The sequence below is a fragment of the Mycoplasma sp. 5912 genome, assembly GCF_054353835.1.
The window spans coordinates 1-57671 of record NZ_JBTHHI010000005.1; the positions used below are offsets into that span (position 1 = coordinate 1).

50 protein-coding genes and 6 tRNA genes are annotated in these 57671 nt (G+C 28.2%); 18 read left to right on the plus strand and 38 right to left on the minus strand.

All coding sequences use genetic code 4. The features are described 5' to 3' along the window. Positions 1 to 175 precede the first annotated feature (175 nt). Positions 176 to 1591, minus strand: coding sequence for an MFS transporter (locus ACXYRP_RS02240; protein ID WP_458615124.1), 1416 nt, complete (start codon positions 1589 to 1591; stop codon positions 176 to 178). Between the two features lie 277 nt (positions 1592 to 1868). Here ACXYRP_RS02240 and ACXYRP_RS02245 point away from each other — a divergent pair, with 277 nt between their 5' ends. The 3 genes from ACXYRP_RS02245 (at position 1869) to ACXYRP_RS02255 (ending at position 4216) form a co-directional block, all read left to right on the plus strand. Further along, complete coding sequence (locus ACXYRP_RS02245) at positions 1869 to 2372, plus strand: hypothetical protein (protein ID WP_458615125.1); 504 nt, start codon at positions 1869 to 1871, stop codon at positions 2370 to 2372. Positions 2373 to 2413: 41 nt separating this feature from the next. After that, the gene (locus ACXYRP_RS02250) at positions 2414 to 2890 is read left to right on the plus strand and encodes a hypothetical protein (RefSeq protein WP_458615126.1); all 477 of its coding nucleotides are present in this window, start codon (positions 2414 to 2416) and stop codon (positions 2888 to 2890) included. Positions 2891 to 3118: 228 nt separating this feature from the next. After that, positions 3119 to 4216: a hypothetical protein gene (locus tag ACXYRP_RS02255; protein WP_458615127.1), complete on the plus strand. Its 1098-nt coding sequence runs from the start codon at positions 3119 to 3121 to the stop codon at positions 4214 to 4216. Positions 4217 to 4485: 269 nt separating this feature from the next. On the opposite strand, the gene ACXYRP_RS02260 is transcribed toward ACXYRP_RS02255, so the two are convergent. Continuing rightward, positions 4486 to 4559: transfer RNA gene (locus tag ACXYRP_RS02260), tRNA-Gly, on the minus strand. Between the two features lie 127 nt (positions 4560 to 4686). Here ACXYRP_RS02260 and ftsY point away from each other — a divergent pair. Both ftsY and ACXYRP_RS02270 read left to right on the plus strand, forming a co-directional pair. Next, a complete protein-coding gene (ftsY, locus tag ACXYRP_RS02265) occupies positions 4687 to 5730 on the plus strand; it encodes a signal recognition particle-docking protein FtsY (RefSeq protein ID WP_435130018.1) in 1044 nt (347 codons plus the stop codon). Then, a complete protein-coding gene (locus ACXYRP_RS02270) occupies positions 5723 to 5947 on the plus strand; it encodes a sigma factor-like helix-turn-helix DNA-binding protein (RefSeq protein ID WP_435130016.1) in 225 nt (74 codons plus the stop codon). The genes ftsY and ACXYRP_RS02270 overlap by 8 nt, the downstream gene beginning before the upstream one ends. 31 nt (positions 5948 to 5978) lie before the next feature. Here ACXYRP_RS02270 and ACXYRP_RS02275 read toward each other — a convergent pair whose 3' ends face one another. Next, positions 5979 to 6194 (minus strand): MAG6790 family protein, encoded by a 216-nt coding sequence (locus ACXYRP_RS02275; RefSeq protein ID WP_435130013.1) that lies wholly within the window; start codon positions 6192 to 6194, stop codon positions 5979 to 5981. 146 nt (positions 6195 to 6340) lie between these two features. On the opposite strand from ACXYRP_RS02275, the gene ACXYRP_RS02280 reads away from it, so the two are divergent. Beyond that, positions 6341 to 8074, plus strand: a complete 1734-nt coding sequence (locus ACXYRP_RS02280; protein WP_458615128.1) for an LppA-related lipoprotein — start codon at positions 6341 to 6343, stop codon at positions 8072 to 8074. Beyond that, positions 8061 to 8789 (plus strand): class I SAM-dependent methyltransferase, encoded by a 729-nt coding sequence (locus ACXYRP_RS02285; protein ID WP_458614243.1) that lies wholly within the window; start codon positions 8061 to 8063, stop codon positions 8787 to 8789. Before ACXYRP_RS02280 ends, ACXYRP_RS02285 begins: the two co-directional genes overlap by 14 nt. 4 nt (positions 8790 to 8793) lie before the next feature. Here the strand turns inward: ACXYRP_RS02285 and ACXYRP_RS02290 are convergent, their stop codons facing one another. The 4 genes from ACXYRP_RS02290 to ACXYRP_RS02305 all read right to left on the minus strand — a co-directional run bounded on the left by ACXYRP_RS02290 (position 8794) and on the right by ACXYRP_RS02305 (position 14623). Continuing rightward, positions 8794 to 9393, minus strand: a complete 600-nt coding sequence (locus ACXYRP_RS02290) for a hypothetical protein (RefSeq protein WP_458597630.1) — start codon at positions 9391 to 9393, stop codon at positions 8794 to 8796. Next, positions 9386 to 10465, minus strand: coding sequence for a hypothetical protein (locus tag ACXYRP_RS02295; RefSeq protein ID WP_458614244.1), 1080 nt, complete (start codon positions 10463 to 10465; stop codon positions 9386 to 9388). The genes ACXYRP_RS02290 and ACXYRP_RS02295 overlap by 8 nt, the downstream gene beginning before the upstream one ends. 1 nt (position 10466) lies before the next feature. Further along, a complete protein-coding gene (locus ACXYRP_RS02300; protein ID WP_458615129.1) occupies positions 10467 to 13031 on the minus strand; it encodes a DNA topoisomerase (ATP-hydrolyzing) in 2565 nt (854 codons plus the stop codon). Positions 13032 to 13126: 95 nt separating this feature from the next. Beyond that, positions 13127 to 14623 carry a hexose phosphate transporter gene (locus ACXYRP_RS02305; protein WP_458614723.1) on the minus strand — a complete coding sequence of 499 codons (1497 nt, stop codon included), beginning with the start codon at positions 14621 to 14623 and terminating at the stop codon, positions 13127 to 13129. Positions 14624 to 14896: 273 nt separating this feature from the next. On the opposite strand from ACXYRP_RS02305, the gene ACXYRP_RS02310 reads away from it, so the two are divergent. The 5 genes from ACXYRP_RS02310 (at position 14897) to ACXYRP_RS02330 (ending at position 21722) form a co-directional block, all read left to right on the plus strand. Then, complete coding sequence (locus tag ACXYRP_RS02310) at positions 14897 to 16867, plus strand: GGDEF domain-containing protein (protein WP_458597634.1); 1971 nt, start codon at positions 14897 to 14899, stop codon at positions 16865 to 16867. A gap of 1 nt (position 16868) precedes the next feature. Further along, the gene (rplI, locus tag ACXYRP_RS02315; protein ID WP_458597635.1) at positions 16869 to 17327 is read left to right on the plus strand and encodes a 50S ribosomal protein L9; all 459 of its coding nucleotides are present in this window, start codon (positions 16869 to 16871) and stop codon (positions 17325 to 17327) included. Then, positions 17314 to 18765 (plus strand): DnaB-like helicase C-terminal domain-containing protein, encoded by a 1452-nt coding sequence (locus ACXYRP_RS02320; RefSeq protein WP_458597636.1) that lies wholly within the window; start codon positions 17314 to 17316, stop codon positions 18763 to 18765. Before rplI ends, ACXYRP_RS02320 begins: the two co-directional genes overlap by 14 nt. Before the next feature lie 43 nt (positions 18766 to 18808). Beyond that, positions 18809 to 20029, plus strand: coding sequence for a CNNM domain-containing protein (locus ACXYRP_RS02325; protein WP_458597637.1), 1221 nt, complete (start codon positions 18809 to 18811; stop codon positions 20027 to 20029). 82 nt (positions 20030 to 20111) lie between these two features. After that, positions 20112 to 21722 (plus strand): CTP synthase, encoded by a 1611-nt coding sequence (locus ACXYRP_RS02330; RefSeq protein ID WP_458597638.1) that lies wholly within the window; start codon positions 20112 to 20114, stop codon positions 21720 to 21722. 240 nt (positions 21723 to 21962) lie between these two features. Here the strand turns inward: ACXYRP_RS02330 and ACXYRP_RS02335 are convergent. From ACXYRP_RS02335 to ACXYRP_RS02370, 8 genes are all read right to left on the minus strand, one after another. Continuing rightward, positions 21963 to 22047 (minus strand) — tRNA-Leu (locus tag ACXYRP_RS02335). A 31-nt stretch (positions 22048 to 22078) separates the two neighbouring features. Beyond that, positions 22079 to 22154, minus strand: a tRNA-Thr gene (locus tag ACXYRP_RS02340). A 3-nt stretch (positions 22155 to 22157) separates the two neighbouring features. Next, positions 22158 to 22233 (minus strand) — tRNA-Val (locus tag ACXYRP_RS02345). Between the two features lie 4 nt (positions 22234 to 22237). Next, a tRNA-Glu gene (locus ACXYRP_RS02350) sits at positions 22238 to 22313 on the minus strand. Between the two features lie 5 nt (positions 22314 to 22318). Then, positions 22319 to 22393: transfer RNA gene (locus tag ACXYRP_RS02355), tRNA-Asn, on the minus strand. A 168-nt stretch (positions 22394 to 22561) separates the two neighbouring features. After that, on the minus strand, positions 22562 to 22699 hold the full coding sequence (locus ACXYRP_RS02360) for a hypothetical protein (protein WP_435129979.1): 138 nt from the start codon (positions 22697 to 22699) through the stop codon (positions 22562 to 22564). A 27-nt stretch (positions 22700 to 22726) separates the two neighbouring features. After that, on the minus strand, positions 22727 to 23635 hold the full coding sequence (locus ACXYRP_RS02365) for a 1-phosphofructokinase (RefSeq protein WP_458614249.1): 909 nt from the start codon (positions 23633 to 23635) through the stop codon (positions 22727 to 22729). Then, positions 23635 to 25695: a PTS fructose transporter subunit IIABC gene (locus ACXYRP_RS02370; protein ID WP_458597640.1), complete on the minus strand. Its 2061-nt coding sequence runs from the start codon at positions 25693 to 25695 to the stop codon at positions 23635 to 23637. The genes ACXYRP_RS02365 and ACXYRP_RS02370 overlap by 1 nt, the downstream gene beginning before the upstream one ends. 269 nt (positions 25696 to 25964) lie before the next feature. Here ACXYRP_RS02370 and ACXYRP_RS02375 point away from each other — a divergent pair, with 269 nt between their 5' ends. After that, positions 25965 to 26684: a transposase gene (locus tag ACXYRP_RS02375; RefSeq protein WP_458597641.1), complete on the plus strand. Its 720-nt coding sequence runs from the start codon at positions 25965 to 25967 to the stop codon at positions 26682 to 26684. 28 nt (positions 26685 to 26712) lie between these two features. Here the strand turns inward: ACXYRP_RS02375 and ACXYRP_RS02380 are convergent, their stop codons facing one another. The 11 genes from ACXYRP_RS02380 to ACXYRP_RS02430 all read right to left on the minus strand — a co-directional run bounded on the left by ACXYRP_RS02380 (position 26713) and on the right by ACXYRP_RS02430 (position 42749). After that, positions 26713 to 27465, minus strand: a complete 753-nt coding sequence (locus tag ACXYRP_RS02380) for a DpnII family type II restriction endonuclease (RefSeq protein WP_458615130.1) — start codon at positions 27463 to 27465, stop codon at positions 26713 to 26715. A gap of 117 nt (positions 27466 to 27582) precedes the next feature. After that, entirely contained in the window at positions 27583 to 28410 is an 828-nt protein-coding gene (locus ACXYRP_RS02385; protein ID WP_458597643.1) for a DNA adenine methylase, read from the minus strand. 94 nt (positions 28411 to 28504) lie between these two features. Beyond that, entirely contained in the window at positions 28505 to 29881 is a 1377-nt protein-coding gene (locus tag ACXYRP_RS02390; RefSeq protein WP_458597644.1) for an MSC_0618 family F1-like ATPase beta subunit, read from the minus strand. Further along, a complete protein-coding gene (locus ACXYRP_RS02395) occupies positions 29881 to 31398 on the minus strand; it encodes an MSC_0619 family F1-like ATPase alpha subunit (RefSeq protein WP_458614252.1) in 1518 nt (505 codons plus the stop codon). Before ACXYRP_RS02395 ends, ACXYRP_RS02390 begins: the two co-directional genes overlap by 1 nt. A gap of 1 nt (position 31399) precedes the next feature. Next, positions 31400 to 34042, minus strand: coding sequence for an MSC_0620 family F1-like ATPase-associated subunit (locus ACXYRP_RS02400; protein WP_458615131.1), 2643 nt, complete (start codon positions 34040 to 34042; stop codon positions 31400 to 31402). Continuing rightward, complete coding sequence (locus ACXYRP_RS02405) at positions 34035 to 34487, minus strand: MSC_0621 family F1-like ATPase epsilon subunit (RefSeq protein WP_458597647.1); 453 nt, start codon at positions 34485 to 34487, stop codon at positions 34035 to 34037. The genes ACXYRP_RS02400 and ACXYRP_RS02405 overlap by 8 nt, the downstream gene beginning before the upstream one ends. Then, positions 34480 to 35403 (minus strand): MSC_0622 family F1-like ATPase gamma subunit, encoded by a 924-nt coding sequence (locus ACXYRP_RS02410; RefSeq protein WP_458597648.1) that lies wholly within the window; start codon positions 35401 to 35403, stop codon positions 34480 to 34482. The genes ACXYRP_RS02405 and ACXYRP_RS02410 overlap by 8 nt, the downstream gene beginning before the upstream one ends. 1 nt (position 35404) lies before the next feature. Beyond that, positions 35405 to 36010 (minus strand): MSC_0623 family F1-like ATPase-associated protein, encoded by a 606-nt coding sequence (locus ACXYRP_RS02415; protein WP_458614255.1) that lies wholly within the window; start codon positions 36008 to 36010, stop codon positions 35405 to 35407. After that, the gene (locus ACXYRP_RS02420; RefSeq protein WP_458614256.1) at positions 36000 to 37568 is read right to left on the minus strand and encodes an MSC_0624 family F1-like ATPase-associated membrane protein; all 1569 of its coding nucleotides are present in this window, start codon (positions 37566 to 37568) and stop codon (positions 36000 to 36002) included. The genes ACXYRP_RS02415 and ACXYRP_RS02420 overlap by 11 nt, the downstream gene beginning before the upstream one ends. Continuing rightward, on the minus strand, positions 37555 to 40302 hold the full coding sequence (gene mip, locus ACXYRP_RS02425) for an Ig-specific serine endopeptidase MIP (protein WP_458615132.1): 2748 nt from the start codon (positions 40300 to 40302) through the stop codon (positions 37555 to 37557). Before mip ends, ACXYRP_RS02420 begins: the two co-directional genes overlap by 14 nt. Before the next feature lie 8 nt (positions 40303 to 40310). Beyond that, positions 40311 to 42749 carry a putative immunoglobulin-blocking virulence protein gene (locus ACXYRP_RS02430; RefSeq protein ID WP_458615133.1) on the minus strand — a complete coding sequence of 813 codons (2439 nt, stop codon included), beginning with the start codon at positions 42747 to 42749 and terminating at the stop codon, positions 40311 to 40313. Positions 42750 to 43008: 259 nt separating this feature from the next. Between ACXYRP_RS02430 and ACXYRP_RS02435 the strand changes: the two genes are divergently transcribed. Next, entirely contained in the window at positions 43009 to 43818 is an 810-nt protein-coding gene (locus ACXYRP_RS02435) for an HAD hydrolase family protein (protein WP_458614356.1), read from the plus strand. A gap of 15 nt (positions 43819 to 43833) precedes the next feature. Here the strand turns inward: ACXYRP_RS02435 and dnaJ are convergent, their stop codons facing one another. The 4 genes from dnaJ to ACXYRP_RS02455 are packed head-to-tail and all read right to left on the minus strand — an operon-like array spanning position 43834 to position 46895. Further along, positions 43834 to 44949, minus strand: a complete 1116-nt coding sequence (gene dnaJ, locus ACXYRP_RS02440; RefSeq protein WP_458615134.1) for a molecular chaperone DnaJ — start codon at positions 44947 to 44949, stop codon at positions 43834 to 43836. 51 nt (positions 44950 to 45000) lie between these two features. Continuing rightward, entirely contained in the window at positions 45001 to 45411 is a 411-nt protein-coding gene (locus ACXYRP_RS02445; protein ID WP_458597655.1) for an MHO_1590 family protein, read from the minus strand. Then, positions 45395 to 46468 carry a hypothetical protein gene (locus ACXYRP_RS02450; protein WP_458614358.1) on the minus strand — a complete coding sequence of 358 codons (1074 nt, stop codon included), beginning with the start codon at positions 46466 to 46468 and terminating at the stop codon, positions 45395 to 45397. The genes ACXYRP_RS02445 and ACXYRP_RS02450 overlap by 17 nt, the downstream gene beginning before the upstream one ends. Continuing rightward, a complete protein-coding gene (locus tag ACXYRP_RS02455; protein WP_435128739.1) occupies positions 46449 to 46895 on the minus strand; it encodes an MG284/MPN403 family protein in 447 nt (148 codons plus the stop codon). The genes ACXYRP_RS02450 and ACXYRP_RS02455 overlap by 20 nt, the downstream gene beginning before the upstream one ends. Before the next feature lie 161 nt (positions 46896 to 47056). Here ACXYRP_RS02455 and mnmE point away from each other — a divergent pair, with 161 nt between their 5' ends. The 3 genes from mnmE to rsmA are packed head-to-tail and all read left to right on the plus strand — an operon-like array spanning position 47057 to position 49988. Further along, entirely contained in the window at positions 47057 to 48409 is a 1353-nt protein-coding gene (mnmE, locus tag ACXYRP_RS02460) for a tRNA uridine-5-carboxymethylaminomethyl(34) synthesis GTPase MnmE (RefSeq protein WP_458597657.1), read from the plus strand. Then, positions 48409 to 49212, plus strand: coding sequence for a TatD family hydrolase (locus ACXYRP_RS02465; protein WP_458615135.1), 804 nt, complete (start codon positions 48409 to 48411; stop codon positions 49210 to 49212). Before mnmE ends, ACXYRP_RS02465 begins: the two co-directional genes overlap by 1 nt. After that, positions 49212 to 49988, plus strand: a complete 777-nt coding sequence (gene rsmA, locus ACXYRP_RS02470) for a 16S rRNA (adenine(1518)-N(6)/adenine(1519)-N(6))-dimethyltransferase RsmA (RefSeq protein WP_458615136.1) — start codon at positions 49212 to 49214, stop codon at positions 49986 to 49988. The genes ACXYRP_RS02465 and rsmA overlap by 1 nt, the downstream gene beginning before the upstream one ends. 23 nt (positions 49989 to 50011) lie before the next feature. Here rsmA and ACXYRP_RS02475 read toward each other — a convergent pair whose 3' ends face one another. The 8 genes from ACXYRP_RS02475 to ACXYRP_RS02510 are packed head-to-tail and all read right to left on the minus strand — an operon-like array spanning position 50012 to position 56436. Then, a complete protein-coding gene (locus ACXYRP_RS02475) occupies positions 50012 to 51952 on the minus strand; it encodes a transketolase-like TK C-terminal-containing protein (protein ID WP_458615137.1) in 1941 nt (646 codons plus the stop codon). After that, positions 51945 to 53477: a PTS ascorbate transporter subunit IIC gene (locus ACXYRP_RS02480; protein WP_458615138.1), complete on the minus strand. Its 1533-nt coding sequence runs from the start codon at positions 53475 to 53477 to the stop codon at positions 51945 to 51947. Before ACXYRP_RS02480 ends, ACXYRP_RS02475 begins: the two co-directional genes overlap by 8 nt. 9 nt (positions 53478 to 53486) lie before the next feature. Continuing rightward, entirely contained in the window at positions 53487 to 53762 is a 276-nt protein-coding gene (locus tag ACXYRP_RS02485) for a PTS sugar transporter subunit IIB (protein WP_435128722.1), read from the minus strand. Then, on the minus strand, positions 53752 to 54201 hold the full coding sequence (locus ACXYRP_RS02490; protein WP_458615139.1) for a PTS sugar transporter subunit IIA: 450 nt from the start codon (positions 54199 to 54201) through the stop codon (positions 53752 to 53754). The genes ACXYRP_RS02485 and ACXYRP_RS02490 overlap by 11 nt, the downstream gene beginning before the upstream one ends. Positions 54202 to 54209: 8 nt before the next feature. After that, positions 54210 to 54506 carry a hypothetical protein gene (locus ACXYRP_RS02495; protein WP_458614364.1) on the minus strand — a complete coding sequence of 99 codons (297 nt, stop codon included), beginning with the start codon at positions 54504 to 54506 and terminating at the stop codon, positions 54210 to 54212. Continuing rightward, the gene (locus ACXYRP_RS02500) at positions 54499 to 55170 is read right to left on the minus strand and encodes a hypothetical protein (RefSeq protein WP_458615140.1); all 672 of its coding nucleotides are present in this window, start codon (positions 55168 to 55170) and stop codon (positions 54499 to 54501) included. Before ACXYRP_RS02500 ends, ACXYRP_RS02495 begins: the two co-directional genes overlap by 8 nt. Continuing rightward, entirely contained in the window at positions 55160 to 55798 is a 639-nt protein-coding gene (locus tag ACXYRP_RS02505) for a hypothetical protein (protein ID WP_458615141.1), read from the minus strand. The genes ACXYRP_RS02500 and ACXYRP_RS02505 overlap by 11 nt, the downstream gene beginning before the upstream one ends. Beyond that, positions 55798 to 56436, minus strand: coding sequence for a beta/alpha barrel domain-containing protein (locus ACXYRP_RS02510; RefSeq protein ID WP_458615142.1), 639 nt, complete (start codon positions 56434 to 56436; stop codon positions 55798 to 55800). The genes ACXYRP_RS02505 and ACXYRP_RS02510 overlap by 1 nt, the downstream gene beginning before the upstream one ends. 329 nt (positions 56437 to 56765) lie before the next feature. On the opposite strand from ACXYRP_RS02510, the gene ACXYRP_RS02515 reads away from it, so the two are divergent. Beyond that, a complete protein-coding gene (locus ACXYRP_RS02515; RefSeq protein ID WP_458614368.1) occupies positions 56766 to 57512 on the plus strand; it encodes a hypothetical protein in 747 nt (248 codons plus the stop codon). Positions 57513 to 57671 lie beyond the last annotated feature (159 nt).

Here is a 57671-nt window from a genome sequence, read left to right on the forward strand (position 1 = left end):
ATAATACAAAACGAATTCAATCTGTTTTAGATTGAAAATCACCTCAGCAATATGCAGAGATGATACAATGTTAATTTTCTGTTAATTTTTATGTCCTTGTTTAAATTATATTTTATTTTTTCCACACCTTATTGCAACTAAAAGAAAACTAGGTTAATAACCTAGCTATTAAATACTAATTTTCAAGTTTTCTTCATTTGTAATCTGTTTTACCAAGTCTTTTAAGTTCCAAGGTATTGCTTAAAAATACTATTACACCTGATAAAAATCCTAAGAATGCTACTGATAAAGCAACTAAGATAATGATACGATATCCTTGTAAACTTGGATTTGGTGTTCCATCGGTTGTAAAATGTTTTCCAATACCTGCTAAAATAGGTGAAAATCAAGCATCTGATGATGAACCAATAAATGACATAATACCAACCGATGAAGCATAGGTTCCTTTTTCAATATGAACTTCATTAACTTGTGCATAACGTAATGTAGCCATCGCTCACACACAGGTCCCAATTACAACAAATAATAAACTACTAATTCCAATTACCACAAAAGAACTTTTTATATATCCTATTAAAATGGTTCCTGCAAGCGAAATAAGTGCCAATGTAGTAGCGATAATTAAAAATAATGTATATGAACGGCTTTTATCTGCTCAGATTCCGACTATTCAAGAAATGAAGATTCTTAACACATATGCTATCAAACCAGTTAGTATCAATACCAATGTTTGGGGTGCATGATACTCATTTGTCATCATTTGCAGAGCATAAAATGGAACCACCGATTGGAAGATGTACATTCCCATTATAAAGAAAGCTAATGCTCATAATTTTCAATTACGGATTGATTTTCAAAATGAAAATAATGCTGCCTTCAATTTTGCATATGTAAATGGTGTTTTGGGTTTATTGGATTTTTCTCTTGGTTTTTCAGGAACAAAAAATAAGGTAAGCACAGCAATTGCTAATAAAAATACTGCTAAAATAAACACAAAAACTGAAAACGGTACACCTTGATTGCTTGCTGGATTTTCTTTAACTACTGGGTATCATAATTTAATAAATAAAAACAATAACACTCATACAAAAATAAATCCAATAATACCATTAAATGAATTAACTACTCCATATGCAATTCCTTGATTTTCCTTAGTTGCTTGTTGTGAAACAAGTTTTCAAAGTGGTGCTCAAAAGATTAGTGTGGAACTTATACCCCATAATCCTCAAATAATTGCATATTGTATATATAATCCTTCATTATTATCATAAGTATAATTTTTAGTAGTTAATAATGCAGCCCCGAATCAAAATGAAATCAAAGCAGTAGTGACACAGGCTCCAAATAACAGTCATCTCGAACTATATTTGTTAGCTAAAAAACCTCCTGGTAGTTGAGTCAATAACTTAACTATACCTATAATTGTTATCAAATTAGCAAGTTGATCCTCTCGGATACCTAAGGTTTGGTTAAAGTTTGGGATAATATTTCTAAGATAATACGGAATTGCAATAACAAATACATCAGCAGCAGCCAAAATCGTTAATGCTATTCATTGCTTAGGGGTGAATGATTTAAATCTCGCAAACATATTTTCCTTTCTTGTAAGAAAATAACATAATTTTATGTAAATGTTTCTATATATGCAAATAATATTATATAGTATTTTCGAATATGTAAGATTTTTTGAGTTGATTATAATTAAAATTATGCAAAAACATTGCTTTGTAGTATTTTTTTTGCATAATTTTAAGGTGTTTCATTTCTTTTTATACCTTGTTTTTAAAACGAATTTTAAAACCAAAACAAACACATAATTTTGAATATAAATCTACGTATATGATATAATAAAGAAATTAAGGAGAAATATGATAATTAAGAACAAATTACTCTTTATATCTGCAAGTGTTTCCGCATTAGCACCAATTGCTTTAGTTGTATCTTGCAATTCAGGAAGTCATAAAACTGGCGAAGAAGCAAAAAGAGAAGTAGCAGATCAAATATTAAATAACTATGAAAATATTTATAAGAACAATAATACATTATCTTCATTAGGTGTAAGTGGAGTTTCATTTAGTATCGATGCTGAAACTAAAGAAGAAGTAAGAGCAGAAGTGATAAAAGATTTAGCTGGTAAAGATGATGCTTTTGTGCAAAAACTTATTGAATATCTAAAAGATACAAAAGAAGCTACATCAGCTTATATATCAGGAAATACACCAAATGCAGCAAGTGGAGTAAGTAAACTTCAACAAAAATACGGGAGCGATGCTGTTCAACTTATGACAACAATATCTAATATATATCTAAAAATTACTCCAATTATCACTAAATCACTAACCAAAAATATTTCTGGTAGTTTGAATTTATAGGGTAAGTAAATTATAAATATTACTATTTAAATAAGGAAAATATGACATTAAAACGAAAATTTATTTCTTCTTTTACTGCTGCTTCTGTTATAATACCTGTTGCTTTAACAGTTGCCTGTGCTCCGATATACAATAGTCAAGAAGCAAGTAAAAAGTCACATCAAGGAACTACAAACGAAGAAGATATTAGACAGATCGCTAAAAATAATGAAAATATTAATGTTATAAAGCAGAACCTTGCTCAAAAATTTACTACATTAATAACATCACAAAGTTCTAGTATTAATAATTCATTAGGTATTCATATTTCTTTTCCTGCTGACTTAACTAATGAAATGAAACAGGCTGCTCTTGAGGGGTTACAGCAAGTTAACGATATTAATGAATTAAAAAGATTGGAATCTTTTATTGAAGATACCAAAAGTTTATCTCATAAAATTACTTCTTCTGCTTTAACAGGTAATATTGACCTTAATAAAATTCAAAATGAAGCAAATGCTTTAGAGAAAAAAACATAACACACCCGAAGATAAAAAAATATTAGAACTATATTTAAACATTATCTCTAAAATGAATTCAAGGGTGTCTCAATGAGCAAGAAGTAAATCAAACTCAATCCCTAATACTTACTCTAATATAAATAATTATGGTTCATATGGTTCAAATATTTATGGTTTAGATTACAGGTAAAAAACTGTTTTTTATTTATAAAAAGTAGTATTATATATAAGTATTCAGAGGTTGTAATGTCAACTAAAAAGAAGTTATTTTGAATTACTACATCAGTTATTTCTGCTGCAACAACATCAGCAGCAGTTATTTTTAGTATAAATTCAAATAACGAAAATAATTTTATTCAAACAAAGACAAATATTTTTAATGATAAAGGAACTGGTGTTAAAAAAGACGATGAATCAAAAATGAAAGATTCAAAGGCTGATATTATCAAAAATCCTAAAAATACCGAAAACCATAAACTTCCTGATTTAGAACCTATTAATAAAAGACTAGAAGTTAAATTTACAACCAGAAAGGAAAATCTACTTGCTCAAATAAGTAGGACTTTACAACAACAGCTTGTCTCATACCAAGCAAATATTAATAATGAATCATCAAAAGATTTTTTAAGTGAAATTCACAGCAACTTAGTAAACTTAGAACCAAAAAATGTGGATAACTTAGTTAAAATTTGAAACAAATTAATTACTTTTATCAACAGCACAGAAGTTAAGACACCACAAAATCTAAATGATGAAATCGTCAAATTAAAGCAAGAATACAATAATCTATATAAACAAGAATTTGAAGTATTTGAGAATATTATAAACAAATATAATGTCATTATTTCTGTAAAATATAAAGAGCAACAAAAATTACACAGTTTTCCTGTCGTTCCAGTTAATCCTATTAGTGATACTAAACAAAAAAACCCAAAAGACAATAAACAGATAAATAAAATAACAAAAAAATTACACGAAGAGAACATCAAAGAATTTATAAATGAGTATTTAATCTTTAGAACTTATAACCATCTAGAATTACTTAAAAATTATAAAGAGCAAATTTTTATTACATTTAGCAAAATCATTAAACAACTTGATACAAATGATGTTGTTTTAAAACAAGCAATATTGCTTATGAAAGAAATTTCAAATAATATTTCAAAAGTTGCTGATTCAAAAGATGCGGATTATAAAAAGAAAGAAAATGCTATTTTAGTTAATCTAGTTCAAAAACACCAAGAGGCATTTTTATTCTTACAAAAAATAAATCCTATTTATTCCAAAATAGTTAAAATTATTAATGAAAATCAGAATCCAAAAGAAATAGACAAAATAAGTTAGATGAATTTAATCCATAGTTATAACTATGGATTTTTGTAAAAAATGAGATTTTATAAAATTTATCAACTTATTATGTTGTTTATTATATAACTAAGAAGAAAAGATTAATATAAAGTAAGAAGCTGGGTTGGTACCACAACGGTGTCCTACTTTAGTGAATTTGGACAATAAATTGATATCAAATTATTGGTAAAGTTATATAGGCTGCACATATGTGAAGTTTTTAAAAAAAATAACAAGCAAACTTGTTATTGGTCAATTATTTGAAATGGAGCGAGTAAAGGGAATCGAACCCTCATAGTCAGCTTGGAAGGCTGAAGTTCTGCCATTAAACTATACTCGCATCTTTATTTACTATTTAATTATAGCACTAAGAGTTTTTTTTCAAAGAAAAAAATTATTTATTTTTTTAACTTGCTTTTTGTTAAAATATTTATATATTATCTATTATACATAATTTTAGGAGAATAATGGGCTTTTTTAAGAATTTAATCAATAAGGTTTTTAAACGAGATAAAAAAACAATTGAAGAAAAACAGCAAGAAATAGAGATCCAAAAACAAAAAGAAATTATTAATAGTGAAAAATTTAGAAAATACGAAAGTGGCCTTTCAAGTAGTTCAAATTTTGGTAAGCAACTTCTCGAGATTCAAAATCGACATTTAAAAATTGATGAAGATTTTTTTGACGAATTAATGGAGCTTTTAATAATGTCTGATATCAATTCTTCATTAGTTGATGTTATGCTTGAAAGAATTAAAAAGGAGGTTAAAACCAATAATATCGATGATCCAAAGCTTATTGGTGAAATAGTTGCTGATCAAATGTTTTTAATTTATACAAATGATTCAGTAACTAATACACAATTAGATTATCAAGACAACAGGCTAAATGTGTTTATTTTTGTCGGAGTAAATGGTTCTGGAAAGACTACTTCAATTGCTAAGATTGCTTATAAATATATAAATGATGGTAAAAAAGTATTAATCGCTGCTGCTGATACATTTAGAGCAGGTGCAGTAAATCAATTAGGAATTTGAGCTGAACGCATTGGTGCTGATATTATCAAACCAACTAAGAATGGTGAGGACCCTGCTTCTGTTGTTTATAAAGCATTAGAGAAATCAAAAAATGAATCATACGATTTATTAATCATTGATACTGCTGGACGCTTACAAAGCAAGGTAAATTTAATGAAAGAATTAGAGAAAATGGTTGGCATCATCAAGAGATTTGAACCATCAGCTCCACATGAATCATTGCTTGTTTTAGATGCAACTACAGGACAAAACGGATTATCACAAGCAAAAAGTTTTAAAGAAATTGCTGATTTAACTGGTATTATTTTAACTAAAATGGACGGAACTTCTAAGGGTGGAATTGTTTTATCTATAAAAGATGAATTTGGTTTATCAGTTAAATATGTTGGTTTAGGTGAAAAACTAACTGACTTACAAGAATTCGATTTAGAGTTATTTATCTATCAGATGACTAAGGATTTAATTGATGTCTAAGAAGAGTTTAGAAAATTTAACAAAATACAGTAAATTATTTGAAAAATATCGTAATTTTTTAACACAAAATCAACAACAACTGTTTCAGTTATATTTTTATCAAGATCTCTCGTATGCAGAAGTTGCTGAAATTGTTGCTACAACCAGAACATCAGTTTATGATACAATTAAACATACCATACAAAAACTTGATAAACTGGAAGAAAAAATGCATTAAAAGCAAGGAAGTTCCCTTGCTTTTATGATATTTAAACTGTTTTAATAACTACTTCTTTTGAATAATGTTCGCCTTTAAGGTTATCTCTTTCAACATGAATAATTTCAATTTTTTCATTTCCTTGTGTATGCAAGCCATGTTTTTGTCCACGACGGAAACCTTTAATTAAACCTTCTAATTCTTCTAATGAATTAGCTTTTGCAATGACTTCATTGCTAGATAATAATTTTGCTTTGTATTTATACATTTTATCTCCGTTTCTATGTATATTATATTATATCTTAGCAAAGATTGGATTTATAACAACAAATAATTAAGATAATTTAACTAAGATTACGAAAATAATATGAAAATAAAATTTTTGTTTGTGTAAATATAATATAGAATTTATCTATGAAAAAGAATAAACGAATATTTTGATTACTATCATCATTAGCAACTGCACCTATTTTAGCAGTTGCTTGTGCTAATAAAACGCAAGAAAAACCAAGAAAAGAAATTAAAGAAACTCCGATTGAAATAAAAAAACCTGTCGATACACCACCTAATCAACAACCCAACAATCCATCAAAAAAACAAGGTAATCCAGAAAATCATGAACCTAAAAATGATGAATCATCAACTCCTAAACCAAAAACCCCAGTTTCAGATAGTCAACAGCAGCAACAACAACCAATTGATAAACCAAAGAACGATGAGACTTCAAAAGATGTTAAAACACCAGATAACTCAGAAAACAAAACTAATACCGATTCAAGTAAGCAAAGCGAACAAGAAATAAGAGAAATCCAAAAGCACCCTGATACATCTAAAACTAACCCACAGCAATCAATAATGAAAAATGATTTTTCTGATGTTATAAACTTACAAAAAAATATCACTATAACTAATGCAAACAAATTCTACAAAGAACATGATTCTGCTGCAGCATGATTAAAATTAAAAACTGAAAAAAGCAATTTACTTAGCATACTAAATATTAATAATGAACTACAGAATAAATATAATGTAGCATTTACTGATACAAATAATGATTTTTATACAAACCAAAATAATGGAACAATAAATAATATTGCATTAACATTTACTACTAAAAATCCAAATATTGAAGAAAAAACTTTAAGATTCAATATAAATGGTTTTAAAGTAAATAATTCTACATCAAAAACAAACCAAAAAGAAAGTTTTTTAAGCAAAAAAACACTTACCGATAAGGTAACTAGACTCTTTCCATCGTTGCTTGCTTATATGTTAATGTATTCAGAAGATCCAAATAAATATAATGAATTACAAATGCAGGCAAAAGAAGATGAAACAATTATTAATTTTGAACAACTATTTAATAAAAATACTAGCTTATTTACAAATGGGGTGGCTTCCTTAAATGATTCATTAAAAACACAGTTTTTAGAAAAAAATAAATCATTAGAAAACTTATATGAATATAAAATTACAGGTGTTAAATTCAACGATGAAGCAGGAACCTTAGGAATTCAAGTATTAATCGAAAATCAACATGATAATCATTCAAATGAAGCAAGTATTAATCAAGAATTTGAATTTAATGGTTTAAGAAAACTACAAAAAGATGTTAATATGCAAAACGATATAGTTTCTTACTTTATTACAGCAGCAGACTTAACATCAATTATTACACAAAACAATAATTTAAAACAAACAATTGACAAGCATAAAAATCCTAGTGCAGATATAGATATCACAAGTGAAATAGGTGACGTGCAACTTGCTCTTATCACTAAAAAGATATTTGATAAATTATTAGTTGATGTAACTGATCCATTAGGTGCATATAAAGTGACGTATGCTTCATTAAACACTAAAAATTACATCGGTTTACAACAAGGATTTGTGTTATATCCATACTTTAGTAGACTTAATCAAAATATAAATAGTTCCGCATCTGATAAAACAATTCAAAATATGAAAGTTATAATTAAAAAATCAACTACAAATGGATACAATGTAACTTTTAATTTTGATGTTATCACACCTATAGGAGTAAGAAATTCATATAGTGATCTTTCTGATAACGGCTATGATGAAGAAAAAAATATTGTTCATCACGTAATTGGTTCAGTAAGATTGGATGCACTTGAAAAACGCTAAATCTGTCTTTTCAAAAAATACTAGTATTTTAAAATATTCGTTAGCTATTACTAATGTAGGTTTATGAACATCTGAATTAGATTTAGTTAATAAGTGATTTAGAAATAAGCAAGAAAATTTACTGGATTTAGGTTGTGGAGCAGGTAGAACATCATTTAATCTACAAGAATTAGGATATCAAAATATCTATGCTATTGATATTTCAAAAGAAATGGTTGATACAGCATTGCAAATAGCAAAATTGCTCCCTAATAATACAATTCGATTTAAATATATGGATGCTTGTGATTTAATTTTCCCAAACAACTTTTTTGAATATACTTTCTTTTCTTTTAACGGTTTTATCGGAATACCATCTGAAAAATCTCGTATTCTGGCATTAAAAGAAATTTATCGTACATTAAAACCAAACGGAATCTTCATCTTTACAGCACACCTAAGAGATGAAGAAAAATATAGACAAAGATTAAAACTAGAAAACATTCAACAAACTCAGGAATTTAAAATTGAAAGCAAAGGAGACTTAATTTTTAAAAACGAAGATGGTTTTTATGATTTCTTTCACCTTTATAATAAAGATGAACTGGTTAATTTGCTAACTGAAAATGGTTTTGAAGTCATTTCTATAATAAATAGAGATGAAAGTTATAACGAAACAAAAGAAGTTATAGAATTTGCTGATAATACTTACTTTTGAATATGTAAAAAAGTTTAAACCACTAGTGTGGTTTTTCTTTTATCGCTTGCTCATAGATATTTTCGATATCCTTAAGAGTTCTTGTAATTTTTAAATCCTCTAATTTAAAATCTACTTTATAACCTGATCCTGTTGCCCTTTTACTTGTTTGTTCTTTGCCTCTAAAATGAATATTTTGAATCTTACCATTAATTTTTACTGTCCCGTATTTTATAACTAAATCATTTTTAACTTTTTGCAAACCAAACTTAAAATCATCTTTATGGATAAAACTTATATATAAGTCATTTGGTGCAATATCCAAGAATGCTATAACATCCCAAGACTTATTTTCTTTAATCCCTTCATGTTGAAATTTCTTACTAACATCCAAGGTAGCGGTTTTTATTTCGATTTTAACTCCATCTACTACTATATCTCAATCACCGAATCCATCTTGTTGATAGATAACTTCCTTATTTAATTCCTTAAATATAGTTGTAAAAAACTTTTCTCCAACTCTACCTCTTTGATCAATTTGGATTTTTCTTATACTTGCAAATTTATCCGTTAATTTTCAAGGATGCTTATTAATTTCTTCATCAATTAATTCAATCAATTCTTCATAAATACTTTTAATCATTTTTTATCCGTTCTTCAATAGCATCAATAATAAGTTGTGTTCTAAGATTATTAGCAGAGTTTGTCGATTTAAAACTTTTAGATTTTCAATCAACACTTTCAATTATTTTTTGTATTCTTTGTTTTTCTTTTAAAATAACAATACCATATCCTCGATTATGTGGTAATTTAGAAAAACTTGTTTCTAAACTAACTTCTGAAAATGTTGTAGATGGTAGATAATAATCACACTTATCCAACATTTTAACATTTCTTTTTGAACTCGGTGTAGAGCCATTACTTAAAGAATATACTTTTATCCAGTCACTAACTTTTTTGGGTGGTTTAATTGGTTTTACACTATGAGATGGTAGTTTTGTTCATATCTGAAAAATACTTTTAACATTAATAATCTTGTTATTTGGATAATGAAATTTGTCATCATTTACCTTAAATTCTGCTGCTAAATAAAAATTCTTGTTTATTCTTAGCATCGGTGATCCTTTACCATTAGAATTAAAGAGTGGAGGTAAAATAAAACATATAAAGTCACAAAATTTTGCTGCATGATTGATAAACTGTAAAGCAAGTTGTCCACGAAGTCCAAAGGGTGGATTTCCAATAACAATGTTTCTTTCGTTTTTAGGATAATATTCTAATCAATCCTGTTTGATAATACTCTCTATTTGTGGTTCAATATCAAATGCATAAGTTTGATTAAATAATTCCTTAGGAAAATTATTAGAAAAACTCCCATTTCCAGCCGATGGTTCTATTAAGTCATATTCTTTTAAGTCTATATCATAGTGTTTTTTAATAAATTTAACCGTTTTTTCAATCATTTGTTTAGCAACCTTTACTGGCGTAAAAAACTGATCCATATTTTTATAATACTGCTGCTCATTAAAATCAGCTTGATATTTATGATTTAAAAGTTTATTTATATGGTTAAAGTAGTTGCTTGGTACTTCTTGCTTTAAAATTCAACGATTTATTGTCCCAGTATGTAGGTTTCATAACTTTGCTATATCATTTATCGAATGTAAATTCAATATTTCGCTTTTGAATACATGGTATAAGTGTTTTTTATCCATATTATTTTAATCCTAATAATTTATCCACACGATCTAGCAAAGAATCTAAATCCTTTTCTTTTTCTTTAACTTTTTCTTCAGATTTTTTTATATTTTCATCGTGTTTTTTTATTGTTTTAACACTAAAATCACTTAATGGATCAATATTTTCTTGCTTCTGAATATCATTGATAAAAATATGTTGAATATTATTAAAATCTATATAACTTGTTTTTTCTTTTATTTCTATATATCCTAAGTATTTAATTAAATTATGTTCTATGGATTGGATTAGTAATTCTTGTTTTCTGCTAATATTTGCAACTTTGATATTAGCACCTAATTCCTTGATTCCTGCTATTTTTTTTCCTTTTATTGATTTAGATGTTATAGGTAGTTTTGAGCCCTTTATTTTGCTTCAATAACCTTGTTTTGAAACAAATAAATATTCATCTTCTAAATTAATTATTCTAAAATCACTAACTTTATCACTGAGTGACAAGTAAACACCTTTTATCCCTTTTGCTTTGGTTCCATAAGTATTAATTTCTATTTCAGGATAGCAAGTTATTAGTGATTCATCGGAAACTATTAAAAGATGGTTTTGGTTATTTGATAAATAAGCACCAAGCATAATATCATTATCAATTAAAGACATTGCTACATAAGTTTTATTAACTCTTTGGACAGCAAAATCACTTAATTTGGTTCTTTTGAAAAATCCGTTTTTGCTTCCAGTGACAATAAATAAATCAGAATTTCAATCTGCTACTTCAATCACAGAGATAATCTTTTCATCTATTTTAAGGTTGAAAAGTTCTTTTAAAGATGTTCCATAATCTTTTCATTTATTTTCAGTTATTTTATGAATAGGTAGAATTATGTAATTACCTAAATTAGTAAACACTAGTAAATTATGCATTGTATTCATTTTAGATATATGAATAATGTTGTCATCTTCCTTAAGATAATAATTGCTTAAATTATTATTTTCTTGTGTTTTTTGACTAAATCTTTTAATATAGCCATTTTGCGAAACACAAATATAAACATCTTCTTCTTTAATTAAGTCGGTTTCTTTATATGAAAAATCAAAACTTTCAGTTTCTATCAAGGTTTTTCTCGGACTAGCAAACTCTTTTTTAATTTCATTAAGTATTTTTATAATAAAATTATTAAATTTTTGTGGATCACTAAGCAGTTGTTCAATATGAGCAATTTCTTTTTCTAAATCTTCTTTTTCTTTTAAATATGCCTGTTTATCTGTCTTACTTAAACGGTATAATCTTAACTCAGCAATTGCTGTTGCTTGAATTTCACTAAATGCAAAATAATGCATCAAATCTTTTATCACACCTGCTTTTGAACCTTCTGATTGACGGATAACTTTAATAACTTTATCTGTAATTTCAGAAACTTTAATAAAACCTTTAACAATTTCTAAACGTAATTTGTTCTTTGTTAAATCATATTGCAATGTCTTGGTTTTTATATTCTTAACTTGCAATGAATAACTTTCAAGCATATCTAATAGAGATAAAAGTTTAGGTTGATTGTTTTGAATTACAGTATTATTATATGAATAAGAAACCTTAAGTTGTGTTTTTTGGTATAAATATGATAACACACTTTGTTCATTAACACTTGGGTGCATCGTAATAAGAATATTTATTCCATTTCGATCAGATTGATCCTTAATTTCAATTACCCCATCGATTTCACCTTTGTTAATTAATAAATCAATTTCATATACCAATGCTGATTTAGCAACTCCATAGGGAATCTGTGTAATTTCTATATACTTATAATTATCTTTTGTATATAAATTACATTTACTATATAAATGTATTTTTTCTTTTGGATTATTACCAAATTCAAAAGCATCATTAATCCCTTTGATTCCTTTGATAATCCCACCTGTCGGAAAATCTGGTCCAAAAATGTATTTTTGAACTTCTTTTAAGGTTATATAAGGCTTTTTGATTTTTGCAATAGTAGCATCAATGACTTCACCAAGATTATGTGGTGGTAAATCAGTAGCCATACCAACAGCAATTCCTTTTGCTCCATTCACTAATAATGTAGGGAAAATTGATGGTAGCACAGCAGGTTCTTGCTCACTATCATCAAAGTTAGGAATAAATGCAACAGTATTCTTTTTTAAATCATTTAAAATATATTGACATACTTTTGATAATCTTACTTCGGTATAACGCATTGCAGCAGCAGGATCATTATCTACTGACCCGATATTCCCATGCATATCAAGTAACGGAATATTTGATTTTCAAGACTGTGACATATTAACCATCGCTTCATAAACCGATGAATCACCGTGTGGGTGGTATTTACCGATAACATCACCTACTACTCTAGCTGATTTTTTATAAGACTTATCATAATCAAGACCTAATCCATACATTGAATATAAAATCCGCCTTTGAACGGGTTTTAACCCGTCTTTAATATCTGGTAATGCTCGTTGTTGGATAACATATTTTGCATAGCGACCAAATCTTTCTGCCATTATTTTATCTAATGATTCATTTATTATTTTATCTATAATTGCTTTTTCAGTTGCACTCATATAACTCCTTAATAATTTAATTATATAATTTATTCTTGTATTTTGTTAAAAAACAACAATTCCTTGGAGTTGTTGTTTTAAAGTAATGTATTTGTTTAATTTTTATCTAGGTTTTTTTTACCTAAAAAACTAAAGATCTTTTTCATTCAACTTGGCATCGATTCTGCATTTGGATCTGGTTCGCGAAGCAACAAGGTACCAAGTACAGAAATCAATCCAAAGACAATAATTAAGATAAACTGAATTATTGAATATTTAAGTGTATTTGGATCAACTTGTCCTGCAGCAACTGGATTTACACTCTTGCCAATTAATGTAACAGCTGAAATAATAATTAATCCAACTGTAAACATTAAGTATCCAAATCCTCAAATTAAACTAAACATTCAACCAATGGTTTGTGGATCACGTTCTGGATATTCGTGTGGTAGATTAAGCATAACGCCTTGAATTCCTCAAAGACATAATCCAGTGATAAATGCAAAAATGTAGAATATTACTTGTGAACCAACACTACCATTTGAAGGAACAATTCATTTAGTAAATACAACCATAGAGAATATGTAAAATAATATTCCAAATGTTAAAGCAAATACTTGATAAAGTTTACGTTTTAATTTAAATCTTGATCAAAGTCCGATTGTAATAGGACCTAAAAACACTGCTGCTCAATAAATAACTAATCAAATATTTATGAGTTTTTCTAACTGAGCAGAAGCAATTTCTTTTGTTGCTTTATCAAGGTTTCTAAGTGTTGTTAAATCAATAAATAATCTTTTAGATAATACCTGTGGGAGCACAACAGCACATAATCATCCACCATAAACTAAAATTCAAATGTATGTTTGTTTTTTCTTCAAATACATTCATAAAAATACGAATGGATTAGGTTCTTTTGCTCGCTCTTGTTCTGTTTTGATACCGAATCTAGAACCAACAAAAATGAAAATAAGCAATGGTATAATGTTTAATGCACTAATTACAGTAAAAATGATTTGTCATGCACTTTTTACATCATTAGGATTTGCTGCCAAAAATGTTACAACTGTAATAATTGAACCAAGAGGGAAGAATCAAATTCCAAATTGTGAAACTATTGATTTAGTTTTTGCATTAAAGAATCTAGCAACAACTGGCTGAGTAAGAATTATCAACATTGTTCCACCGATAGCCATCAAAGTTCTAAAGATAACAAAACCTACATATCCACCTTGAGAAGCCGGAAAAATTCATTGCGCTGGAATACCTATTAAAGTCAAAATAAATGCTATAATAACTGTCCAACGATGTGCTAATCTAGTTAAAATAACAGCAACTAATATTGAACCAATCCCGCGACCTATCGTAATACCTCAGTTAGTTGCTTGATTAGTTAGCTGAAATGCAGCATTATTTTCTATATTAAAATGTCCTAGAACTCCAGGTGTGCCTTTTCCGCCGCCATTGAGCAATCCACTAAAACCAAAATTTACAACAAACAGTGTATAACCAAAAGAAATTGAAATTCATAATAATAATCCATAGAATAACTTTTTCTTAGGTGACATACTTTCGATGTTATCTAAATGTAACATCTTTAATATCGTTTGCATAATACACCCTTTCTGAGTCTTAAACTCTATTAAATTATAAATTGAAAATTATAAATTAAAATATTTTTACATATTTATAATATTTATTTTGCATATAATGTAAAAATATTTGCACATTTATTAGTCTGTTTTATTTTTAAGACTATTATTTAGCAAAAACTGGATTTAATGTGGATAACTTCAAAGTTATTCACAAGTTGATTCAATTTATATGAATATAATTTAGATAAAATAAATTATTGTATAATTAAACAAATATAAGGTAAGGTATCAATGAAATCGAAGCAAAAATTATGATTTTTTATTACATCAGGAATATTATTATTTGTCTTAATAATTGTCCTCTTAATAGTCTTTATTAAATTGCAACCACAAAAATGACATCTTATTTTAATAGTTATTGCTCTTTTCTTTTCTTTAATCTTAATTACTTTGATTTTATATTTTGCAATTATTAACTTTGCAAAATCACGTGAACTAGTAAAGCATTCCTTTAATCGTTTTGTTGAAAAAATAATGACTAATAACTCAATTGGTTTAATTATTTATGATACCTCTGCTGAAGTAATTTGGATTAGTGAATTTATTAAAAATAACTTTCATAATGATTTCATTGGACTAAAAATTACAGATGCAATCGAAAAAATTGATGCAAGTGTTAAAGGTAAAATTAAATATAATAATCCAGAAAATATAATTTTACAAAACAATAATAATTATTATGAAGCACAATTTTGACCATTAGATAACACAGTTGTAATACGAGATACCACTATTAAAACATTATACAAAAAAGAACTACACGAACAAAAACCAGTTATCGGTGAATTGGAAATAGATAACTACAGCCACTACCAATCAGTTTTCTCTGAAGAACAACTTTTTAAAATTAATAAAGTTATTATTGATGCATTAAACGAATCGGTCGAAAAATATAATTTAATTTATCGTCAATATACAAATGGTAAATTTATTATTCTGACTAATGAATTATCTTTAACAAAACTTAAAGAAACAAATTTTGAAATTTTTACTAAAATCAATGATCGACTTATTGATAAAGAAGTTACAAAACTTTCTGTTTCTTTAGGCTTAGCAGTAGGTTGAAGTTCATTAGAAACAAAACTTTCACAAGCAAAAAAAGCACTAGTACAAGCTCAATCACGGGGAGGGGATCAAGTTGCAATCTTCTCTGATATTAGTAAACCACAGTATTTTGGATCATACACCGAAATATTTGCAAATAAAAATCGAACCAGAATTAGTGGTTTAGCACAAATTATCGCAAATAAGCTTAGCGATGATAAAATTAAAAATGTTGTTATTTATGGACATAAATGAGCAGATTTAGATGCAATCGGTTCTGCTTATGGAATATATACAATTGCAAAAGCTTTTCAAAAGGATGCATATATTTCTATTACGACTATGGATAATACAACAAAAAATTTCTTACAAGCAACCAAAAAAAATAATTTATTTATCAAATATACACAAGCAAATAATTTAACATCTGAGGATTCATTGGTTTTCCTAGTAGATAACTCTGACCCTGAAAGAACAGATAACATTGATGCATTAGTTAATACAAATCGTGATAATGTTTTTGTTTTAGATCACCATAGACTAGGGAAAACTATTGATTTTTGTCCAAAAAGCAATCTATATGTAGATACAACTGCATCTAGTGCATCCGAAATAGTCACCGAAATATTAATGTTTTTATCTTATAAAGTTGATGTTAACAAAGAAGTGGCACAGTGGCTTTTAAATGGTATTTATTTGGACACATCACAGTTTTCTAAGTCAGCATCAAAACGCGCTTTTGAAGCGGCTGCATGATTAGAATCGAAAGGTGCTGAACCAAATATTAGTGGTGAACTTTTAAAATATGATGATGAAACAGCAAAAAAAGTAAAAGCATTATTAGAAAACATTCTTGAAATTAAAGATGGATATTATCTTGCTTATTCAAATCAAGAAGCATCCAACGATGTTATTTCGATAGCCGCAAATGAAGTACTAAAAGTGCGTGGTCGTCGTGCTTCATTTGTAGTAGGTAAATTACCTAATTCTAAAAGATATAAATTAAGTGCGCGTGGAATTGATACAAATGTGCAAGTAATCGCTGAAATGGTTGGTGGTGGTGGACACTTTACAACCGCGGCGGCTGAATCTGAAGAAGATTTAGAAACATTCGCAAATAATATAAGACATGCAATTACCGTTGCTGAAAGGACATAATATGAAAATAATTTTATTAAAAGATTGTAAAGATGGTAAAGCTAACACTATCATCGATGTGGCACCCGGATATGGAACAAATTTTTTAATCCGTAAAGGATTAGGTGTTGCATTTAATATTCAAACACAAGCACAATTAGAAAAGAGACTTAATGATTTAGTTGCTAACGAACACGAAAATCGCACCAATGCATTAAGACAAAAAGAAAAACTTGAAGATATTACTTTAAAATTTCAACTAACAGCAAATATTGATGCCAATTCAAGCTTAAATGTACATGGTTCAGTTTCTACAAAAGATGTTGATAAAGAACTCAAGGAACTAGGATTTAAACTTCCGAAGCATTCATTACAAAAAATTCATTTGGTTTCCGAAGGAAGTCACGAAATCGATGCTATCTTATACAAAGACATTGTTGCTAGAATAAAAATTCAAATTATAATCAATGTTAAGAAATAAATTTAAAAAACCTTTTTATAAAAATTTTGAAGATCTGAAAATTAAAGCCTACAATAATACATTATTTGCTGATAAGAGCGTTGAACGTGAAACGCTTGCACTTATTTTAACAGATGATGAAAAGCAACATTTGGGTTGTGATTATTTAGATATTGACGACTTTTTTATTCCTGAGCATAAGCAACTTTTTGACTTAATCAAATACAAACGTAGCAAATCTTCTCCTCATCCTACTTTTTACGGTTACATTGAATTGACTGAAACATTAGAATCTGATGTTTCACTAAGAAATCGTTATTCATTAGTAAATGAAGCCTTATTAAGTTCCCTTTCTACACAATTTAATAATCAATCTAATTTTAATTATAATGTTGAAAAACTAATTGAATTAACCCGTTTACGTGCATTAGAAGTTTTTTATGGGGAAAGTTTACAAGCATTTAAAACTAATAACGAAATTTCTTGGGAAAACTCATTAAATGACTTTGAAACATTTATTCTTACACATAATGAGCGGGGATTAAAAAACAGTTCGTTTATTTCATTAAATGATGCAACAGATAGTTTTATTGAAAAACTTGAACAAATGATTCAAAGTGGTGATGTTGATGCAGCATCAGTTTTTAGTGGTTTTGATGCAATTGATCAATATACCAAAGGATTCAAACCAGGTCAATTTATAGTATTAGGAGCTCGTCCGGGGGTAGGAAAGACTGCATTAGCATTAAACATTGCCAAAAATATTACAAAAGACCCAAACAAATCATGTGCTTTTATTTCACTGGAAATGCCCGTGCATGAATTAGTTTCACGTTTTTATGCATCTATTTCAAATATCGAATTGAATAAATTACAAAACCCTAAATTTTTAAAGCACGATGACTTTATGAAATTACGAAATATCGCTGCTATTACCAAGGAACAGTCTAATTTATATTTTGATGATGTTGCTACAAGCAAAATTCAGGATATCATTTGAAAAATAAAGCAACTGAATAAAGATTTAAATGGTGGTTTAAGTTTTGTAATTGTTGATTATCTGCAACTTGTCAGCAGTGATGGTCATGGTGGTAATCGTAATACTGAAGTTTCTGCTATTTCTCGATCATTAAAAACAATGGCATTAGATCTTAAAATCCCGATTATGGCACTATCACAACTTACTCGTAATGTAGAAAACAGAGAAGATAAACGTCCACAATTAATAGATTTACGCGAATCGGGTAGCATTGAACAAGATGCAGATATTGTTATCTTTTTATCTCGTACTATCTTAGATAAAAAGAAAAATCAAAATAGTAACGATATCACCGATGCATACAAATTAACTGAAGTAACAATCGCAAAAAACCGTAACGGTTCACCTGGTTATGCAGAATTATTATACGAAGGAAGAATTGTTGCTTTTAAGGAACACGAATTTAGAAAGGACGAATAATGGACCCATATTCCACTAGTCAGAATCCTTATATAGGAGTATGATGCATTTTATAGTTTTACCATTTTTACTGCTTCTATTTATTCTATCAGCAATTTATAGTGGTTGCGAAACAGCTTATTCTACTTTTTCAAAAGCAAAAATCTATGAAATGGAAGAAAATAAAGAGCGAGCAAGCAAACTTATTAGCAAGCATACTAAACGTTATAATCGGATTCTGACAACTATTTTAATCGGAAACAACCTAGTTAATGTTATTTCATCAATTCTGACATCGTGATTTTTATCACAACTAATTCCTAATAATAATACTTTATCAATTATTATTTCAACTGCTATTGTAACACCTTTGCTAGTTATTTTTGGTGAAATTACACCGAAATTATTAGCAAAAAAATATCCAAAAAAATACTTACAACTTTTTAGTTGATACATCGATGTATGTTACTGAGTTTTTTGAATTTTAACTTGGCCGATTTCGAAAATTTCAAAACAAGTTTATGTAACAAACTCTGAAGAAGATTTAAAAAATATGATTAACCTTGCCCAAAGCGAAGGTGTGCTACAAACTGGAGAAAGTTTACTTGCTAAAAAAGCATTAGATTTGGATTCTACCAAGGTTTTATCTCATTATATAAAACTTAAGGATGTAACAATACTAAATTATCGGTCAACTGTTTCTGAAGCAAAACAAGTATTTAAAGAAACAAATTATTCAAGGATACCAGTTGTCAAAAAAGATGAATTAATAGGAATAGTATTATTGAAAGATATTTTTGATATCGAAAAAGGTCGGATTGAAAAATATGTAAAATCTGTTCCTTTTGTCTCTGCTAATTCAATATTATCATCCGCCCTAGAGAAAATGCGTGCTGCCCGCGCACATATGGCATTTGTTGTAGAAAATAATAATTCACCTGATATTGTAGGAATTATAACTATTGAAGATATTATTGAAGAAATTATTGGTGAAATTTACGATGAATATGATGATGATGAAGAAATTTATGAAATTTCACTTGAAAAATCAAGAGTAAAGGGTAATGTCGTAATGCACGATCTTTTCAAACAACTTGAGCTTTCTGCTGATTTATTAAATGAAAACGAGAAAGAACTTACTTTATATAAATGATTTTCTCAAAAAATACATCGAGATCGTCTATATAAAAAATCACGTTTTGTTTTAGAAAACAAAGTTGTTTTTAAAGTAATTGAAGCACAAAAAGATGATGAAAAAACATTAATAGAAGTGTCCATTATTTAGCCAGCTTTGCTGGTTTTGTTTTTAATAAATAATTTACACTAAATTAATAGATTAATTTATAATATAAAAACAGAGGTATTTTATGTCAAAATTTATATTTATCACAGGTGGTGTTATTTCAGGGTTAGGCAAAGGTGTTGCGGCAGCATCAATTGGAAACCTGCTCAAAGCAAAAGGTTATAGTATTTTTGTTTTAAAATTAGACCCGTATTTAAATGTTGATCCAGGGGTGATGTCACCATTTGAACACGGTGAAGTTTATGTTACTGAGGATGGTGGAGAAACTGATTTAGACCTAGGACACTATGAAAGATTTATTAATGAAAACTTTTCAAAGGATTCGAATTTTACCAGTGGACGTATATTTCAAAACATTCTTGAAAAAGAGCGCAAAGGTGTTTTTAAAGGTAAAACTGTTCAATATGTCCCGCATGTAACTAATGAAATAATTTCTGTTATAAAAAATATAGAAAAAAAATATAACAGTGATTTTGTTATCATCGAAGTTGGTGGTACTGTTGGTGACATCGAATCAAATCCTTTTATTCATGCTTTATCACAAATGGGTTATTCAAATTCTAACGACACTTTCTTTATCCATGTTACATATGTTCCTTTTTTAAAAACATCAGGTGATTTTAAAACAAAACCTACACAGTTTTCAGTATCAACTTTAAAAGGTTTAGGTGTTAAACCTAATATGATTTTACTACGTTCTGATGATTCGCTTCCAAACGAAATAATCAAAAAAGTTGCATATACTTCTTTATTAACCGATGAATATGTGGTTTCTGTCCCTGATTTATCAAATATTTATGATATTCCTTTATATTTAAATAAAAAAAATGTTGCTTCGAATATCTTAAAATATTTTAATATGCAAGATAATCAGGCAAAATTAGATGATTGAAAAGCATTTGCTCGTAAGGTTGCAGCTAACAAACAAAAATCACTTGTAATAAAAATGCTAGGTAAATATACAAGTTTTTCAGATGCATATAAATCAATTAATGAAGCACTAAAAATTTCTGCAATTGATTTAAAAATAGACATAAACTTAGAATATGTTGATTCAAGCACCCTGAACGAAGAAAATATTAAGCAAGTATTATCAAATGCAGATGGAGTTGTTATCCTTCCCGGTTTTGGTATCCGTGGGTTTGAAGGAAAAGTTTTAGCAGCAAAATACACAAAAGAAGAAAAAATCCCTACTTTCGGGATATGCTTAGGAATGCAGGCTATGACAGTCGCACAGGCACGCAAACAAGGTTTAACCGATGCTACTTCTCGAGAATTTGCACAAGGTGAAAACGAAATTTATGTGCTCGATTTTATTAAAGGGAAAAGTGCTAAAGATAATTTGGGTGGAACCTTGCGTCTTGGTGCTTATGAAACTGTATTTAAGCCTAATTCACTCATTAGTAAATATTATAAATCGGATTCTATTTGAGAGCGTCACCGTCATAGATATGAAGTTAATTCAGCATATATAAATAACATCCAAAGTGATGACTTTATATTTAGTGGTTTTCACCCTACTTTAAAACTTGTGGAGACCTGTGAAGATCCAACCCAAGATTTTTATATCGGGGTGCAATATCACCCAGAATTCACTGCACGACCATTACAACCACATAAATTATTTACTCGCTTTTTGCAAAGTGCAAGTAAATTTAAAGATAAAAATGTATAAAAAAGATGCTTTAGTTGATAAGACTAAAGCATTATATGTACATATATATGGAATTAATTTTTTACAAAATATTTATTACAAAATTACTTTTTTTAAATTATAAGTGATAAAAAGTTTGATAATTGTATAGAAAAAAATATAAGAAGTTGTCTATAGTATATGAAAGGTTTAACTATAAACGATTAAAAGCTTAAAAAAATAAAAAATATTATAAATTAAAAATTAAATTAAAATTAAGAATGGTGCACGAGGAGGGACTCGAACCCTCATGCCGTAGAGCACTAGAGCCTAAATCTAGCGTGTCTGCCAATTTCACCACCCGTGCAAGGGTAGTTTTTGTGTAAAAAAACTCGCTTTGGTGCCGTCTATAGGACTCGAACCTACGACCTACTGATTACAAGTCAGTTGCTCTACCAACTGAGCTAAGACGGCATATGGTGGAAGATAAGGGACTCGAACCCATGACATTCGCCTTGTAAGGGCGACGCTCTCCCAACTGAGCTAATCTTCCAAAATGGCAGTCTGTACGGGAATCGAACCCGTGCATGCATGGATGAAAACCATGTGTGTTAACCGCTTCACCAACAGACCATAAATGGCGCCGATTATTGGGATTGAACCAACGACCAACTGGTTAACAGCCAGCTGCTCTACCGCTGAGCTAAATCGGCATTTGCATTTAATAAATTGCTAACTAATTATAGCACAATCAAAAAATAATCAAAATTTGTTTTTTATTTTTTGTCCAATCCTTTGTGTTTATATATTATAACAATAAAATCATTTTCTTTAAATTTTTGATATAGTAAAACACACATAAAATGTGTGTTTTGATGTTATTATACATTTGAAAAAATTGCTCATAGAATCAACACAATAGCAACACCTACAGTTAATCCTATAATCAAAGGTCAAATTAGTCTTACATTTGCTAATTTATTTTTTTTATTTACTTTTTGAATTTCTTGTTTTTCCATAATTTATCCTTGTTTAAATATTATACATTATTTTTGGATAAATACATTTGAAAGAAATTTTTTTGTTTTCTTCTTATTCGCTAATCACTTACTAGTAACAGTCGCCATTGATGCTGCACCTGCTAATAAAAAAGCGTTTTCACTATTTTGATTCTTTAAATAACTTGCAGCAAATATTGAAATCATTGTATCACCTGCACCAGTTGCAGAAACTAAGTCAACCTTTTGTTTAATTTTTAGAGTATAAAAATCTTGCTTTGAATCTAATAAATATGCACCTTTTTCACCATTTGATACTATTACATTTTCAGCACCTAAATTTTGTAATTGTTGCATAGAATGTTTTATATCATGAACTGAATCTGATAAACTAGCAAATATCATCTTTAATTCATCTATATTGGGTTTAATTAAAAATGGTTTAAATTGCAAAAAATTAATAAAATTTGAACTCTCTATATCCAAAACAACCTTTATATTCTTTGAAGAAACAAATTCGAGTATCCTCAATAACAGTTCTTCATCTGCTTTACCCATAAGCATTAAAACATCATCCTTAGTAATTTTATCAAGTTCTTTAAATAACTTGTTTTCTTTGTCTGCATTAATCAATGTTTTTGGTCCGTTGAGTTCAAAATCAGTTGTTTTTCCATAGTATTTAATATTAATGCGAGTTTTTTGTTCTGTTGCTATATTTAAAACATCAAGTTTTTCTTTTGAAAAAGTATCTTTTTGGAACATATCAAAAGTTTGTGAGTCAAAAAATGTTATTGCTTTATTATCAAAACCGTGTCTTTTTAATACTACTGATGCATTTAAACCCTTACCACCAGGTAAAAGTTCGAATTCACCATAACGGTTCACTTTCTTTAAATCAAAATTTTCAGATGTAATGAATAAATCTATTGAAGGTGATAATGTAAGTGTATAAATCATTAATTTACCTGTGGTTTTTTAGGGAATTTTTTATTAATATAACTTGCAAGTCAAATAGTACCAGCTGATGCGAATGAACCAGCGATTAATGCTAATAAGAAAAATACTATACCTAATCCTATTGATAAACCAATATTATTACCAAACAATGATGAACGTGCTAAGAAGATAACGAAGATTCCACCGTGTGGAGCAATTATATTAACTCCGAGAGCTGCTGTAATTAAACCAGCAACAACTCCACCGACAATATTTGCAGGAATCATAACCTTTGGATTTTTTGCTGTATACGGAATTGCTCCTTCTGAAATAAACGACAATCCAAAGAGAATGCTTGATCATTTACCTGCATCACGATCTTCTTTTGATCATAATTTCTTGGTAAGAAACATTGACACTGATATTCCAAGTGGAGGCACCATTCCGGCAGCCATAGCGGCAGCCATTGGTATAGAACTTGTTCCTCCAGAAATTGATAATACCCCGAAAATATATGCAGCTTTATTTATTGGCCCACCTAAATCAACAGCCATCATTGCTCCAATGATAATTCCTAATAATCAAGCTAAATATGGTTTGCTTTCAAATAATTTTAAGAATAAATATAATCCCAAGTTAATGTAAATTAAAACTATATTTACACCTCAAAAGATAATTGAAATAGCAAATGTTGAAATTAAAGGCATAAATAAGATGTTCTTAATCCCTTTCATGCTTTCTGGTAATTTACCAAAGACATATTTAGCAAAAACAATTACCATTGCAGCAGCAAAGAATGCACCTAATATTCCACCAATGAATCCGGACCCTGTTTCAAGCACTTTATCTGCATCTGCGCCTGCTGCTTTAATACTTTCACCTAAGAATCCGTATGTTTTAGCAAGTTGCCCACTTGCTATTGCTCCAACTACAAATCCAGGTAGCAATCCTTGACGACCTACAATTGAAAAAGTTATATATGCAGTTAAAATAGGAACTGCCAAACCAAGCCCAATTTTACCAATTTGGAAAATAATATTTGATACTGGTGCATTAAATCCGAAACTTGATAAAAATTCTTTTGAATCAACATTAGTTCCATTTGATGAGCCAATAATTAAGTCAATAATGAATGCAATCGCAAGCATAATACCACCAAAAATAATAAATGGTAGCATATGAGAAATCCCAGACATCAATGAACGATACATTTTTTTAGCAAATCCATCAAAAGTCATTGCTGCTTCAGTTTGGTTGCTTGGTGCATTTATTCCTTGTAATTTATTTCCTTGCTTATCAAGTATCTTCTTAATTTGTTGCTCTGGTTTATGAATAGCTTTTTGAGTTGATATTTCGATAACATTATCACTATTAGCAAATCTTGATTTTTCAATTTCGCGATCTACTGCTAAAATCACACCTTTAGCATTTTTGATATCATCATCAGTTAGTTTATTATCAATCCCATCAGCTCCTTGTGTTTCAATTTTAATTTTTACATTCATTTGCTTAGCTTGCTCATATAATTTTTCTTTAGCCATAAATGTATGTGCAATTCCAGTTGGACAAGCTGTAACAGCGACAATATCGTAAATATCATTATCTGATTTTGTATCAGTTTGTACATTTTCAAAACTATCAATTAGGTTTAAAAATTCATCTGCAGTCTTTATTTGTTCTAGTTTATTTATAAAATCTGCTTTAATTAACAAACTTGATAAATTAGCCATAATTTGCATATGTTCGCTTGAACGATCATTTTTAGATAAAACTATTCCAAAAATATATTTGATATTTTGATTATCAATAGAATCTCAATTGAAATCTGAGGTTCTTATAAAAACAAGGGTATTTTTTAAAACAATATCATCTCCTATATGTGGCATTGCGATATGGTCACCTATACCTGTGGATGCTTGATTTTCGCGTTCTTTAAATAATGCTAATGCTTTATCTTTATCCGATACATATCCTTTTTGATAAAGTTCATTTGATAAAAATTCTAATGCTGCATCCTTATTAGCAAAACTTTGATCAAAAAAGATAGTATCTTTTTGTTCGAATAATTTTGTGATTTTCATTTTTCTCCTTTCTTTTTTGTGTATTAAATAATAACAAAAAAGCAAAAAGATGTAATTAATTATTCAAAAATTTGGTGTTTTAACTTATTAGCAAATTTATTTTGTTATATAATTAACAAGTTATAAATAAAGGTATATAAATCGTATATTTACTTTTATATCTATATCATAGACTTAAAAGTAGAATATATAATTTTGTTATTTTTATAATAAATTAATTTTATACCTTTAAATTTATAATAAATAAAGTGTATTTATAAGGAGAAACTATGAAAAAACCAATCTTAACACAAGAGCAACAACTTGATATTCTAAAGCAACAAATGCAATTCTTTATAGATTATATTTTAAGAAGCGAGTTATATAGTTATATTAAAAATAATCGGAAAATCCAGGTATCAAAAAATTTTAATTCCAAAAATGGTTTTTACGAGCGTACCCTGAATACACAAATAGGTAAAATAAAAATTTATCATCCTAGACTAAGAACAACTAGGTTTGTTTCAGTTTTTATCCAAAAATATAATCGCGAAAGTCCTGCTTTTTTACCTAATATTTTCTATTCATATGCACACAATGTAAAGAGTTCTGATAAAATAGAATATTTATCTAATATTATGTCTAGTTATGACAAGGAAATTCAAAATAATTTTGCTCATGCTGTTATAAACAATGCCTGCGATTTTATGCAAACACCAATAGAAAAAGTTTGTGATTCGCTTTATTTAAATAAAATAAATATCAAAAATGACTTTGATGATAAATTTAATGAATATTACTATTTAATTACTGAGAACTCTAATAATCATCAGATTATATGTATTTGATTAAATGATGATAAAAACGAAAACTACTGAACAGTAGTACTAAACGACTTAAAACAACGAGGTTTACAAAGAATTAAACATATTTACAGCAATAATCATAGATTCAATAATGAAGCTGTAAATATCTTTGGAAAAGTTGTTGTCCATAATAATTTAGAATAATAAACTACCTAACTACCTAGGTAGTTTATTATTCTAACATCTTTAATAAAGTGTTTTTAAAATTCTGTGAAAGGGTTTGACTAAAATTAAAGAATTCTACTTTTCAGTTCATCTTATTAAGCAAATTATCTTGATTCTTTCAAAATGGCCCATCTGTTATCAAGATAAAATTTACTCCTTTGCTAACTAATTCATTTTTTCTATTTATATAACTATCTATAATCTCAATTGGTTTGGAACCAGAATTTAAGAAGAAATTAACTTCAATATTTAAAATTTTTTCATTTTTAATGAGCATAAAATCACCTATTTTATGTAAAGATTTTATGCTATTTATCTTTTTAAAATTCTGCTGTGAAAACAAATGAACATTATATTTTAAACATATCTTTTTTAGTTGTTGATAACATCTTGCTTCAAATCAATTTCCACTTCTATTTTTTCTACCATTAGAATCTAAACCGACTAAAATACCTGTAACATAGTCAAAAACAGAAAATCTAAGTATATTTACAAAAAGATTTTTTAATCCTGTTTTGTTAAACAATTCAAGGTATTCATCTATTTTGCTGTCTGTTAATGTTATCTTTTCATTAAAACTATATTCTTTTATAAAATCAAAATCATCTATAATTTTAAAAACCTTGTTTTTGGAAAGTTGTTCTCTTTCATTTTTGCTTAATGCTAATAAAAGTGGAAAAACTGAAATGATGTTTGGATTAGTATTTAAAAGTTGCTTAAAAACTTCATTGAAATTAGGGTTTTGAATTAAAACATCCATTTTTTTAACAAATCCTTATACTTATCTATTTGTAAAACATTATCTCAATTTGTAAAAAATAAAAAATTTCTGTTAGTCACTAACAAACTGCTTTTAAACTCTTCAATATTAGTCATATTAATAATTAGTAATAATAATTTCTTCCCCTGTTCTTTTATTTTTATCCCTGTTTATCGTTCTTTTAACAACTATTACCTCCTTGTTAAATCCTTTATATAACTGATTTATTAAGGGTGTATTATGATTTGTAATCATAAACAGACATCCTTTTTTATCTAATTTTTTAACTTCTTCTGAAAGTCGAATATGATCATCTTTGGTGAATCCTGTTTTATTATATGCTACAAATATTGCATCGCCTACTACATCATAAGGACTATCAATAAAAATAAAATCTCCCTTTTTTGCTTCATTTAATACTTCTGCAAAATCATGATTCATTATTTTTATCTTTCGATTTAAAAATAATGAAACATTTTTAATGTTTTCTTCGCTAAAAGATGGGTGGTTTTGATTTCCGTTGAATGGAACATTAAATTGTCCTTTGGAATTAACCCTATATAAGCCGTTAAAGCAGCGTTTGTTTATATATACAAACATAGCTGCAAGTTGCATATCATATTCATTTTTAAGCAATTTCTGGTTATATTTTGCTCTTATGTAATAATAATCTTCTTTACTGGTATATTTTTGATCATATTTGCTTAATTGATTAATAAATAACTTGTAATTGTCTTTGATGTTTTTATAAACATTAATTAATGCAGTATTAATATCATTGATAAAATATTCTTTTGCTTCAATTGTAAATAATACAGCACCACCTCCTACAAAGGGTTCAAAATAACGATTTATATTTTTTGGTAGTTTTTGCTTTATTTTATTTAATATTTGTCTTTTTCCGCCTGCTCATTTTACAAAAGGGGATATTTTTAGAGAATCCATAATTTAATTTTATTATATTTACTCACATCACATCTTAAATTTAAAAAATTTATGATGTGATGTAAAAACATCCCAATAGAGATGTTTTTTATTATTACAATCCTAATTCTTCATCTGTTGGAATTTGCAGATTTGAACCTACATATTGGAATATTTCTGGACTTTGTTTGATGTATTTACCTTCTAAAATCCGTATTACACTATCGACAGTATCTTCTAAGGAAACATATTGACCTGGTGCTTTAGTAAAGTGTTCAGTCATAAAGAAATTTTGGGTAAAGAAGTTTTCAAGTTGTAAGGCTTTTTTAACAATTGTCTTAGATTCTTCATCTAGTTCATCAAAACCAAGAATTAAAATAACATCTTCTAAGTCTTTATATGCTTTCAAAATTCTTTTGGTTTCTATAATTGCATCAAAATGTTTTTTACCAAGTAATTTTTCATCAACTGAGTTAGATTGTGAAGCGAGTGGGTCAAAAGCAGGGAAAATATTTTTGGCTGATTGCACACGTGAAAGCACTAAACTTCCATCAAGGTGGTTAAATACAGCAACTGCTGATGGATCAGATAAATCATCCATAGGTAAGAACATTGTTTGAAACGATGTGATTGAACCATTTTCGTTTTTATATAAACGATCTTGGATATTAGCAACATCTGATTCTAAGGTTGATTGGTATCCACCAACTGATGGTTTTTTACCTAAGGTTGCACTAGTTTCGTTTTCAGCTTGTAAAAAACGGTAAATATTATCGATAAATAACAACACATCTTGATGTTCAACATCTCTTAAGTATTCAGTAGCAGTTACCCCGATTGGAACAATTGACATACGAGCACCTGGTGATTCGTTCATTTTTGAAATATACATTGCAGAACGATCCATTAAGTTTGAACTTTCAAGTTCATTAAATAATTCGATGGCTTCACGAGAACGTTCTCCCGAACCGATGAAAACATTTGATGTATTAGCACTGTTTTTGTTAACATTAAAGATAATTTCTTTCATTAACACAGTTTTACCAACTCCAGCACCCCCAAAAATACCTAATTTATATCCTTTGATAATCGGGATAAAGAAGTCAATTGCTTTAATTCCTGTTTCAACAAGTTCAATTTCATTATGTAAATAACGATTTGGATTAATTGTTGAATCCATTTCAATGTATTTTGGATGGGTATCACGATCTAATAAAGGTTGTCCACGGAATGAATAAATGTTATTTAATGATTGCAATCCAACTGGAACCATAAAACTTTGTTTAGTATTAATTACAGCATCATCGATCGATATTTCTTGAGAGTTATAAATTATAATAGCACGAATAGTAGTATCATTTAGTACTCTTTTTACTAGCAGATAGGTTTTTCCATCATGTAAAGTAAGCAGTTGATTTACTTTTGGAAGATTGTCTTTATCAAATTCTACTTCTATAACATCTGAAAATAAATTAATAATTTTTCCTGGCATTATCTATCTCCTAATTCTCTAGCAACTTGTTCTAATATCGCAGGTTGGATTTTGAATAAATCATCTGTTTCAATTTCTCAATTTAAATTATATGTATCTGAATATTGTTTCAATGCATTAGCAAAAAATGATTTATGTAAATTATCATCGTAGTTTTCACCACTCATTACAGTATTATATGAATTACGCGCTTGCTCATCAACTTGAATTAATTTATCAATAAAAGCGATTGCTTTTTGTTCATCTTTAACACCTTTTAAAATAGTTCAACTGATTAACTTTGATGAGAACAAAATAAGATCTTGGGTATGTAACGAAAATCCTCTTTGGGTAAACATCTTATCAATCATTTTTCCTTTATAAATTAATAACGAAGTTTCTTTATTAAAATCATAATCTAGCATCGCAAGCTTTAAATGACGTTTATATTCTTTATATGCTTTACCAATTTCAGCAGCAACCTTAGTAACAAGTCTACTTTGCACACTTGAACCAGTTCTGGATACTGATAAGTTAATGTTTATTGCTGGTAATACCCCTTGTGAGAATAAATCAGCACTTGTAACAACTTGTCCATCGGTAATTGAGATAATATTTGAAGCAATTAACGATGTAATATCACCATCAACAGTTTGCAGAATTGGTAATGCTGTAATAGTTTTACGACCTACAAACGAACCAGCTCTTTCGAGTAGTTGTGAATGTGAAAAGAATGTATCTCCAGGCATCGCTTCTTTTCCTACTGGTCGATCTGTTAATAAAGCAATTTCACGGATAATATTAGCATGCTTGGTTAAATCATCAAAAACAATTAATACATCATCTTCATAAGAAATATTTTCAGCATGTGCCATACCGATATATGGTGCTAAATATTGTTCATATGCACTTGTTGATGGTGCATCAATTATTATAGTATTTTCTAAAGCATCATATTCTGCTAAGGTATTATAAATTCTGGTAATAGCTTCGCGTTTTTGTCCGATCGCTACATAAACACATTTTACCCCGTTGCGAGCTTGGTTAATAATCGCATTTAACGCAATATGAGTTTTTCCGGTTTGACGATCACCGATGATTAATTCACGTTGTCCTTTACCAATTGGGATTAATAAATCGATTGCTACAATACCGGTAAATAATTGTTCGTTTAAGGTTTTAACGGTGGTTAAATCATGTGCTAGTTCAAAGATTTTTGCTCCGAGTGGAGTAGGTTTATATGTGTTTTCTGCAGTTGGTAAAATCACATTCCCTTCGATGTCAATAACCTTACCAAAATAATTTTGAAAAGTATCAATTCTTGCTTCATCGTTTTCTAAAACAACTTCTGAATTAATCCGTAATTGTGCATTTTTGGTATTAGCAATCAAAAAGGCACGGGTTTTGCTTGCATTGATTAACATAAGTTTTAACTTAGGATTTTCCTTAAGGTGATAAAACTGTCTCTGTTTATAAGGGAATTCACCAGATACTTCAACTATGTAATCAAAAATTGATGTAATTTTTGGGTTATTCATATTAAATTCCTTTCAATCCTATTCCTAAAAATACTGAACCGATAGCTAGGAATAGAATAATTGCTACGATTGCGATAATGTAAATAGTTTTAAGTTGATTATTTCTTTTAAGTCTATTAATAATAGCACCAACAGAATTCAATGCAACTAAAATACTTCCTGTGGCTAAAAATAATATTCCTAAAATTGTTAACAGATTATTATCAGGTTGTTTAAACTTCTGTAATTGACTATCAATTAATTGATAGTGTTGTTGATATGAATCAATTGTTTTTTGACTTTCTTTATCTGCATCACTTTGATCTTCTTCGGGTGGTGTAGGTGGTAGTTTATTAGCAATAATTAATTGCTTAAGTGCTAGCATACCAGGACCTATTTCTTTTACTAAATTAACATAATTATCATATCAAGCGATGATATTAAAAGTAGGTTGTTGTGATTGTGAATATTGTAATAATTTGTTAATGTTAACTTCTGTCTGTTTAATAAAATCATTAAATATTTTGGTATTTGCTTTAATTTGTTTAAAGTTTTCTTCAACTGTTTTTCTTACTTGGTCATTTTTTAAAGCAAGAAGAATAAAAGTTAATTCATCTTTATATGCTTGTGCAAGGTGAGAAAAATATGGACCATTATATCTTTTTGACTCAACTGATGAACCTTTAAGATTTCTAAATAAAAATCCCATAACTGCTTCAGAAGAAGTTTTTATTGATTGTGCATTTACTTTGTCATAATCTGGAGTATTTATAACTGTAAATTTTGGATCATTTAACAATGTTTCACGTTGGATGTTGAATGGTTTTTCGGTTGCTGTAAATTGCACCCCGTAAGCTACCATACTAAAAATTGCTGTTCTAACATCTTTTAAGAAATTTAATTTATCATAGTCTAAATAGAATGTTTTAGTTACTTCATTGTCACCGTCTTTAACTGTATCTTCGTATTCAATACCTACTGCTTTATATAAATCTTCGAATTTTTCTTTTAGTGCTTTTATTTCACCTTGATATAAGAAATTGAATCTCTTGTGAGTTTCATCATCAGTGGTATCAAGGTATTTATATTTTGTAGAACTTGGAGCATCTTTATCAGCATCTGTTTTATTTGCATCCGAATCAACATGTGCAACTTGATATTCACGTTTTAACTTAGGATCTAGTAAGTCCTGAATTTCAATAGTAGGTATTAATGAATTTTTAGCATTATCGGTAGGTTTTTCAAGTTTTACAACTCGATATCTATAACGAATGTTAATCGGATTATCAAAGAAGAATAAACTATCTTTTACTTCTTGTGAAACATTTTGGTCATTGAAAACCCTATATAAATAATCTCCCAAATCTTCTCCATCATTTCTTGCGATAGGCAGATTTTGATCAACAGGGTTATAAAGTTTATAACTGATATTCGGAAATAATGGTGGTAGTTGCAAAATTAATTCTTGAGGATTTATCGGAGGATTTAATGCATCATTGGGTTGTTCAGGTAAATTCGGATTTGTATTCGGTGCAGCCGAATCAGGTGGAGTGACTTGATTGTTTTGTGGGGGCTGTTGCTTAGGTTCTATCTCAATATCTTTGTTAGCTTCTAAGTCAAATGCTGTATATCTTGGTTTGATCTTATTTATAAAGTATTCATCTCAAGTTTTAAATCCTTTAGGTGGTGTAACAGTATATGAATCGGTTTTAGGATCATATACAACTTCAACATCCTTACCGATTTTAGTGATATCATCAGGATTCATAAAGATTTCTGGAATCTTATCTTTTAACTTATTGATATACTTATTTAAAGCTGTATCGAGTTCAGTTTTATTAATGGTATTTTTTTGATCTTTACGTTTTTCATCAATATTAATTTCATTTTGATCATTACCTTCAATAGCCTTCTCATAGTTTGTCGGATCACTTTTACCGACTTTTATATTTGTATAATCCTTACCATTGAACTTAACGGTTGCATAATCATAATATTTATCCCGAGATATTACCTTTGGAAAGATTGCATTCATTCCGTATTTTTCAGGGTTAGCAGCAATATCATCTTTATGATCACTAAAGAATTTAATTAACTTATCTAAGTAAGTTATTTTACTTCGATTTCCACGATAATCATCTTTTGGTTTTTGTTCTTCACTACCTTTTCCTGGTTCTTCCCCAGGATTGGATGGTTGTTGTTGACCACCCTGACTGCCTGGATTTGATGGTTGTTCATTACTTCCTTGATCCCCTGGATTTTGGGTATTTCCACCAGGTTTTGTTTCAGGTGTTGTTGAAGATGGATTTACAGCAGAATCAGCAACTTTTTGTTCTTTATCTCTTTCGTTCTGTAAATATTGAATAAGATTATCTAAAAAAGGTTTTAAGTCTGAATGAAACTTATCATCTGCTTCTGTCCTAAATGTATCAAAATCAGGCGATATATCTCTAGGTTTATTTTGCTTTGGATTGCGAGGATCCTCTGGTGGATTATTTGGATCGCTAGGTGTCCCAGGATTATCTGGAGTACTTGGATTTTCTTCACCATCTGTTTGCTTAATATCTAACTTTGCTTTGTTTTGTGTAGAAAGCGAAATTATAGGTGTCATTGTGGCAGTTGCTAACGAAAGAACATTAAGAATTTTTTTTCATTTTTTACTCATATGTTTCCCTTTCTGTTAAATTCAACAACTGCTTTAATTCTAATTCATATAAATCATTTTTCAAGTCATCTAATAAGATGGTTTCATCAATGCTTAAACCGACAAATCGCAAGGTTTTTAAACGAGATATTTGATATTTAAGTGGATCAAGTTCTTTTTTGTATTTTTGCTTTGTTGCAGCAACTTTGAAAAAATGGATATTAGAAAATGATTTTACTAAGGTTTTATCAGGTTTTGAAACTATATTAACATTCTTTAAAAACATAAAGAAAGTGTTTTTGTTTTGTGGATTAACTAATTTAATTAACATTCTTGGATATGCACCAATAGAGTTATCAGAAACTTTAATTCAAGTATTTTCTTGATAATGATTAATATATAAATCATAATTTTTAATTCTTAATTTCTTATTATCCAAGAAAATCATTTCAATAGGTTTACTCATACTCATTTCGACCTTCTTCAAAAATAGTTTGTTTTTTCTTAGTTAATAAAACAATTTCTTCTATTTGTTTTTCTTGTTTAATGCGATGGATCCGTTTAGTAACTTTAAGAAGTTCTTCATCGAGTTGTTTTACTTTTTTATTAGCAGCAACCAAAGCATTTTTAGCATTATAAAACGATGATTCGATAATTAATGAGTTAATTGCATTTTCGATGAAAATAGTAATTTGATTATCAATAAAACTTTCAATGTTTGGATAAATTTTATAATCTTTAATAACCTTATCAAACTCATTTTCTGGATGAATGTTTAGTAATTTATCAACATCAAAATTTGACATCGGAAGCAATGTAAAAGGTTCTTTATAGTTTTTATTTGAGTTAATAACTAGATGCACATTTTTGTATTCACTATCTAAATATAAAATCTTGGTTAGTTGTGCTAATGTTCTTGCAAGGTTTTTTTCTGCAGAACTTTTAAATGTTTTTATTACATTTAAATTATTACTTTTAGCAAAATTTAATGCACGGTTTCCGATAGTAATAAAATCAACATTTTTACCTTTAATTTTATTTAAAATTGTTTTTTCATAACGAGTATATGAATCGGTTCCATATTTTTGTTCTTCAGTTAAATAAATATACAGTTCTTTTTCTTTAATAAATGATTTTTTTAGATTTCTTAAAAAACTATTATTTTTAACAAATGAAATATCTTCAATAAAACTGTTTTTGATGTTATATTTATTTTTAAGTGCTTGAATTAACTGCACATTTAATAAAGCATTATCAACATAAAAAGCAAGTTTTCGTGTTAGTTTAACAATTGTTATTAATAAAATATTTTTATCATTATTAACTTTGATTTTAATATTTTCAAAGTTTTGTTTTTTCTGAATGATATCTTTTAAATGCATTTTATTCTTCTTTTAAAATATTATTATTAAAGAAAAGTTTTAAAGCATTGGTATATTTTGAAATAAATAAAACTATGTTAGGTAGAATTTCAACAACATAACCACCTAGTAGCAACCTTAATAAAGATAAATTCATTTCGTTTAATAAAATTTCAAATTTATCTTCATTTTGGTTAGGATTTTCAGTTAGATAAACCTCTCCGTCAACTTTTTGATATTTAGCAATTTCTAAATTTAATTCATCTATATTTTCATCTGGGTTAACAACCAAATCAAAAGATTGTGTTCTAAAACTTATTGCTTGATTATTAGATGATTCATATTTAGCTAACATCGGAACTAGTTTGTTAAGACTAAATTTTGGATTTAAATTAAAAGTAATTACAAATTTTTGAAAAAGTAAATCATATTTATTTTTAAATGCCTTTTTAACTTGTGCCTCAAAGTTTTCAAATTCCTTTGAATTAAAACTTGAATTAAGTTTTAACAAAACAGAAGCAAAGAATTGTTTGTAACTGACGAATTTTGATTCTGAAACAAGTTGGTTATATGAGTTATAAACCTCTAAAAGTTCAGGTGTTTCAACTAGTATAGTTTTATTTTTCATGAGTAATTACTCCTTTATTTTTAGATGCAAAATTAATTTTTTGTAATCAAACATAAGTGTAAATAAGAATTGAGATAAAGAACAATCCGACAACAATTAAATTAATAATGGTAAGTATTTTAAGTAAGGATATTGGGGTAGGTGCAGATATCAACATAAAGTTATCTTGAGCAACTAACAAGTGATTTAAAGCATAGATAAAGATTAATGAACTATGTAAAAATAAGGAACTAAGAATTGCAAAAATTGATAATCGATTTATATTTTTATGACGAACAATATAATGAATATAAATTGCTGCAGAGAAGATAGTTATCGCAAAGACATTATATACATAATCACTTGGACTAGAAATAACAAAGATTGAAACGGTTAATAACATTCATAATAATCCTTGTGTTAATGACATATAAATAGTAAATAATGCTGTATTTTTATTTTTTCTAAAGAAAAATTCAATCCCAACAAAATATCCTGTAGTAATTAAGAATCCAATTACTATGAATAAAATGTATAAATAATTATATGAATCACCACCATCTAATAAGGTAAGACGATTTCGCAAATTGATAGTCATTGTTTTAATAACTAATAACAATAAAACACCTATAATAGCAAAATATAAAACAAATTTATCTTTAGAAGCATTATCAGAAATTTCATTTTCACTATAACGAAGTACTTTTTTGATATTTGCTCCTAAAATAGATAAACCAACTAAGATAAATAATAAAATAATGATTACTAGGTTTTTAGCAGCTTTAACATTAAATAATGCATCAACAGCTGCTCAATAAGAGTTTTTGCTTGAAAATAATAAGTATTCTGAACCTTTTATTAATTCGTTACCTGGGACTGTTGCTCTAATGGTATCTGGATTTTCTTGTGTAGGTTCAGGAAAATAAGCATTTGCATCTCATAAAAACATATTAATTAAGGTAAATAATAACAAGATAGTATGTGAAACTATTTGAATTACCAAAGGTCATATTGAAGCATATAAAAGTGGTTCTGATTTACGTTTATAAATATAAGTATATATTTCATACGCAACATTAATTAAAAATAGCGGAATTAATAAATAATACAAATTAAATACATCGTGAGCGATTGTTGTGGTATCTTTGGTTAATGCAAAAAAGAGTGAAAACAATGATATAAGCGATAAAGTGAAATATAGTAAATAAAAAATTAAATAGGTTGCAATACGTTCTTTTTGTTGTTCTATAGATTTGAAGTTTTTAAACACCGAATAAAAGAACACAAATACAAGTGGACTAAAGCGCAGCATTATTACAGCATTATCTTGCCTTGAAATTACTGAATTAAAGTTAAATAAATCTGAATATGGTTTATCCGCAGCAGATTGACTAAGTAATGATGTAAGGAAAATAGATTTATCTAGCAAGATGACAACTACTAACATCGAAATTACAAAGAAAGAAACTAAAATATATTTATAAATAGTGCTTCATCAACTCTGCGATTTAGAATTAAGTCGATTGCTATAATCATTATAAATTTTACGATTGATTATGACTTTATTAATTTTGTTCATTATTTTCCTTGGTATTTTGATATGTTAATATATTATTAGTAAATTTAAATTGTGTCGGGATGTTTTCGCTTGCAAATCCATTTGGAAATAAGTTAGTTTTACCGATATTTAACTTAGACATTGCTTCACGATATGAATTCTTTTGATCTTTTCCACCACCATAAATTAAATCATATTGTGGTAAATTATAGCTTCCATATAATCCATTATAACTGTATCCTTCGGATCTAAATGCTGCTGCTAAACCGGTTCTTGCTGTTGGATTAGAATAATGATAAATTCCAACTAACTCGTTTTTTTGGTTTCGAACCGACGAACCAGATGCACCACCACCTGGAGCATATCAACGTGGCATGTATTCTAAACCAAAGTTGATATATTGCTTATTATCATCAGATGTATATAGGTTTTGTAATGGACTTTTTCCGTGAGATAAAACAGGTGCAGATAAGAAAGCATCAGTAAGACCAGGTTTATCAATAAAGGTGCGATATGCTAAATCGTATGATAAACGGTTCCCACGAGCCAGTCGTTCTTGGGTTTTTTGATCTGAATCATTTTCTCCTACCTTATAGTCATAAAAATCAGGATCAGAATTAATTCATAAGGTCCGATAATATTTTGCTACATTAATTTGGTCATCATCAATATATCTTTTTAGATAAAAATCTCTTCAACTACCTGAATCAGCTAACGGGAAACCTAGAATAAATAATTGATCGTATTTATTTAATGAATTTTCTTCGTTTTTCTTAACTGCTAAGGGGACATTAATCTTTTGATAATCTTTTAAATACGAATTAGGTAAGAATTTAACTTTTTTATCATCTGGTAAGTCCTTATAATCATTAGTAACCAATTTTGCTAATGCTGCAGCATTGGACGCTTCATTAGTATTTATCAAAACTTTTGATAAATCTGCTTTTGCAAAATCTATTTCTACTACCGCAAAATCCGCAAATTCTTCAGCATTTTTATATAAATCTTTTTGTGGTTCTGCTAAATAATCTGATGGTTTAGTATTAAGAAAATCACGTGCATCAAAAACTCTACGAATTGCTTCCTTGTTAAATCCGAAAGTTCTAAACATTGCAGGACTATTTAATCCAACTAATTTTAAGGTATTTAACACAGGATTAACATCCTTATTCATTCTGGTTATTCCAAAACCAACAAACCTTCCTTCTTTAATCGCATCAGCAACATGTAAATTAGTTCCAAAATAAAACTTAGTTGGGTAGCTTCCATCATCTGGAATTTGATAATCCATAATTCACATTGTTCCACCAATATTATCTTGTTGTTTAGCAAAAATAGGTAGGGTAATTAATGAATTATAAGCAACAGATGAATTAATTTCATTTAGAACTCTTTGCTTTACATCAGCAGGGAAATTTGCTGCTTCAAGTTGCTTGCGCATTGGTGCTTTATAAATTTCTAAATAATCATTTACAAGTTTATTAACTTTTGTGTAATCATTATTATTTTCTTTAACAAGTTCGTTATAAACTTCATCACGAACATATTCTTTTCATTGCGATCCTGGATTTTTAGTAAGTCTTTCAGTGTAATATTTAACTCTTTGTGGATCACTTAATTTTTTTATAAATTCAGTTAAATCTTCTTTGTTTTCAAGTATTTTAGCAACTTGATTACGAATATTTTCATCACCGGAAACTAAGAAGTTCCCAATATTAATTGCATATGTTTGTTTTGCAATATCAACATATGTTTGATTAGGTAGTGTACGAGCTAATCCGGTTGTTTTAAACGGTTCTTTCTTACCATATGAATCAACTCAACTCGGTTGTGCTGGTTGTGATTCTTGGTTGATATATAATCCATCCACACTTCCATCTGATTTATAAATAGGTGTAGAAAATCCTTTAACAACGCTGCTACGATAATCAGAAACACCTACCGATGCTGCTTTTTGATTAAAACTTGTTATTTCAGATGCACTTGTTTTTTTGAAAAGTCCACCTCTTAAACTTTCTCATGAACCATCTGCAGATGCATATCTAACAAATGAATCAGTATATTTTTGATTATCATAATCATATCTTTGTTTTAAATCTTTATTAAAATATGTTCTGAATTCATCATTAGTTGGAGCAGGGATATGGATTGTTTCTTCCATACCTTGCTTAAATCCACTGATATCATAACTTTTAACAATGGTATCTTTTTTATTAGTAGGATTGGTAAATTCAACATATATAGTTAATTTACCTTCTTGATTCGCCTTAGCACGGTTATTTCCATCTAAGGTAGCATTAGTTAAAACTGCCTTAAACTTATTTATGTAGTTATCTTTAACCTTAATACTTCAATTTTGTAAGTTATCAAAAACTTTTGTAGGAAGTGTATTTTCTTTTGTGGTAGGAACCAAAGTGTTTGTAGCAACTAATTCAAATTGGTCATCTGGTTTTAACGAATTTACTATTGTAGCAAATTCTGCTTTTGATATAGGTTTAACTTGTTTTTGCTCACCCACTGATTGCCCACCTGAACTCCCAGAAGAACTTGAACCCCCAGGATCGCTAGAACTTTGTGTTCCATCTTGATCAGAAGAACTTTTTGCTCCACCTGAATCAGTTGAACTACCTGAACCACCTTTTGTCTCTGAATCATTAGTATCTTTTTTGTCTTCTTTTGTCCCGCAAGCAACAGCAATTGTTGCTGGAATTAATAAAGATGCAGATAAAATACTAAATCACTTTATTTTCTTCATATAACCTCCTAAGTTAATGTAAGATCATCTTCTTGTTGACTATACACAGCAACTGTATAACCATTTGATTCAAGTTGTTTTTTTAACTCTATTGCTTGTGGTTGTACATAAATGGTTGTTTTATTAAGTTGTTTAGCTAAATCAAATAAATCCTTTAAATAACCCAATCCACGTGATGTTAGTTGATCAGAACCAGTTAAATAAACATATTTAGTTGTATTATTGTTACTAAATATTATTTTTGCATCTGGTGGACCCGGTTCTCCTTTAGCGATGTTTTCAAAACCTGCATCATTTAATTCTTTAGAAGAAATGTTAAAGTATTCTGAATCATTAAATAATAATAATCTTTTAATTTTTCTTGGAGCATTTGATGTTTTAACTACATCTGAGAATACTAAACCATGCAATGAACGAATTGATGGTGCTCTAGAAAAATCAAGACCTAACGGATAACTGTTTCCACTTTCATTGTTATCGGGATGGTTTCCACCTCCGCTTTTTCCTTCAAATATTTTTTCATTATTTCTAGTTCAATATGCCATTCTTAAACCATCATTAATTCTTGAATATGGATCAGAAGTGTTCTTTTTTATATCACTTTCTTCAAAAGCAAGAGAGTCAAATACAATTCTAGTAGCTATATTTGAATTCGCTGGATAATCTCTACTTACATCATAATCTAGTGTATTAACCCAAGCGGTTTTACGAAGAGCTAACGGGTTAATTGATCATTTTTCTGAAAGTGCATTTCCGGTTGTATATAAACCTAATTCATCGATTTCTTTGTATTCTAGCTCTATTAATGCAGATGTATTTGCAGCAGATGCATCAAAGAATAATTCTAATTGAGGAATTTTTTGAGGTAATAAATCTAAAATTTCTTTAAATTTCTGATTCGCCGATGCTGCACCCATATTTAAGAAACGATATGAAGTAATATTAATATTATCTTTTTTAAATCCTTCCAAAAGTTCTTTTGTTTTAGCATATGCCTTAGAATCAAACATATTAATTTCTAAAACAGTTCCTTCATTAAGTTGTCCATCAACTTTTTGCTTTGCTGTAAGTTTATAAATATTAATACCTTTTATTCCTTGAATATCATATTTAGCAAATCTTGCTTCATATTTTATATCAGTTTTATTTCAGTCTTTATAATTACCACTTAAAATTGAATCACCATCACGGCCAAATGGTCCTGAGATCCTAAAGGTTCTCCTAGTTTCATTATCTCTTGTTTGTACACCTAAAACTGAGTTAAATTCATCTGGTTGACCAAATGCATGTGAGTTAATTTTTCCATCTTCAGTGATATAAATTTCTCTCGGATCTAAAACAAATCCTTTTTGTAATTCCGAATATGCACTTGGATCTATTTGGGTAAATTTAGAAAAGTCAATATTTTCTATTAAGAGTCAATCACGAACTGTTTTATCAGGGTAATTTTTAAATTTTTCATAATCAGCTGGATTCTTTAAAAAATACTTGATATTAGGTGAATCTATTAATCTACTGTATTGATATCGTTTTTTTTCTCAAACTCATGGTTGTTGATTAATATAACTTTGAATATTAGCATCGCGTTCAGTTTCTGTTTTATATTGTTTATCATCAAAAATTTGCTTAATAAACCCTATTGTATCATTCGGATTATCATGTATGGTTTTAAATGCTGCAACTGCATTAGATAAAACCCTGTTAGTCAGTTGGTCTGTAACTGTAATACTATTTAGAACCTTATTTATTTCCTGTGAATATGGTCTTCGATTAGCGATATCACGTTCTACATCATATTGAGCAATTGTTCTTCCTGGATTTTGTGTAACATCTGCATCAACAGGTACACCTTGAATATATATTTTATTCGATTGTTCTTGTTTAGGACTAAAGTTTTCTTGTTTTTTTACTTCCTGCTTTGGAGGTTGAGCAATTGGTAATTCTTTCTTTTCGTCTTCTTTTGGTGGGGTTATAACGATTTGTTTTATTTTTTGCGCTGAAGCAGGTTCACTCTTCTTTATTTCTTGTTTTGTTTCAGGTTTTGGTTCATCTTTTTTCTTTTCAGGAACTTGTTTTAACTCTTGTTTTTCTATCGGTTTTGGTTTTTCAATTTGATTTAAAATAACTGTTTCCTTAGTTTTTGTCACTTCTTTGTTTTCATCAACTTTTTTAGTTGTCTTAACAGTAGGTTCATCTATTTTTTTAACCTTTTCTTTTGGTTTAGGTAAATTTAAATCAACAACTGAACTAATGCCAGCTGTTATATCAGTATGATTTATATTTTCTAAAACTGGTTTATTAATTGATTCAGGTAGGTTGCTACTATTATCTGACGATGAGGTGGGTGAAAAATTATACAGGACTGATCCAGTGACACTTGAAACAAGTGATGTACCAACTACTAAACCACTTAATATCAAATATTTTCGTTTTAATTTTATACTCATATGACACTCCTTCGATTGACACGTATATATATATATATATATATATATATGAAATATATGCATACATATCTACTTAAAATGTCTTCTATACTATTATTATAGTATTTTTACTAAAAATAAAAGATTTTTTTCTTTAAAAAGTTTTTACTTTTATTTTCTAATGCAAAATTATATTATTTTTTCATTTTATAAAAGAAATTCATAAAATTTTTTTTATAGCAGTATTTTATAGTAAATTATAATTTTGTATAATTAATTTATGAATAAACCTAAAATTATTTTTATTGACTTAGATGGAACAGCAATTGATGGTCCTGGAGAAAAGTTTTGACAAAAAGAAGTAACCGAATTTACTAAGGAAATAGTTAAAAAAGTTCAAAATTTTATTCCTATTGTAGTTTCAACAGGACGTGGGGTTAATCCTAAAACTCTTGCTATTGTTCAAAGTTTAGGTTCAAGCTCTTATATTGCTTGAAATGGTGCTCAAACAGTTATAAATGGACAAGTTGTCCATTCAGTTGTTATTCCAAAAGATATTGCTAATGAATTATTTGATGAAATAAAGAAAAATAAATGCTTTGTTGTTTATGATTCTAATCCAAGAGAACATGCATATACCAAAAACTGATTTTATCGTCTAGTAATGGGTTTTGGTAAAAAAACAGCAAAAAAATATTCACAATATAATAAAGATTTTGAACCTGCTAAAGCATTAATTTGAAGTCCTTCAAAAAATAAAATTTTAAGATTAGCTGAAAAATGAAGCGAAAAATTTGATGGAAAATTAAATGTTTCATTATCTGGAAGTAACAATATTATCGAAATAACAAATGTAGGTATTTCTAAGGGTGCAGAAGAGGCAAGATTATGTGAATTATGGGGAATTGATCCAAAAGAAGCAATGCATATCGGTGATTCAATGAATGATGCATCTGCTAAAGAACATATTGGTAAATTAGTTGCTATGGCTAATGCTGTTCCTGAATTAAAAGAAATTGCTGATCAAGTTACAAAATTTCCTTGTTCTGAATCTGGATTAGCTCGTTATATAGAGCAATTTATAAAATAAGCAGATTTTATCTGCCTATTTTAATGTCTTTTGAATTTGTTTATAAATATCAGAATTAGTTGTATCTGAAATCTGTGCAAGAACTTCATTAAGTAGTTTTGCTTCTTTTCTGGAAATATCAGGAACTATAAAACTTAAAATAACAATTAAATTACCAACTCCATATTTGTTTTTAACGCCCTTACCTGGAATTCTAATTTCTTGACCAGATACATAACTTCTTTTTAATGTATAACTTACATCGCCATAAGGTGTAGGAATAATAACATCTCTTTCTGCTAGCACATCGAAAACTGATACTGGATAATTTAAATATAAATCATTATCTTTGCGTTTAAAATGTTTATGTGGTTTAATACGTATTTGAATATACATATCTCCTGATGATCCACCATTAATTCCTGGTTCACCATAACCATCGAGTCTTAATTCTCTACCATCATCTATTCCTTGTGGGATTTGTAAGTTAACAGTTTTAAGTTGTCTTTCATATTTGTTACCACGACATACACTACATTTTTTAACTATTCTTTTACCAACTCCACCACAAGTTCCACAAACAACATGCTGTTGCATTTGTCCAAAGATACCACGTGCCACTTTGGTTACATGACCACTACCTCTACATGTTGAACAAGTTTGGATATCAGATGCACTTTCAGCTCCACTTCCACCGCAATGTAAACATGTTTCATTTTTATACATCTTTTGTTTAATATTTTCACCCATTAAAGATTGCATAAAAGTAATTTCCATTGTTGCATGGATATCTTGACCCTTTCGTGGTTGATTGCTTGTTTTGCGAGAACCACCACCAAAACCTGAAAATATTGATTCAAAAATATTACCAAACCCTTCGAAACTACTTGCAAAATCCGAATAATTTGCTCCATTTGCATATTGTCCATTTGCTCCAGCATGTCCAAATTGATCATATGCACTACGTTTTTTAGAATCTGAAAGCACTTCATATGCTTCATTTATTTCCTGCATCTTTGTATGACTATCTGCATCAGTTGATTTATCTGGGTGATATTTTTTAGCTAACGAACGATAAGCTGATTTAATCTCTTGCTCGCTTGCTGTTTTACTTACTCCTAAAACTTCATAATAATCTCTCTTTGTACTCATAGTATTTAAATTTTAGCACATTTTTTGTTTATTTGCTAATTTTTTAATTTTTTATTCTTCTAATTTAATAAGATACTTTTTAATCTCACTATCACTTTTATCACTATATTTTAATAATAAAAGTATTTCTTTTTCATTTATTTGTTCATAATTAAAATCAATTTGCCCTTTTTCCTTAGCAAACCTACGGATAATATCTTTGATTATTTCTTCAACTATTTTTTTATCTAAAATATAATTACCATACTCGTCTTCTTGAACATATTTAGCAAAATACCTAGGTTCTAGAATTGGAAAAGATGTTGCTATCTCTTTCTCTTTAATAGGAACCGTATCTTCTTTATTAGTATTCTCTTCTTTAACTTCTTCTTTTTTATTTACTACTGTGTATATTCCATAACCAACTCCTGCAATCGAAAAGCCTACTAATATAGATATTGTGAATTTATAAATCTTCTTCATTTTTCTTTCTTTTAATTCACTGATTAAGTTTAAAAGTATTTATGTCATAGAGTTTCTCAATTAAAACAGAGTATTTAAAAATTTGTTTTTTAAATTCTTCTGAATTATTTATCGGCAATTCTTGAATAATTAATGAATTCGCTTTACTTGGTTTGCTCAATGCTTTAAAGTTTTGTTTGCGGTTGATTATAAACTTTGCATAATTTGTTTCAATGTAAAACTTAGAATTCAACTCACCTGAAAAGTTTTTATTTACTACAACTGAATTATCAATTTTTTGAATCAATTTTGCATCTTCTGCCTTTGCAGATGTAACAAAATCAAAATTGTAGCTTATCTTATTAATTCCTGCTACTTTTTTATCTGCTAATTCTATCTTTTGCTCTTTTTTATCTTTATCAAAACTTGCTGCATAATTACTTTTTATTACATTAAAAGACGTGGAGTTTGGTAGATATTTTTCTATTTTTTCATCATATGATTTATCGCGATAAACATATAATTTTAAAGGTGTTGTCACACCTTTTGATGTATTTAAATCATCAAAAGTTAAAAAGACATTCCAATACCTTTTGCTAATCTCTAACTTTTTATTATGAATACGATAAGTAATAGAATAAGGGATTAAAAGTTTTGCTAAATTTTCTTTTATGATTAAATTATCAACATAATTTTTAATATGATTTTCTTGGATTTTGATTTTTCTTAAAGGTTTATCATCATCGGTTGCTAAAACTATCGAAATTTGCTTGTTCTCATTAGTTAAATCATAAATTAAACCAAATCTTTGCAAACTTGCATCAAAGATATCGTGATCTTTATTACCATAAAAAATATGCACTTTGTATTTATGAAGATTTTCAACTGCATTTGCACCATTTAAAGTTCGAAACAAAATTACAGTTTTCTTTGCACCTAAATTTCTTATAATTTCTATTTCAAAATTTCTGTTAAATGTTTTTACAACTTGATTATCTTCAATATTATATGTAACATTTTCAACAATTAACTCACTGCTTCGCTGGACATCATCATAATTATAATAATAAGGAATCATAAAAGTAACCTACAAACTGATTAATTGCATCTTTTTTATACTTATAAAAGGTTGTTTTAGAAAAGTGTTCTTCATATCAAGTTGTTTTACTCCTAGTTGCACGATCTAAATAGCATTTTTCAATAATCCAAGCATTTCGTGGTGTAAGATAATTTAAAATTGTGTGAATAATATCATTTTTATCATTTAGTTTTCTTTCAAAATTTTTTAATTCAGCAATCCTATTTTCTTCTGTCTCTAAGGTATTAAAACGAATCCTAATCAATTTCTTACGAATATGATCTAAATATTTTTCATATGAATCAAATAAGGATTTCATAATTTTTAGTTTAAAATTATAGTTGTTTTTGTTCTTTAATAATGTGTCTTTTTTTAAGTCAATTTTAAATACAAATTGATCATCTACGTACGGTTTTATTTCTGCCATAGTTTTCCTTTTTCTGAGGTTTCCCCTTTTAATTTATAACATTTATAAATATAAAATTATGGAAATTATTACAGACGAACTAAATACGGACTAATACGGGAATTTTTAATTGAAATTCCACATTTTTTTTACATAAATATATAATTTTATATAATAAGAAAATGAACGAAAATATAGCAGCAATTAGTAGTGGTTCACGAATAAATCAACCGATTTCTATTGTTCGTGTAGCAGGTCCAGATGCCGTTAAGATAGTTAAAAAAATTTTTAATGGTAAGGTTGGAGATGATCATCAAATTACATATGGTCATATTTTTGATAACGATATTTTAGTTGATGAAGTCTTGATAATGTGGTTTGTCGGTAAAGAATCGAAAGGAAAAATAATTTATAACAATTATGTTGGTGAACCCTTGATTGAAATTAATTGTCACGGTGGAATTGTAGTAACAAATAAGGTATTAGAACTACTTTTAGCAAATGGTTGCAGATTAGCAGAAAAAGGTGAATTTACCCGTAGAGCATTTTTAAACGGTAAAATGGATTTAGTTAAAGCAGAGGCGATACATGATTTAATTATGTCACAAACTACTTCACAAGCATTTGCAAGTGTAAATAAATTTAACGGTAAAGCATCACAACTGATTGATGAATTTTCTAATGATTTAGCTTTATTAATTGGTATTTGTGAAGTAAATATTGATTATCCTGAATATGAAGATGTTGAAAAAGTTTCTACTCCTTTGATGCTTGAAAAAGTTGAAAATTTAATTACAAAACTTGAGCAAATTGTAAAAGTTTCTGAAGATAGTAGATACATTTTTGACGGAGTTCATGTTGCTCTTTTAGGTAAACCTAATGTTGGTAAAAGCAGCATTTTAAATACATTATTAAGCGAAGAAAAAGCAATTGTAACTGATATTGCAGGAACCACCAGGGATTTAGTTGAAGCAAGTTATCAAATTAATGGGATTTTATTTAAACTTATTGATACAGCAGGATTAAGAAAAACAACAGAAGTAATTGAACAAATTGGGATAAAAAAATCACTTGAGCAAATTCAAAAAGCTGATTTAGTGGTTCACATCCTTGATCCAAGTCAAAAAGAAGATGAATTTGATGAAATGATTTTTAAAGAGAGTCAAAAACTAGGGAAATTTTATATAAAAGTTCAAAATAAATCGGATTTGGTTAATAATAAAAATACTAACATTGTTAATGTTTCTGCTTTGAATAATGACATCAAAGAGCTTGAAGAAGCAATGGTTAAGAACTTTGCAGATATTAACATTTTTGATGAAAGAATTTTTAATAACACTCGTCAATTATCACTAATAAAATCTGCACTAAATTCAATCAAGGAAGCAAGAAAATCCTTACAAAACGATCAAACTTATGATGTGATTATTATTGATTTATATAATGCTTGAGATGAGTTGCAAAATATCAAAGGAAACGCTAATCGCGAAGACCTTTTAGATGTGATGTTTGCAAACTTTTGTTTAGGAAAATAATGTCAAATAAAAAAAACAAATTTATCGACGCTCATTGTCATTTGTTTACAGAGTATTATAAAAAAGAAGAGATTGAAAATATCGTTGCTGGCATTAGCAACAACAATATTGAATTTATAATTAATAACGGGGGCTCTCACAAAAACAATCTTGAATGTATCAATCTTGCTTTGAAATATCATTTTATAAAAGCTTGCATCGGTATCCACCCCGAATCTGGTGAAGGTGAAAATGGCTATCTGCAAGTTGAAAAACTTCTAAATGAACATCAAAATTTAATTGTAGGAATCGGTGAAATAGGTTTAGATTATTATTATGAAGATGGTTTATCAAAAGAAAAACAATTGCTTAGTTTTGAAAATCAAATAAAATTAGCAAATAAATATAATCTTCCTGCTGTTATTCATATCCGTGATAAAGAAAATGTATATCAAGCTTACCGAGATGTCTATGAGATATTAAAAAAATATCCAAATTTAAAATGTATGTTGCATACTTTTGCAGGAGATTTATATTGAGCAAAGAAATTTATGGAGTTTAAGAATTTATACTTTTCTTTCAGTGGTGTAATAACTTTTGGTTCTGCAGATAAAACCAGAGATGTTGTTAAAATGCTTCCTCTTGATAGGTTTTTAACTGAAACAGATTCTCCATATTTAAGGGTACATCCATATCGCAACCAAATAAACGAACCTAATACAGTTGTTTATGTTGCTTATTATATTGCAGGTTTAAAATCAATCGGAATGGATAAATTTGTAGATCGAATTAATCGAAATTTAAGGAAGTTATTTAACTTATAATGAAAAATGCGGTATATGCTAAAAAGAAGTTTGGACAAAACTTCTTAATTGATAAAAATATTATTAATAAAATTATTAATCTTGTTGGAACATATGATTATATTGTTGAAATAGGTCCAGGTAGAGGTGCATTAACATTGCAACTTATCAAAATTGCTAAATCTGTGTATGCATATGAAATCGATCCGGATATGGTGAATATATTAAAAGAAAATATCAATACAGAAAGCTTATTTATCTACCAGCAAAACTTTTTGAAAGTCGATTTATCAAATCTACCTAAAAGCATTATTGTTGCAAATATTCCTTACTATATTACAACTGATATTCTTTTTAAAATTTTTGAACATCGAGATAAATTTTCAAAAGTGATTTTGATGGTGCAAAAAGAAGTTGCTCAGCGCATTATTGCAAAATATAAAAGTAAAGAATATTCCAAACTTTCGCTTTCTTGTCAATTTTTAGCAAATGTAAAAATAGAATTTATGGTTCCTGCTTCTTGTTTTTCCCCTGCTCCAAAAGTAGATTCAGCAATTATTTCCTTAGAATTTAAAGATAATATTGATAACTACACCTGAAATACGTATAAAGAATTTTTTAAACTGTGCTTTATAAACCGTCGTAAGAAGCTTATAAGTGCATTGAAAAGTGTTTATTCGATGTCTAATATACAATTTGCTTATAACTGTCTTAAAATGCACGAAAACATACGAATCCAAGAGATTCCAATAGAACAAGTGATTTTGCTGTATCAATATTTAAATAAACGAATATAAAAATCTGGCCTAAGCCAGATGTTTTATTTGCATTTTTCTAAAAAACTTTTAACTTTTGTTAATATGTTTTCACTTGTAAACCCATTGAGATGATATACAAAGTCTCCGGGGGCTGAGTGACCAAAATCTTTGGCAAAATGTCCATCGAATTTTTGATATAAAGCTAATTTATATCAAAGTGGATCATTTGATGCTTCAACTGCAAAGTTAGGAAGTTTGTCTAAACCAAGTTTTGAAATTAATTCACTGTCATCTAGCAATAACTGTAATGATGGAACTGAAATCACATTAGCAACAATATCACTTCTTTTTAGTTCTTCGGCTGCTTTATATACTAATTCAACTTCTGAACCTGATGCAAGTAAGTTTACAACAGCTGATTTATTTTGTGAAATAAAGTAGGCAGGTTTAAATGTTTCTTTTTGTAAATTAAATGACTTCATTGGTTGACGGGTTGCAATAATTGCTGATGGTGTAGATTTTGAATTCAATGCATATTTAAATGAATTCAACATCTCATTTTCATCACAAGGACGAAATACTAGATAGTTCGGAATACTTCTTAATGTTGCAAGTTGTTCAACCGGTTGGTGGGTTGGTCCATCTCCCCCAACCTGATATGAATCGTGACTAAATACAGCGATGTTTGGCAGTTGCATAATCGATGATAATCTCAATGCTGCCTTTCCATAATCGGCAAAAACTAAGAATGTTGCCCCAAATGTTGGCATTCCAGAATGTAATGCAATCCCGTTGTTAATTGCAAACATTGCAAACTCTCTAATTCCGTATTTTACATTACGATCACTGTTAAATCCTACTTTTGTAGCCCCTCTTAAGTCAGCAGAACCTCCTAAGAAGTTTTTGTGATTTTTATCCAAATAAATCATAATTTCATCAACATAGTTTCTGGATGCTTGATTAGTTTGCTTAAATTGAAAATCTTTGAAATCAAAATGTTTTTCTTGGTTAATAAGCTGTTTTAATTCAGAAGCTAATTCAGGATATTCAGTTTGATAAGCTTCTAATTTCTTCTCTCATCTTGAATAAAATCCATGTTTAGTCTTTAATAATTTTGAACCAAATTGATATGCATTTGGATCATATTCAAACGGATTAGTGTAAGATAAACCTAAATTTTGTTTATATTCTACTGTCGCTTTTTCATCTAAAATTCCATTATGTCCTTTAGGTGAATTTGCAACCTTAGTTCCGAATGCAATTGTAGTAGGAACCTGGATGTAACTTGGACGTGTGCTTTTTTTAGAGTGTTCTAATGCAGCTAAAATTGTAGCAGGATTATTGTTTTTTAAAATTTGCACATTGAAATTTAATGCTTTGAAATATTTTTCAAAATTGATATTATTTACTTCTTCAGAAGCTGTATCAATTTGCATATTATTATAATCATGCACTAAAATCAATGAATCGAGTTTATTAGTCCCAGCAAAGGCACATGCTTCAAGAGCAACTCCTTCTTGAAAGTCTCCATCTCCACAAAGAGCAATAACATTATGATTAATAATGCGATGTCCTTCACGGTTGAAACGATTTGATAAATGTTTATTTGATAAAGCCATACCAACAGCCATACCAACCCCTTGCCCTAATGGTCCAGTTGATGCATCAACATAATCCAGTTTTTCAATTTCTGGATGTGATGGTGTTTTAGAATCATACATTTTATGTTGTTTGATATCTTCTAAGGTAAGTAATCCCATCAAATGATACAATGAATAAAGGCCCATTGAACCATGTCCTGCTGATAAAACAAAACGGTCGCGGTTAAATCAATGTGGATGTTCTGGTGAGAATTTTAAGCTTTCTCCAACAATGGCATAAAATATTTCTGAAGCACCAAGTGCCATTCCGATATGTCCTTGTTTTGCGTGATTAATTCCATCTATTGCTACAGCACGTATGTTAGCAATGAAATCTTTATGGGTAAAGTTTTTTTTATGCATTTTGTAGTTGATCCTTCTTTCTTTTGTCAAAAACAAATCTTTTGATAAGTCCATCTGTGACTAAAGCAAGATAACCAGCAATAATTATTCCAAAAGCTACGAATTTACCAACTTTTGGTATTAAACCAAGGATACCAGGAATAAATCCAATAAAGTAATCAGTATCTCCTCAGTTAAGTGATGTTATAGAAATATTTTTAGATGTTTTTTCAATTAGCACCCCTAGTTCATTTGTTGCTGTTGGAGCTCAATTTCCTGCTACAAAGATTACAGGAATGAATGTGATAATTAAACCTACCACAAATGGTCCAACAATTGCACCAATGATACCACCTTTGATATTTCCAAACACCCCCGATGTTGCACCTAAGAAAAAGTGAGGAACTAGTCCTGGTAGCACAACAGCAGGTATTAATGCCGCTTTACCAAGTCCAATCGTGATGAACATTCCTATTATACCAGCAATAAACGAAGAGATAAACCCAATTATTACAGCATTCGGTGCATATGGAAATACTACCGGACAATCCACAGCGGCTTTAGAATTTTTAATTAATTTATCACTAAATCCTTTATACATCGGAACTAGTTCACCAACAAATAATCGCACCCCTGCTAAAATTATTTCTACCCCTGCTGTAAAGGTAAACGCTTGCACAAACATTGTAATAACTCAGTTTCCTGATGCTAAAACTTCATATGCAGCAGGTGCATTTTTAGCATTAATTTTACCTATTTCATATAGGATACCACCTGGTAAAAAGGCAGCTAAATAGAAAACAAATACAGTTATGGAAATAGAAACTAAAGTATTTCTAAAGAAAAATAATGATTGGGGAAATTTAATTTCTTCAGTTGATAAAACTTTTCCTTTCTTTAATTTATTAATTCCTTCTCCTATTAAACCTGATAATGCATATCCGAATCCACCAGTATGTCCTAGTGCAATTTCGTTGCTTCCAATAATTTGTTTCATATATCTTTGTTGGACTGCAGGAGAAAGCACCATATAAATTGCCATCAAGGCAGATGAGGTAAATAAAGCAAGAGCAAAGTCGCCTGGTTTATGTTCAAAATCAAACCCAATGACATACATAACTGCTGCTAACATTAATGAACTGTAATAAAGCACATGTCCAGATAAATAAACATATTTAAATCTTGATGTAAGTGCTAAAACAATGTTTAACAGCATCGCTACCAGCATTACAATTGAACCTAGGGTAGTAATTGATGGTAATGCTTGAGCAAGTGCTCCTGCAAATGCATCGTTGTTTGGAATAATTCCATTTAATCCATAAACTGATTCAAAAACAGGTTGAAACTTATTAAGTGAACCAACAAGTACACCTGCTCCACCACCTAGGATTAAAAATCCAACAATGACTTTAAATGTAGAAATTATTACTTGGGATGCCTTCTTACGTAGCACCAAAGCACCTATCATTGTAAAAATTCCAACTAATAGGGCAGGTGTACCGACAAATGCCTTTAAAAATCCAAGCAATCATAATAAAAATGCCATACATCCTTTCTAAACTAAGTTTAATAATGCTTTTAACTTAGTTTCTAATTCGGTTTTTGATAATATGTTGGTTAAAACAACCATTCTTTCTTTTGGAAAATCTAGTGCTGGAGCAACATCTGCTCCAACTACTACATAATCTACACCATTTTTGCTAAATGATGAAATATTAGTGTGTTCAACACTGTCATATTCAACACCTAATGAATCTAAAACTGATTTAACATTCATCTCTAATAGTAGCGATGAACCCAAACCAGAACCACATACACATCTAAAATTCATATTTACTCCTTGTTAATAAATTTATAAATTCACTTTTATCACTTACTGCTAGTGCTTTTGATTTGAAATCTACATCCATAAAGTATTGTGCAAACTGTGAAATCAACAGAAAATGAGAATCATTATCTGGAACAGATAATGTGATAATTATTTTTGCAGCTTTTTCTTTTTGGCCATTAAAAACTATTTCTTTATCCAAAATTAATGTTGATGTTGCTGGTTCAATGCAGTGTTCTCCTGCTGGTGCATGCACTAAAGCAATACCTTTTTCTAAGACATAATATGCCCCATATTTTGTTGTTGATTCTAAAATCATTTCTTCAAGTTTTCAAGTTGCTTTTTTATTTTCAACTAGCATTTTTACACCGATATGGATTGCTTGTTTTCAGTCTGTTATATCTTTTCGAAACTCTAGCATACTTAAATCAAATAATTTCATCTTTTCTCCTATTTAAATTTTATAAATGCGACAGTAATAAACAAAACAAACAACAAAATAAGCATTATGATAAAAGTTAAGAAAATTATTTTTCCGCCTTTGGTGGTTGTTTTGTGCTTATATTCCTTTGGTACTGGTAAACTTTTAATATAAAAGAATTTATTTGGATTCTTAGCAATTATTAATGATTCATTTTCTTTTTGCTTATATAATTTTTTTAGTTGTTCATCATTTAATGATTTTAAATACTCCAAATCCATTTCATATTTATAAATAAGGTGTTCAATAATTTTCTCTTTATTCATCATTTCCCCAATGCTTAAATTTATAAACAATTTCACTAATAAATTTGATATAAAAATTACTATATTTGCTTAAGATAAATAATTTTTTATACTTTAAATAACTCAATATCAATACAAGATGTTGGTTATAAAAATTTTCTATAAAATAATTTTTTGTAAGTATATAAATTTGTTTAGATAATTTATAATTAACTGCAAAATCTATTGTTATTACAATCATTATAAAAGACAAAATAACAATAAAAGCAATTCAAAAGTTCATCATTAAAACTATTCATAAAAAAGTCGTTAATATAAATACAAATCACTTTAAAATTTCTTGGTTGATATTTCATTTAGCACTTGTTTGTTTTGTTTTATAATAAAAATAAACTAAGTTTACTAAAGCATATATATTTGAATCAAGATGCTCCTTATCAAGATATAAAATTGATTTTTTAATATCCAATGATGTTTTAAAATAAGAAGTTTTTAAACTGATAGCAAAAGATTTATGATGTCTTGCTTCTACATCTTGCTTTAACTTAACCAAAAACCTATCATTAATATTCAACCCAACTCTTTGATACTTAATTTTTAAATTAAACGAATAAACAAAATGAATAAATAGTTGAATGAGTAAAATTATTATTAAAACTAATGCCCCGAAGATGTTAAATTGCATTATTGTTATTTTTAAATAAGTTTCTTTTTAATAACATCTCAACAACTTTTTCTGGATTTAAATTCTTTTTTGATAACTGTGAAATTTCTTTTGAAAGGGAGTTTATATTTAAGGTACGATATGGACTATTATTATCGATTAATTCAAATGATATATTTTCATCTATGAGTATTATTATTTCAAAAAAGTCTTTAAATTTATGTTTCATTCATTTATTAATTTCATTTAATCAACTCATTTTAAGGTTTTCTTTATATTTACTTTTTTTATTTGCTTGCAGCAAGATTCCGTTTGAATCTATCTTTATTTTTTCAAAATTTGAACTTGTTATAATGTTGCTAATAACAAAAATTTTTTCTTGTGTTATTACAACACCACTTAATATTGAAAATCCTTTTTTAGCAAAAGAGTTTTTTATTAAAATATTGGTTAAAACACTTGATTGAGTAAGGTTTTTTAAGATTAATAACTTATCTACTGTTGCTTTTGATGTGTATCCTATATTGTTATTGATATTTTTAGCATCCTTATTGTTTGCTTTCAATCAAATTCTTCAGATAATAACACCTATTAAAATAAATCCTAATAAAGTTGATAAAACTATAATAATAATAGTTTGGAAAGTCATTAAAAATTATCCTTTCATCAGTTACAAAAATCTTTTTCATCTGCAAATGAGTATATGATAGATCCACCAATCGCTACATCTATATTATGCAAACTAAATAAATATGCATTTTCTTTTCTTAAACCACCATCGCTATATATTTTGATGTTCGAGTTGATATTTTTGATAGTTTTTGTTTTATCAAGAAGTTTAGGACTTAACTTTTTTCCTGTTCCTCCTATAACATCAATTGTCATTAAAAGTATTTTTTGTGAATTTATAATAATATTTTTATAGTTTATTGGATCATCATTTGCTTGTAGCATAATCCCAAAATCTATATGTGGATAATTATTTTTGATTTTATAAAATTCTGTATTTACTTTTTCAGCAGGGATAAATATTGTTTTAAAACCTATATCAATTAGTTTTTTGATATGAATATATGGATTATTTAACATCAAATGCACATCAAAATGCACATTTTTATATCTATTAATTAAAAACTCTGCTTGATCAAATGTAACCCCAAAATTACTTACATAAACCCCATCCATAAAATCAATATGAATGTGTTTCATACCATTTTTAACTAAACTATCAAGTTTTGATAACGAAATGTATGAATTAAGTGCAGCAACAGATTGTGAATATTTCATAAAATCTCCAATTACCCAGAAATAATTTTATGCTTCCTATATATATATATATATATAGCAATAAAGTTGTGTAATATAGGATATTGATGAATATTTTTTCATATTTTTGCCACATTATGATAATTTAATTGAACAAGTATAAAAAAATAGTTTATAAGTATATATTTTAAAAATGGTAAACTAGTCACTCATAAGCAAATATAACATTCAAGCTACAATATTTTTAACTAAATTAATGCATTAAATATTTCTAAATCAACCAAAATACATCTAATCAATAAATTAAAAATTTATATTAGATATTCATATATAATTTTATAAGGAGAATAATGAAAGATATATATTCGATCTTAATTTTGTTATTAATAGTTGTTTTTTCCTTTAAATTCATAAAGGACACTTTCGATGTAAGAAAATATTATATAAATAATGTTATTTATAAAACTACTAAATCATGAATGTTATATAACTGAATAATCTTACTTTTTTTTGCTACCATAACTTTTATTTTTTTATTATTATTTTCTGCAAAAGTTATTTTAATAAAAAGTTACACTGAAAAACAACAAGAAGAAATCATTAACATAATTTGGTATAAAACTTGAATAATATGAGTATATATTGGTTTGTTTTTAATTTATCTATCATTAATTAGTTTTAATATATATTTTTATATTAAAACTAAAGTAAATATGCATATAAGTGATCAAGAATTTAGCAATTTTGATAAAAATCGCATAAACGATTTTTCTGTTGAAAATTCATATTTAATAAAGCGCAAAAAACAACGTAGTGGGGTTATCGAACAACAAATTCGTTTTCAAGACTACATTTCTGTTGCTAGATTAAATAGATGATTTGGTAAAAAATTATTTTATAAGTCAATTGTAAATCGATGTTTATATTTTTATTTAAGACAACCACAAAAACTGACTGCTAAAAGTCAGCAGTTTAAAGATACTAATGAAGCTTTATTAGTTTTAATTCACGCTGCTGTAAGATTTATAAATAACATATCAATTAAAAAAATAGGGATAAACGAATTATGAAACATTACTAAGAATTTAATTAACTAAATTGTATAAAAATAATATGCAAAAAGATTAATAATATTGAAATTTATTAAGCTTTTTTTGTTACTTTTATATATTATCAACATTTTTCGTTTATTATTTATTTAGATATTGCATAAAAGGAGTGTAAATATTAAAAAAACTAATTAAAATGAATTTAAA